Below are 57,671 nucleotides of genomic sequence, written 5' to 3'. Positions count from 1 at the left end.
ATAATCTGGAAAAAACCATTACGGTTTACCTGCCTTCTTATTATCAGTATGAATATTTGGAAACAGCTATTGCATTGCCGGAAAAAACTACTATTTCTCCTGCTGCTACAGAACTTTTACCGGTATTTAGCAAAACTCCTGTTACGTATACAACAAAAGCTGCGGATGGAACAACTGCCGTCTACACAGTTAACATTATTATACAACAGCCTCAATTAATTTTAAAAGAATTATCGACTGCAACTACTGTTTATACTGTTAACACCGGAGCTTCCATTACAGTAAAAGGCGAAAATTTCCTTCCATCTTATGAAATAACGAAAGTTTTTGTGGTAGATGCACAGGGAAATAAAAAATGGCAGATGCAGCAATATAATGAAGGATTAAATATTGCCAGTTTTTATGCGATGTATGTTTTTGGAGCTACAGCAGATTCTCCAATAACACTTTTGCCTGATACTGATTATTGGATCATGATGGAAAGTTATAATCTTTCGACTACGATGAAACTTCCTTTTAGGATAACCAATTAAAAATTTAGGAAATAAAAAATGCCTGTCTTTAATGCAAGCGGTAACGAAAACAAAGCCAATTAACCCTATTAAATTAAAAATTATGAAAAAAATAATCTTTTCAATTGTAGCATTGGCTGCTATTTCACTTACATCTTGCAGCTCTGATGATCAGACTGCCGAAATACAAGGAATATCAAAAGAACAAACAAGCAGTAAGACTGCTAAAAATGCAGCTCTTGCGCTTTGTACTGTTACTTCAACATCTGTTACAGTAAACAGATGGCAAGCCCCATCATCTACTTATACAAACTGGACACCTGTAGCCGCTGCAATTGGCGGTGTAAATGTACAGTGGGAAGGTATTTATGGAGGGTCAATTCGTCCTGTAGGTAATACTGATCAATGGTACGTAGGTACAATAGACTTAACCGAGACTTGTGCAAACTGGGATAGCTGGAAAGGAAGCATTGCTGTTAAAAACGATCCGTCAAATGTTGGTGCAGAACCAGTTGCTAATCCATTTAATGTATTAGGATACGATGGTATTATTTCCGGAGCAGATTATGGTTTAGGATATTACAGCTACGTTTTGGCTACACATGTTATGACTCCTGCAAAAGCTATTGTGATCTGGAAAACCACTGGTACTGATTCAGAATCAGTTACTGATCCAACAACAGCTACAGAAGCCTATTTAGTTAAAGTAACCGGTATTGCTCCGGGAGCTTCAAGCAGTGTAATAAGCTATAATTGGACACAAGTACTATAATTAATAACAATGTAAAAAAGAACATGGGATCACGATATTAATAAAAGTAATTGCAGTAAAAGCTGACCGGCGATCGACTGCAGAATACTCTTAATGACATCATTCCCCCATGACTACAAACGGCTTTATAAATTACCGTGAGCATTGAAGTACAGGCATTTTAAAAATAAAAGCCATTATTCAATAAGTGGCAAAACTAATAAAAATAAAATCATTTAAAAATTAAATAACCAATACAATCATGAATAAAAGAATCAATATCAGTATGTTCTTACATACGGTTATACTACTTTTTTTATCACTACTTTTTTTTTCGTGCGACACCGAATACATTGATAAAATAAATACTATTCCCGGCGATGTAATAAAAGTTTCAGGATATACTCAAATCGAATCATTCAGTTTAAAAGATACAGAAAATAATGCGATTAGTGCTGCCTTAACAGATAACACTATAATAGTGACATGGAGTAGTCATATAGCGATTCCGGAAACTATTAAACCAGAGATTATTTTGGGTACAGAAGCTACAATTTCTCCTGCATCGGGTGCAGAAGTTCCTTTTAAAGACGGAACCGTATATACTGTAACTTCAAAAGCCGGAACAACAAAACAATATACATTAAAAATAGACTTCAGACAACAAGAACCTAGTGCCTGGACTTTGGCTGGTGGGGAAACGTATAGAAAAGGTTTAATGCAAAAAAAGACGAATCCGGCCAGAGGCGGGACTTATGCCATAGATAATTTATGGCTAAGTTTTGAAAATACAAGAGTATATTTTGTATCTGCTACAGATCAGACTGAATATACTGCAGAAATAATTTTTATGGGAAGCCCAACGGTTACGCCTTATACTGAATATGGAATATATTATTTTCTGCCTGAAAATATGCCCGTAGGAATGTATGATTTACGCATAAAAAACGGAGCTTATACGCTGCAAAACACAAATGTAGATAACAGATATAAAATTTCGGTGATCGAGCCTGACACTTTTAATACGGCCAACTATGGTTTTCCTGTTACAAAACAAACAGGAGAAACTCTTGAAGTAAGAGGCGGAATGCTAAATACTGTTACAGCTGTAGAGTTATATCTTAATAGTAATGCAACAGTAACTTATCCTGTAGAAATTGTAAGCACAACTTCATACAGAGCCGTTTTAAAAATTCCTGCCGGAATTCCTGCCGGAACATACGACAGAATGAGATTTAAAAGAGGTGCTGCAACTTCAAACTTTGCCTATACTGTAACTGTAAAATAACCCCTAATATACCAAATGGCGCCAACTGAAAGCAGATGGCGCCATTTTTTTTGTCTTAACTTAGAAATTTATATATCGGTATAATTAAACGCTTATGGTTAAATTATACTTTTATTTTGTATCATTAAATTTTCAATTCTGGAATTAGAAATCTCGGGATTAGCTCCCGGTGCTTCTGCAACCAAAGCCCCAACTGCGCAGGCAAAATCAATAGCTGTTTGCGGATCTTTTCCGTTAAGCACTGATGTAATTAAAGCTGCCAAAAACGAATCGCCCGCTCCAACTGTATCGGCAACCTTTACAGGATAACCTCCATTTTCGTAGAGCTGGCCTTCCCACATTAACAAAGCGCCATGCTTTCCTCTTGTTACGCACATGGCTGTTACTTTGGTTTTTTCTGCAATAAAGTTCATATTGTCTTCCAAACCCGAATATGGCGAATGCATTGCGCCTGCTATTTCCAGCAATTCCTCATCATTAAATTTAATAAAATCAGCTGAATGCATTAATTTTTCTAACATGTCATAAGAATAATGGGGCTTTCTCAAATTAACATCAAAAACCTTATAAGCTTGTGTCTGAAGCAATTCTTCCAGAGATTTTCCTGATACTTCATCCCTGCAAACTAAACTTCCATAAATTAGTACATCAGCATCAAACGCTATTTTTTTCCCAGATTCATTCAAAACAATTTTATCCCATGCCGATGGATACGTGATTTCATAACTTGCAGATCCGCGTTCATTCAATGTTACGTTTACTAAGCCAGTCGGAAAATCTTCTGATTTAATAATAGTATCCGTTTCAAGTCCCAGGTTTTTTACCTTACTGATAATTGCCTCACCATCTTTATCACTTCCTACGCAACTAATCATGGCTACCTCGCAACCAAATGTTTTCATTCGCAAAGCCACATTTAATGGTGCCCCGCCAATTTTTTTTTCATTGGCAAAAACATCCCAAAGCACCTCTCCAAAGGCAACCGCCTTAAGGTTTTTTCCGTTGTTCATTCTAAAAATATTTATTATTAATGTTATTCCGTTTGCATAATTTTTTACATTATGCAAACGGAACTTCTTTCTCCTTAGCTATGCTCCATTTATCATTAAATTCTAAAATAGCAATTAATAACCCGGATTTTGTTTGTACACTCCCTGACTGAAATTAATTTGTTTCAATGGGATTGGACAATACTCTTCTTTACTCGCATCAAAAAAGGCATCCTGATAATAGGTACGTTTTGTTTTTTCGCCAGCATAAAAATCATTCATTACCTGATCTGTAACGCCCCAGCGAACTAAATCAAAGAAACGATTTCCTTCCATCGCTAATTCTAAACGACGTTCAAAACGCATTGCTTTACGGGCAAAATCCTGTGTCCAGTTGCAATTAACGCCGTCTTCATAAGTATTAACTTTAAAGTTACTTACATACGGAAGTCGTCCTGTACTTTGGGCAGCTCGTTCTCTAATTTGATTGATTAATGGTAAAGCTTCTGATTGTCTTCCTAATTCAATCAGGGCTTCGGCACGCATCAAAATCACATCGGCATAACGAATCTGGATTCTGTTTTTAGAATTTCCGTAAAACGGATCAATGTTCACCACACAACTGCAGCTTGGTGCCACGTTTTCTTTTAAAGATGCAAAATATCCGTATGTTCCCGGAGATCTAACCCACGCTTCAACATATAAAAATTCCGGATCATATTTATAAGGCAGACCTGGCATCGCAACGGTATGATACAATCTTGGATCTACCGTATTGGCATCGATATTTTTATAATCAAAATCCTGATTGTTATAAGTGTCAAATTCCGGCAAACCATTTGCGCCTGTTTTAAAAGCATTAACTAAGTTTTGACTTGGTTTATGAAAATCACAACATCCTAAACCCTGAGGAGTTGACAAAACATCTGAAAAATTTAATCTTCCGTATAAAGTTCCGTCATTGTCTGAGAATTGAATGGAAAAAATCGACTCAGTTCCGTTTTCAAAAGTCCCCGGCAAAAAGTTATTTGCAAAATCCGGCTCTAAACTTGCTTTGCCAATTACTTTATCGGTCGCATCAATTACTTCCTGCAAATGCTGTTGATTGATTCCTGTTACTTTAAAAGCTTCATCCTGCGTGTAAGCCTGATACAAACGGGTTTTTGCCAAATAAGCGTATGCTGCTTTTTGAGTTGCACGGCCAACCTGTGGCTGCGTTTCCGGTAAAGCTTCGGCGGCAGCCTGAAAATCTTCCGCTATTTTATTCCAAAGTTCTTCGTTTGAAAGTGCTTTGTTTGAGATTGTTTTATAATCTTCAATCGCAATATCTTCTGTGATGTAAGGAACATTTCTGAACATAATCTTCAGCATAAAATAAAAATGTCCTCTTAAAAAACGCATTTCGGCTATACGAGTTTTCTTTAATGGATAATCAGCTTCTGAAATTTGTTCTAATGCTTTCAAAGCTTTGTTGGCTCTGGAAACTCCCACATAACTGATGTACCAAAAATTATCTAATTCGCCAAAATCTGGTCTGATATTATTCGAAACTTCAAAAAAGTGAAAATCCTGAATATCGTTAGTTCCGCTTCCGCCTTTGTAGGCATCATCAGAACGCACATTTCCAAATGGCCACAAACTATAAGGCGAATCATAATGATCATTACCCAATTGTGCGTATGCCGCATTCATAAAACCTTCTACAGATTGTGGTGTTACAATATCTTCTTCAGACAACACGCCACGCGGATCTTCTTCCAGAAAATCAGAACAGGAAGCAAATATTCCCAACAATAAAAACCCTGTTATATATAGTATCTTTTTCATTTTTTTTGATTTAATCTTTATTATAAAGTAAAATTAAGACCAGCCGTGAAAGTCGTTGGCTGCGGATATCCAAATCTTGCATTTTCAGGATCTACACCAGTAAAACTTTTAGCATCAATGATCAATAAATTTTGTCCGCTGATGTAAAATCTAAAGCTGTCGAAATTCATTTTTTTCAATAAATCTTTAGGCAGACTGTATCCAAATTGTAAAACACGCAGTTTTAAATAGTTTCCGTTTTCTACATAATAAGTTGAAAATCTTGACTCTGCATTTCTATCAACCGTGGTTAAAGCCGGAATAGTAGAATTTGGATTATCTACAGACCAGGCATTTAATAAACGAGTCCCTTTGTTTGAACCTACGTCATCTACACTCCAAAAATCTGTTTGGTATTTTGTATAGTTAATCACATCAACATCACTTGCTCCTTCCCAGAAAGTGGTGAAATCCCAATTTTTATATCCTAAACCTAAATTAATTCCGTAAGTCAATCCCGGATTTGGATTACCAATCCACGTACGATCTTTATCCGTAATAGTTCCGTCGCCGTTTAAATCTTTGTAACGAATTCTCCCAAGGCCTTTTCCTTCCTGCAGCGCCGAGTTGCTTACTTCGTCCTGGCTTTTAAACAACCCATCAGTAACATAACCGTACATTGAGTTAATCGGTCGACCCAAAATATTATCGTCTAAACCGTCTCCTCCGTAGTTATTTCGTACTTCATCCGGTAATTGCGTAATCTTGTTTTTGTTTGCCGAAATATTTCCGGAAATGTCATATTTCAGTCCAAATGATGTTTCATCATGATATCCTAAAGAAACTTCCCATCCTTCATTTTCCATCGAAGCACCATTAACCCAACGATTTCCACCTTCGCCAATTACTCCTAAATAAGCGGGTAAAACCAAAATATCTTCTGTCTTTTTGATGTAATAATCAACAGAACCGCTTAATTTTTGTTTAAATAACCCGAAATCTAAACCAATGTTGGTTTGTGTAGTCGTTTCCCATTTTAAATCATCATTTCCGGATTGTGTTGCAATGAAACCTGACGGAAGCAATCCGTTTCCGTTCCCCGCAATGTCGTAAGCTGTTCCGTAAGACGTTTCCCAGGTTGGACTTCCACCTGCATAACTAGCCATATACAAACTGTAAACGGCTGTATTACTGATTTCCTGATTTCCGGTTTGTCCCCATCCTGCTCTTAATTTTAAATCAGAAAAAACGGGTGCATTATTTTTAATGAAATTTTCATTACTGATTCTCCATCCTGCTGAAACTGCCGGAAAGGTTCCGAATTGATTGTTTTTACCAAAACGCGACGAACCATCGCGACGAATTGTAGCCGAAAGCAAATAACGGTTATCAAATTCATAATCTGCTTTTCCAAAATAAGAAAGCAAAGAATATACTGTTGAAGTTCCACTTGTAAACGATTCTCCTGTTCCTGCATCCGGATACATATAATCTGGCGTTTCGATCAAAAAGTCATTTTTACGCAAAGTCGTGGTATCATAAGTATCTTTGTACATCTCGGTTCCTGCCATTAAATTCAGATTGCTTTTTCCGAAATTTAAACTGTAAATAGCCGTGTTTGTCCACGTCCATTTATCACTTACCGATTGATCAATGGTAACCGATGTCTGATCGTTTTGTAAATAACCGGATTGGTAACTTCTTTGTAAAGTACGTTTTTTATAAAACCCGTAATCGATACCAAAACTACTCTTGATATGAAGGTTTTTTATAATCTCTAAATCGGCATACATATTTCCGAAAAGACGTAAATAATCGTATTTATTGTCTTTGTTATATTCTAAAAGTCGAACCGGATTTTGTCTGTCGTTCATTCCGCCAACTGGTCCTCCCCAGCCTTTCCCGTCAACAGTATGAACCGGAATAATTGGCAGTGCACGAAGCGCAGGATCTAATACTCCTGGATCTGTAACTTCATTGGTACGAGTGAAACTAAAGTTTTCACCAATAACCAATTTACCATTAAAATATTTATAAGAACTGTTCATTCTGGCAGAGATTCTTTCGAAATCAGTTGTTTTTACAACGCCTTCATTTCCATAATATCCCAAAGAAAAAACATAGCTGCCTTTGTCAGATGCATTCGAAACTGACAAATCGTATGAATTTGCAATTCCGGTTTGAGAAATCGCGTCGTACCAATCTGTATTTGCTGATTTTAGCGTTTGAGCAGCATCTAAATATTCAGGAATCAAAACTTTATTTAACTGTGGTTTGTTATTATTTACAGACCAGTCAAATTGGTAACGCAAATTATTATTATTCGGATTTAATCCGTCGTTGATATTTGCCTGCCATAAAGCCTGACCAAATTGATTTGCATTCAAAACTTCCTGCTTTCTTGAATAATCAGAAAGAGAGGTATACGTGCTAAAATTGATTCTCATTTTACCTTCTTTTCCTTTTTTGGTCGTAATGATAATTACTCCGTTTGAGGCGCGAGAACCATAAATACTCGCCGAAGAAGCATCTTTTAAAACCTGAATAGATTCAATATCATTCGGGTTCAATTCGTGCATTCCAGATTTAGTTGGCATTCCGTCAATTACATACAAAGGATCTGTGTTGTTTAAAGTTCCAACGCCACGAATCACTACTTTTGTATTTGCTCCACTCGGAGATCCGTCAGATGAAACCTTAACCCCCGCTACCCTTCCCTGCAGCGCTTTAATTGGGTTTGGTTCCGGCTGTTTCATGACATCCTTCATGTTTACAACAGCAACCGCTCCTGTAATATCCGTTTTCTTTTGTTTGGAATATCCTGTTACAACAACTTCATTTAGCTGGTTGTTGTCTACTTTTAAAGTTATATTGATTGTATTTTGTCCTTTAACAGGAATCGATTGTGGTGCGAAACCGATAAAAGAAACAACAATTACAGCATCAGCATTTATATTTCCGAAAGAAAAATTACCATCAAAATCTGTTACTGTACTGGTGTTTGTACCCGAAATAAGTACGGTTGCTCCCGGAAGCGGCATTCCGTCATCAGACGAAATTACCGTTCCTTTAATTCCGTTTTCCTGTGCTGTCAAAATCAGCATTGGAAAGAAGAAAAATAGAAAATAAATAATTTTATTTTTCATGAGGTTAGTGGTTTTTAGTTAGTTTATATTTAATTGGTTAATTACGATGTTGCTCAATTCAATTCCTTCGTTTGAAGAAACCGACAGAGAAGTAAATGGCTGGTTTGTGAAAAAGATTTCGGTGATTACTTTTTCGCCATTGTTGTAAAATATTTCAATAGAAGTTTTATCTAAAATGATTTTAAAAACACCTTCTTTCTGATTTCCGTCTACAAGCGCTTTCGTAATTGTTGAAGCAAATTTTTCTGAGAAATCATTTTTTCCTGCTTTCGAACGATCCAGAAATAAATAATGATCTGAATTATTTAATCCGAAACTTAAAGATTCACCGGTTGCGTTTGAAAGTGTAAAAGTGTACGTGTCCTGTTTTAAGTTTTTTACATTAAAATTGACAATCGCCTGAGTTAAATCAATTTTTCCAGCTTCCGGAATTGAAAGTTTTCCTTTTCCTTTAAGGTTTTTCCCTTTGATGGTTTTAGAAACGTATTTGTTAATTTCTTTCACCGGATTGCTAACTAAGCTATAATCATTTCCTTTTTTTACTAACTGAATTTCACGTGCAATTGTAGTAGCACTTCTCCACACAGTCGTAGGCACATCTTGCGCATAATCCCAGTTAGACATCCATCCAATAAATAATCGTCGACCGTCTGCACTTGGAACATTATTCCATGTTACGCCGGCATAATTGTCTTTTCCGTAATCAATCCAAACGGCTTTTTCCTGTTCTACTTTTTTGGTAAAATTAGCATCCAGCGTAAACGTTTTTCCGTCAAAATCTCCAATAAAATACTGTGTTCCGGAACCTCCGTTAGCACCGCCCGGATTCAAACTCTGAATCAAAACCCATTTGGTTTCGTTGGTTCCCTGCACTTTAATTTCGAAGAAATCCGGACATTCCCAAACACCTCCGTGGGCTCCAATATTTTTTCCGAAATCAGATATATATTCCCAGTTTTTAAGGTTTTTCGATTTGTAAAACTGTGATCGATCCTGAGCTGCCAAAACCATTATCCATTGTTTGTGCGTTTCATCCCAAGTCGCTTTTGGATCGCGGAAATCACGAATTCCAGGGTTTTTTATAACCGGATTTCCTTCATCAAATTTCTGCCATGTAAAACCATTGTCATTAGAAAACGCAATATCCTGTTGCTCAACATCAATTTTATTTTCTTTTTCTTTTGTCATATCATGCAGCGTATAAATCGCTACAATTGGAGCTGTTTTACCAGTACCTAAACCTGAACTATTGTTTGTATCTACAACCGCACTTCCAGAAAAAATAAATTTGTCTTTATTCGGATAAATCGCAATTGGCTGTTCTTCCCATTTAATTAAATCTTTACTAATGGCGTGTCCCCAATGCATTGGTCCCCATTTATTTCCGTCAGGATAATGTTGATAGAATAAATGATAATAACCATTTGCATAGAACATTCCGTTAGGATCGTTCATCCAGCCTTTTTTTGGTGTAAAATGAAAATTAGGACGGTACATTTTTTCTTCAACAGAAGTTGAAACTGTAGTTACTGCTGTTGTTTGGGCTGTCGCCGAAGTCGGTTTACAAGCTCCTATTAAAAGTACAGCGACACTATAAAATGTCAGCGGTAGATGTTTCTTTGATTTCATGGTTTTTGATATTTTTTTTAGTTAGATTTTCACTTAAAACTTCTAATGATATTCCTTTCGTTTCCGGCATTAGAAAAATGACAAACAGTAATTGCAGGACCATCATAAGCGTAAAAATTAAGAATACGACTTCAGGGCCTATTTCTGAAAATAACATTGGGATTAAAGATGGAATAATCGCTGCCAAAACCCAATGTACTGAACTTCCAAATGCCTGACCCGACGCACGAATATGATTTGGAAAAATTTCTGAAATAAAAACCCAGATTACAGCTCCCTGACCAATGGCGTGAGAAGCAATAAATAAGAAAAGGAAAATAGGTACAGATAATCCTCCCCAATTGAAATAAAATGCAGCAGATACCAATCCTAAAGAAATAATATATCCGATTGAACCAATGTACATTAACAACTTTCTTCCTAATTTGTCAATTAATGCTACACCAATTAAAGTAAAGATAAGATTGGTAATCCCGATTCCGATACTGCTTAATAAAGCGGTGTTTTGTCCTAAACCTGCTTCTTCAAAAATTCTTGGCGCATAATATAAAAAGGCATTGATTCCCGAGAACTGATTAAAAAATGCAATTAAAAAAGCCAATATCAATGGAAAACGGTATTTTTTCATGAAGATGTTTTCATGTTTGGTAACACCATTTTCTCTGGAATCGTCCATGATATCTTTAAGATCTGCAGTTGGATCAATTTTGAAAAGCACTTTACGCGCTTCTTCATCACGGTTTTTAGACAATAACCATCTTGGGCTTTCCGGAATTGTAAGTATAAAAAGTATATAAATAAAAGATGGAATAGCCTGAACTCCAACCATCCAACGCCAGGCATTTTCTCCAATATCTTTTAAAAAGTAGTTTGAGATAAAGGCAATCAAAATTCCCAGTACAATATTAAACTGATACAAAGCAACCAAACGTCCACGTTTGTCAGCCGGGGCAATTTCAGAAACATAGGCCGGAGCAGCAATAGTAGAAGCACCAACTCCCAAGCCTCCAATAAATCTGAACGCAGCAAATACAAATGGATCATTTGCAAAAGCAGCACCTACAGCCGAAATGAAATATAAAATCCCGATCCAGAATAGTGTTTTTTTACGACCTATTTTATTAGTTGGGATTCCTCCAAAAATAGCACCTACAACAGTTCCCCAAAGTGCCATTGCCATAACAACAGATCCATGAAAAGCATCAGAAGAATGCCATAGAAGCTGTAATTGTTTATCAGCTCCAGAAATAACTACGGTATCAAAACCGAATAGAAAACCTGCCAGTGCAGCAGTAACAGACCAAATTAATATCTTGTTCATTGTAGATGTATTAAAAACTTATCGCTAAGATATCCGCAAAAAAAACAACTTATTTTTAATGATGTTACAATTTAATTCTATAAATACTGACAGATTGATATTTAAACAGAAAAAGCCTTATTTACAAGGCTTTACACAATTTAAAATTTATTTACGAAAACCATGTAGTTTCGATTTTGTTACATTAAGTTCAAAATTGATACGTGTTTTGTATCAATTTTGAACTACTATTAATTCGAAGATTTGTATTCCTTTGGTGAAATTCCAAATTTATTCTTAAAAGCTGTAGAAAAATAGTTTGGAGAAGAGAACCCAAGTGAGTATGCAATTTCAGAAATATTCATATCATTTGACTTTAAAAGCTCTGCTGCTTTCTCCAATTTTACATTATTAATATGATCGCTGATATTAATTCCGATAATCGCTTTTACTTTCCGATAAAGCTGTACTCGCGATACTCCAAGTTTATCGGCTAAATCTTCAACCGAGAATTTGGGATTTTCAACATTTCTTTTAATAATATCATTCATTTTAGTAATAAATGACTGTTCCTGATTGCCAAATTTAGACTCAGGCTCAATGCGATAAATATTATTGGTGTAGTAATAACGAAGTTTTTCTCTGTTGAAAAGCAAACCAGAAATGGATTGTTTTAGAATAGAAAGACTAAAAGGTTTTGTAAGATATTGATCTACTCCGCTTTGCAAACCTTTCAAAGTAGATTCCTTATCACTTTGCGCGGTTAAAATTATAATTGGAATATGAGACGAACGCAAATCCTTTTTCAACTCTTTACTAATTTCATAACCGTCTTTGTCTACGAGATTAATGTCGCAAATAATGATGTCAGGAACAATTTCCATTGCTTTTTCGATGGCATCACTTCCGTCGGAAGTATGAACTACATATTCATTCGATAATTTAGCTTTTAAAAATGCGACCAAATCGATATTGTCTTCTATAACCAAAAGCGTATGTTTTTCTGATTCAGAAACTACATTTACTATGTTTAACTCCGTTTCGATATCTAAATTATCTGATATTAAATTTGGCGTTACATCCAGATTCTCCCCTTTATTAATCATTTCAGAAGGCTGTAAATGACTGATTCCTTTTAATAAAGTAATTACAAATTCGCTTCCTTGTTTTGATTTTAATTCGATTGTTCCGTGATGCAAAAGCACAAATTCTTTTGAAAGATGAAGCCCAATTCCTGAACTGTTTTTATTATTGTTTGAAGCCCTGAAAAAAGGATTAAAAACATTCGATAATTCATTTTCAGGTATTCCAATTCCAGAATCTTTAAAACTAATTTTAACGGTATTGTCCTGATTTTCTACAATCGAAATACTAATTTTTCCGTTATCGGGTGTAAATTTAAAGGCATTAGAAAGCAAATTGAAATACACTTTATCCATCAATCCTCTATCGATAAACAATTCCAGATTTTTATTTTTACAGCTAAGCTGAAAATCAATATTTCTGCGGGCAGCTTCGCCTTTAAAGTTGGTCATTACTTCATTTGTAAAATCATAGATTTTAGTATTTGAAGCTCTTAATGTAAATTTTTGCTCTTCAATTTTTCTAAAATCCAGCAATTGATTTATTAATCGAAGTAATCTGTTTGAGTTTTTATGAATTAGTTTTACCTCATCAACAAGCGTGGTCCCTTTGATTTTTTCATTTTCGATTAACGATTCTACATAACTCATAATCAAAGTTATGGGCGTTTTAAATTCATGCGAAAGCCCGGTAAAGAAATTCAATTTTGCCTCATTGCTTTTTTGGGCAATTTGTGCCATTTCCTGAATTTCATTATTCTGATCAATTACCGTTTGATTAATTCTCTCGAGTTGTTTTTTCTTTCTTGAAATAGAAATAGTCGAATAAATACTGTAAATCGTTAAACTCAAAATAATTACCAAAAAGAAACTGAGCAATCGAACCAGATTGTTCTGCGAAGCATATTCTTTTTCCTGAACTTTTATAGCTCCTTGCTGCGAATCGATAACGGCCTGCTGCTGATCGACTTTATCCATTTGATTTTCGATAATTTCAGCATTGTTCTTGTCTATTACAATGGTATTGAGAATATTGTTTTTTGCAATTGGTTCTTTATTGTACATTTTTAACGCCAATTTTAATGCCTCATTTCCTCCTGTAGGATATAAAATGGTACCGTCTAAAACGCCGCTTTTCACCAATTCTATACCGCCATTAACGGTATTCAGTCCATCTACACCAATAAATTTAATTTTCTTTTCGAGCCCTACGGTTTTAGCCGTTTCCCAGGCGCTAAGAGCCATTCTATCGTTATGAGAAAAAATGTATTCAATATTGGGATTGCTTAACAGAATTGCTTTTAAAGGTTCTTTTACCGATTCTCCCTCCCAATCACCATGAATCGTATTTTCGATTTTTATGCGCTTGTTCTCCTTTATTATTTGTCCAAATCCCAAACTGCGCTCGTATGCTGGCGAAGAACCAATTGCTCCTGTAATTTCGATAATTTTGCCGGAACCTTTACTGTGTGAAACTATATAACGGCCCGCAATTCTCCCAATTTCAATATTATCAGCTCCAAGATAAGCCGTGTATTTTTCACCATCAATTTTTCTGTCTACAACAAGAACCGGGATTCCTGCTTTTATAGATTTTTCGACTACGGCAGTTAGGGGTTTTGATTGAATTGGAGATACAATAATAACATCTACTTTATTAGAGATGAATCTTTCGATATCATCAATCTGTTTCTCGATATTATTATTGGCATCACTAATTTTTAATTCTACTTCAGGCTGCAGTGAAGCTTCAATTTTTATAGAGCTGTTCATTTGCTTGCGCCAATCATCGGTAGTCATGGCCTGAGAAAATCCAACTTTGATTTTATCACCTTGTTTTTGCTTACAGGAAACTAAACTTAATGATGCTAAAAAAAGCATCAAAATATATTTTATAAATGAATACATGAATAATGAGTTTATACAGATGAAAAATGAGTTTTCAAAAAAACACCTTCTTAGACCAACAACCTGTCAAAATAATTAGGAAGGATTATTTTTCGCTGACAAGCGGGAAGGCGATATATAATAAGGTAAAATTAAACTTTTATTTCGTGTATGCAAACCAGTAAATAAAAAATTCAAATCGTATATTCTTCTTTAAAACTTAAATATTATCGTCTGATCTGCTAATAAATAAATGAGGCTACTGTTTAGCCAAGAAACTAAGGATATTGGGTGTTTGGAAAGGGGCATTTATTGCTTCAAATAACTTTAAACAAAAAAAGAAGATTGTATTTTAAAAATCAAACGCTTCCGATCTAAAAAAATCCAGTTTCTTTTAATGTTTTTTTTCTGCAACACCTTAATAAAAACATATTCGTTATTCTTTATTTTATATAATTTGGCGAAACACATTTCTGCCAATATTCTACAATGCTTTTTATCAGGTCTTTCATTTCTGTAAAATCAAAAGGCTTTATAAAAAAGCCCTGTACAGATTTTGAATAAGCTTCAACAACATGCTGCTGTTCGGCACCAGTACTAAAAAATAAATATGGAATCGATTTCATTCTCAAATCTTCATTTTCGTGAACTTTTGAACGTAACTCTATTCCATTTAATTTTGGCATATTAATGTCTGAGAAAATAATAAAGGGCTCAACCGCCGTTGCGGTTAAATAATCAAGTGCCAATTCTCCATCACCAAAAAAAATGATTTCGTTCTTATAATTAAGTTCCTTAAATACCAACCCCAGAATTTCCTGGTCATCCTGGTCATCTTCTATAATAATTATTGGTCCGCCTTTATTCATAAATTCATTTATATTTATTTGTGAGAAAGGTACTTAATTTAACTATACATTCATCCTGGAATAAAAAGAATAACTATTTAATTAAAATAGCCGTTAAGGTGCATCGTTTATTACATTTTATTTTACAGTACTTACTTTATCCTATAAATAATAGAAATAAGTAAGTGTTAAATCACTTAATTTCGCTATATTCGTTTATAATCCTAAAATTATTTTTAGGTATCCGTTCTAATAATTACTAAAATATAGGTGCTTTTCCAGCAAATTATTGCCATTATTTTTCCAAATATAACTTCGCATTATATGAATATCCAAGAAAAAAATGACAAAAAGGAAACAGTCCTTTTCTCAGATCAAATATCTTTTCATGAAAAAGAAAACGATCAAAACACTTCCTTTGAAAATAACAAAAATCTAACAGTAGAAAACCAAAACCTTAAGGAGCTGCTAAAAGCAAAAGAACAGCAGTTAAACAATCATGTTAATGCTATTGATACTTCAAATGCATCAATAGAGTTTGATCTTGATGGAAATATCCTTAGTGTAAATAAAAATTTTCTGGAAATTATGGATTACAATGAGGCCGATTTGTTAGGAAAACATCATCGTCTTTTAGTTGATCCTGCATATTCACAATCCAATGCCTATCAATTGTTTTGGAGCAATCTAAAAAAAGGGATTTATCAAAAAGATGAATTTATCAGGGTAGCCAAAAACGGAAAATTAATATGGCTTTTAGGAAGTTACAATCCCATCCTGGATATTATGGGCAAGCCTTATAAAATCTTAAAATTAGCTACAGACATTACTCTTTCGAAAAACCAATTTTTACAGCTGGCGGTACAGGCACAGGAAAAGGAAAAACGTGCCTCTGAATTGGCCATCGCTAATAAAGAACTTGCTTTTCAGAATGAAGAAAAAGAAAAACGTGCAGCGGAATTGATAATTGCCAATAAGGAACTAAAATTTCAAAACGAACAAAAAGAACAAAGGGCTAAGGAACTAATTATTGCCAATAAAGAACTTGCTATACAAAGTAAGGAAAAGGAAAAACGTGCTGCAGAACTGGTAATTGCCAATAAGGAACTGAAATTTCAAAACGAACAAAAAGAACAAAGGGCAAAGGAATTAATTATAGCCAATAAAGAACTTGCCATACAAAGCAAAGAAAAAGAAAAACGTGCCGCTGAATTGATCATTGCCAATAAAAAACTGGCTGCCGAAAATATTCTGAAGGAGAAAAGAAAAGTTGAAAAGCAAAAACGTGCTGCCGAATTGATTGTAAAAAACAGAGAACTTGCTTATCAGGAAAAACGAAGCAAAGAACTAACCCTTGCATACGATGAGCTTAAAAAAGCCCAGGAAGAGCTGGAATCCTTCTCTTATTCAGTTTCTCATGATCTTCGGGCTCCTATACGTGCCATTAATGGTTATACCCAAATTTTAATAGAAGACCATATTGATTTAATTGATGAAGATGGGAAAAACATGTTCAATGCCATAATTAAAAACTCCAATAAAATGGGAGTACTAATAGATGACTTACTGGCATTTAGCAAATTAGGACGTAAACAGGTATCTTCTGCCAATATAAATATGACAGCATTAGTAAACGGAGTCATTAGCGACATAGCGATAGAAAAAGACGAAAACAATCCAATATTTGAACTTGATGAGCTTGCTCCTGCAAATGGTGATCCCTCACTTATTAAACAGGTATGGGTCAACTTAATTTCAAATGCAATAAAATATTCAAAACATAAACCTGAAACCCGTATTAAAATAACTTCAACATCAAAAAATAATAAAATTATCTATAGCATAAAGGATTGGGGCGCTGGCTTTGATATGGAATATTATGACAAATTATTTGGTGTTTTTCAGCGCCTTCATTCTCAGGAAGAATTTTCCGGAACGGGCATTGGCCTGGCAATTGTGCAAAAAATAGTAAACCGCCACCACGGAACTGTATGGGCGGAATCAAAACTAGACGAGGGCGCTAAATTTTACTTTAGCCTGCCTGATATTAAACATTAAAAAATATAAAAATGAATTACGACGATATTGAAATTTTATTTGCCGAAGACAGCATGGAAGATGCTTTATTAACAATACGCGCATTAAATAAAAGTGGTTTTACAAACAAACTCTTGCATGTTAAGGATGGAGCTGAGGCGCTCGATTTTATATACTGCAGAGGAATTTATGCCGAAAGAAATCCAAAAGCATATCCAAAACTTTTTCTCTTAGATTTAAAAATGCCAAAAATGTCAGGGATTCAGGTATTGGAAAAAGTTAAAAGTGATCCTGGTCTTAAATCAATTCCGGTGGTTATACTGACCTCTTCACAGGAAGATCCTGATATAGCAAAATGCTACAGCCTTGGTGCCAACAGTTATATAGTAAAACCTGTTGACAGCAATAATTTTTTTAATGCCATAAAAGAAATGGGAATGTACTGGATGATTCTTAGCCAGCCTGCTACATAAATTTAAAGCAAACGATTTATTTAATCTAAAATTATGATTCCATATCACATAAAAGAAGATATTAAAATATTGATATTAGAAGACAATACTGCTGATGCGGATTTACTCGTACGCCATCTAACAAAATCAGGATTATCGTTTGTCTCAAAAATCGTTGAATCAAGAAAATCATTTGAAGATTCCCTCGAAAACTTTTTACCCGATATTATATTATCAGACTATTCTCTTCCGTCATTTGATGCTGTTTCTGCCTTTAAAATTATAAAAGACAAAAACCTTAATATTCCTTTTATAATAATTTCAGGTACCATTGGAGAAGAAAATGCTGTAATGCTTATAAAAGAAGGTGTAACAGATTATGTCTCTAAAAATAATTTCTCATCCTTACTGCAAAAGATAAGCCGTGCGCTCAAAGAAGCCGAGGAATTAATTGAAAAAGAAGATTTGCTGCAGAAACTAAAAATTCAAACTGCTGCACTACTATTGGCTAATCAGGAATTGGAATTTCAAAATGCTGAAAAAGAAAAAAGGGCTATTGAACTGCTCAATGCAAATAAAGAACTGCTTGCTTTCAATTTTATTTCAAGTCATGACCTTCAGGAACCACTTCGAAAAATTCAGATTTTCATTTCAATAATGATGGAAAAAGAAATGAATAACATTACAGAGCAAGGAAAAAATAATTTAAAACGCATACATGTCGCGGCAACCAGAATGAGACAGCTCATTGAAGATTTGATGGACTTTTCAAGAGTCAGTACTACAGATCATCATTATGAAATAAGCGATTTAGAGGATATCATTGAAGATGTAAAATCAGAACTTACAGATATAATTCAGCAAAAAAAAGCTGTTTTTAAAATAAACGGATTAATGCCGGTAAATATAATAGCTTTCCAATTTCGCCAGCTTATCTATAATTTAATGAGCAACTCGCTAAAATTCTCAATACCTGAGATTCCACCCCAAATTACTATACAATCCAGTATTCTAAAAAATGAAGATTTCAGGCTTCTTAATCTGCCCCATAGTCCGCAGATATGTGATTACTGGAACCTTAATTTTCAGGACAATGGAATTGGTTTTGATGCCCAATACAACGAGAATATTTTTGTTATATTTCAAAGACTTCATCATAGCGAGGAATATTTAGGAACAGGAATTGGTTTGGCTATCGTCAAAAAAATTGTAGAGAATCATAATGGGATTATATTTGCTGATGGAAATTTAAATAAAGGAGTTAGTTTTAATATCTATATCCCGGTCACTGAAAGTTTTGATCAAAGTTCTGTAGCATTAAAACACAAACAAAAAGAATTGCATTGTACTTTATGATTTATTTATAGAATAGAGCAAAACATAAATATTTTTCTTTAAAACATAAAAAGCAGTAAAAATTTTTACTGCTTTTTATGTTTTAAACTCTAAGTGAATATTATACTTTAATGATTACACATAATATATTTAGAGATTCGATTATTTTTTCAAGGCTTTATTTATCACATATTTAAATCTCAAATAAAGCAAAACGGAGGATGTTAACAAACCTAAAGATAATCCGTACCAAATTCCCTGAATCCCAATATTGAAATAAATTCCCAGAATGTAGCACGACGGCAAACCAATTATCCAATAAGCAACAAAAGTGATAAAAGTTGGAATATTGACATCGCCCATTCCTCTCAAAGTTCCTAGTCCTACAACCTGAGTACCATCAAACAGTTGAAATATTCCGGCAATTAGCAATAATTGTGCAGCTATTGCTACCACATTCACATCACTTGTTATTAAAAAAGGCAAATATTGATTGAAAAGCGTAAAAATAACGGCGAAGAAAAGCATGAATATAATCACCAAATGATATGATGCATGAGCAAATTTCTGAAGCCTCATATAATTCTGATTTCCGAAACTATTTCCAATTTTAATGGTTGCTGCAGAGGCAATTCCTCCCGCCATCATGTAAGTCATTGCCGCAAGGGTTATAGCGGTTTGATGAGCAGCCTGCTCTGTTGCCCCTAATTGACCTGCAATTAAAGCTGCTGCTGCAAACGCCCCTATTTCAAATACATATTGCATGGCAACTGGCAGACCAATTTTTACTACCGCAAGGATTTTGGAAAGATTGATATACTTTGCAGAAAAATGCAGCATATAATCTTTAAAATTATGTGATTTGAACACGTACCACGCCATTACCACCATCATTAAAACCCTATCGACTAAAGTGGCAACTCCTACCCCTTTAACCCCCATTGGCTCAATGCCAAACATTCCTTTTACCAGAATAACTGCGATAACTACGTTAATCAAATTTCCCCAAATTGTGATGTTCATGGCTTGTTTTGTAAAACCAAGTCCTTCTGCAAATTGCTTGAATGTTTGAAAAATCATTAAAGGAAAAATCGATAAACTTAAAATAAGCAAATAAGGTTTTGCTGTTTCTACAACATTCGGATCCTGATTGGCATGCTGCATAGCAAACATTGAGCCAAAATAGACTACGATAAAAAGCAGGATTGCAGCTATTATATTAAGCCATAAACTATTGGAAAGAAGTTTAGCACATTCCTTAAAATTTGATTTCCCATTTTCCTGTGCAATTAAAGGCGTTAATCCGTAGGCAATTCCCAATCCAATGACCAGAATCACCATAAAAACAGAATGAACCAACGAAACTGCTGCCAGCGATATAGTTCCTGCATAATGGCCTATAATAATGGTATCTACGGTTTGTACCAAAGTATGCCCCAATTGTGAAATAACAACAGGTCCTGCCAACGCAATGGTACTTTGATAATATATTTTATTTGATTTGTATTTTTTCAACATAATAATTCACTATTCGGGACAAGTCAATGCCTCTATTTTTTTTTTTTACTTCAATTAAGGTTCGTCTTATGAAAAGATGCCATTTTGATAATCTAACAAAAACTGACCGCTTGTTATTCCGGTCTGGGTTTTGAAAAATCGCATCATATGTCCGGGTTCCGAGAAATCGAGATCATAAGCAATCTCAGCAATTGTCTTTCCCGAATGTATGAGGTCGTTTTTAATTTCAAAAAGCAACCGCTGTTTTAAGAGTTCTGTCGCCGTAACATTAAACTGTTTTTTTACGCAGGTATTAATTGTAATTCTGCTTACGTTTAATAAATCGGCATAATGATCGATTCTCTGTTTCTGCCTTATATGCAACTCCAATAACTGTTTGAACTGATAAGCATAGCTGTTTTCAGCCCTTTCAATTGATAGATGGTTTGTTTCAGCATATATTCGATTGAATTTCAAAAGCAGATAATACGTAAGCGAGCGTATAATATGAATGCTGTCTGTTTTGCTGTCTACCAGTTCAGATTTGATTTCCATAAGCTGATCCAGTGCTTTTTGGAGTTGCTCATCATCAACAGTAATATACAACGGATAATTTAATTGATAAAAATAAAGCATCCGATAGGTAAAAAATTTGTCTGAGAAAAAATCATTAAGAAAATTTTCCTGAAACACTAAAACCGTAAAATCCAATCCTTCTTTCTCCAACGTCCATTGCCTTTTTTGAAAAGGTGAAATAAAAATAATGGTGTTGTCCGCAATAGTGATTTTCTGCTGGTTTAAAACTAAGGATCCTTTGGCTTTTTTAAAAAGCAGAATTTCAAAAAAATCCGTGTTGTAAATATCCCTTTCCAAATATTTTTCACTGAGCGTATCTCCGTGCAAAACATTCAGGAGAACTTCTACCCCACATTCGGTTTTATGAAATTTTACTGTTTTCATTTTATCTGTTGTTACTGCAAATCTACAACTCAATTAGATGATTTAAACCCCTCGAGAATGTTAATTTCATTATTCAAATTCTAAATAAAAAAAATGAGCTGTAATTTGCTACAGCTCATTTAATAATGTGATTTTATATTTTCTTTTTAGGAATGTAGATAATCAGCTGTTGTCAAAATCTTACTGTAAGAGAATTCTAATGCTGCTAAAAAAGCATTATGCACATCTGCAGCCTTAACATTTTGATCGTTAATTTGAAGATCTCTTGTAGCGCAGGCATCTCCAATTACGGTGCATTCAAAACCAAAATCAAATGCAGCTCTTGTTCCTGCGTCAATGCACATATGAGTCATCATACCGGCAATAACTAGATGAGTTATATTTTTTGATTGCAGATATTCGAGCAAATCTGTACCTCTAAAACTATTAGGAAATTGTTTCGTAATTACCTTTTCACCTGCTAAAGGCTTTACATTTTCATGGATTTCTACGCCTTCTGTTCCTGAAACAAAAAAAGGAATACCTTCCGGAGATATGTGCTGTACGTGAACAACTGTGTCATTTTCTTTTCTGAAATGCTCCAGTAATTTTTGTGCATTTTCACTTGCAGCAACAGGATTTACAAGTTCTAATGCGCCATTTTTGAAATACTCTTTCTGGATATCGATTAATAATAGTGCTTTGCTCATTTTATTTAATTTTTATATCTGACAAAATTAAAACGCAGAACATGTATAGAAGATACCAAAACATACGGATTGCATGCCATTTTGATAAGTACCTGTTTTTTTTAAACTATATCAAAAAAAGAAACCCTGTGTGTGTCAGCAGCAACAGGGTTTCGAACTATCAAAATTTAAATGGGTCTTCTTTGGTGGACAACCTTAGCTAATAGAGTCCTTTAATAAATTGATAATCTTTTTCTAATGGGCTTTCTTGATTGTTTACTTCTTTTGACTTTATAAGCTGAAGTGTAACCGATTTTATTCTTATCAGAAAAACAATTGCAAGAAGAACAAAAATTAAAATCATAATGGAAAAAACCTGAATCATATTATTTTATTTTAAGTTAGAAAATTCGATACTGTTTCTTTATTATTTAATTAAGAATATACTCTGCCAGCTGATCCAACTGCTTTTGATCTAACTGCGATTCGAAACCGGGCATTTGTGGATAATCAGGACGTTTTTTACCCGGATTTTTTATCCATTTCTGTAAATCTCCAATATTGCCTTTATAAATTTTTGCCATTTCTAAAACTGGCGGTCCCACTAATTTTTCGTCTATTTTATGGCAGGATGCACAATATTGTCCAAATACCTTCTGCCCTTTCTCTGCCTCTGTCATATCTTCAGAGGCTGCTCCGGCTTCTGCTGCCTTCATTTTTGCAATAGCTTCTTTTTTCAGAATTTGAAATTCTTCTGTTTTAATTTGTACCAGCTCACGATGTTTTTCAAGAGAATTTGCTCTATAAATCTGTCTTCCTGAACCCATGCACAAAACGGTAACTCCAAGCAGCATTGCTATTTTATAAAAGTCTTTTTCGATGTTTTCATTCTCCCCTGTTAGTCTTTTCCACATCATCCACATGGCGGGAACAGCAAAAGCAACTCCGGAGAAAATGATCAGAATAAGGTTCCATCCCATACCTTTAGACGGAAGCGTCAACAAAACCAAAGGACCAATCATAAACTGACAAATAGAAGCTGTCAGCGCCAGAGAATAACCTTTCTTTTGAATATCATATCGGGTAAACTTTTGATATATTTCTTCAAACGGATAATTTTTTCGGCTGTTATACCAAAATATAAACAATCCTGTAACGGCCAGTGAAGCCAGGATAAAATGCAAATACCTCGGAAAAACATTAGGAAGAAACAAGGCATCGACAAAACCTTTTACTACCGCCCATTTTTCAGGAAAGAGCATTAAATTTATATTAGTCAAAAATATAAACGGAATAAACAGAAAAATAACGGTTGCCAATGCCAAAATTGAAATATGAACCGCTTTATGATTCTCAAGTGTTTCCCAAGTATATTTGTGTAGATAAGTAAGCAGGAATGCCACCGTTACCAGCGGTATTACAGCTATCCACATTAAACCCGTAAGCGCATTTGCCGAGTAAAAATAAATCGTATACAAAACGTTAATACTCAAAAGCGGAGCAATTCCCAGCACCACGGCAATACTTTTGTTAACGGTTATTGTTTTGGCTATTTCGTGTGCAAGTATATCATATTCTTTGTTTTTAAGTCCTTTTATCTGTGCAATCAAAGCCAGAATTGAACCTCCAAGCATCAGGTTAACAAAAAGAATGTGAAGCAGAAATGACAGCACAAGCACCACTACAAAAAACCATTCAGGCATGGGCAACGGCAATGGAATATCTTTTGGAACCGGAACGTTATTTTGTAACGCAATATATAAATGTATCATTTTTAAACTTTATTATTTTTTATTTTCTAAAACTGCTTTTGTGTTTTGCAGCTCACTCACCTTTACCCCTTCAGACTGTGCTCCTTCAAGCACATCGCCCGTATCCTGAATGTTGCGGATATAAGCAGCAAGGGCTTCACTCTCTTCCTGCGTGCCCGGAAATGGCGGCATATACGTTCGCCCGTTGTGCATATTGGGTATGTAGGACGCCATAGAATTGATATCAAGAGGTTTTCCAATGCCGTACATGCGCTCAAAAACATCTACAACACTGTTGACGCCTTGTGTAGTATGGCAGCGACTGCAGGCAATAGCAAAAACATTTCTGCCAGCTTCAATTTTATTCTCCGGTGTTATTTCTGTAACGGTTGTATAAGTGGCATTTTTCAGTAGTCCAAATTGTTGGTACACAGGATAATCTTCTTCTAATAATAAATTAGAATACATATAACCTCCAATTACATAAGGTTTTCGGACAAATTCTCTGACCCTTTCAAAAAATCCTAAATAGGCGAAAGCCATCAACACCGGGAAAAAGACAATATAACTCTTCAGCCATTTGGATTTATATAAACCTATGATGGCCATAATCAATGAAGATGAAATTCCGAACAGGATAAAATACTTCATTAAATCGTAATACTTATTAAAATCCATGGTCCCAACGGCTGTACTCATATTGGCAATCATGGCTTCGGGAATAGAATTATAGTAAATAACTGCTCCAAGAAGTGAAATTGGTGCCCAGAAAATAATCCATTTTGAAACATACTTAACGGCTTTTAATCTCAATTCTGTCTCTTTTTTAAAGAAAAGCGTTACCAGCAGCATACCAAAACTACCCGCCACAAGCATGGCCGTTGGAGTCCTAAACAATAATTGTGGAAGATAAATTGGGTTGGTAAAACCGTTAAGCAGGCTCTTATGTGTGTTCCAGTTTCCCGGATCCATCATAAAACTTAAAATAGAAACAATAATCGCCATCGTTATCCAGGAGAACAAACTTAAAAACCATCCAAAACGAATGTGCAATAATTTCGCCCTGAGCGATGTGTTGCTGCTTTTCCATGTCAAAAAATAAATCATGATCAAAATGACTTCTGTAACAAATACCAGCCATTCTATAAACCATGCCCAGTAAAAAACGCGAATTAAACTTCCGATAGATGTTGGACTTACAAGTGCCACAGAAAACCAAATTCCCACTCCGGTCATTGCGCCCAATGTTGTGGTAATGATGAAAGCTACTTTCATCATATTATAAATTCTGTTATCCCAGTCTAAGTTGGTAATCTGATCCCTGCCACTATTTTTTACCCCTTTTTGCTCCAGCCAGGTTATAAGGGGCATAAAACCTACCGCTAAACCGTGATTAATCATGACGTGAATAATGGCAATTATGGCAATAAGCATTCTGTTGTTAAGCCAGTCTAAATGAAACATTGGAAAGTCCATAAATTGTTTTTTTCTGCAAATTTCGGGCAGTACTCCAGAAATTGCTAAAAACAAAAAAGCAGAACGTTTATAAAAACGTTACTCTCAGATTCGTTAACAGTACTTTTTATAGTGTCTTTTATTCCGTTGAATTTAGTTTTTCAATACTATGAATTTGCTAAATACACCTTTTGAAGATTTAAAATAACATAGTATTATGATTTTCAGATCAGAGGGTAAATTTTGGGATAAATAATTGATTAAAAACTAAAAAGCTGAGAGGCTGTTTGAAAGTAGGGAAAAAACCTCTATCCTTGTTTTATATAAAATTCAAAGCATAACACCGGAAATGCCGAACACCGTTTTACAAAGTAGGCAGATTTTAATTTAAAATAAAGAAATGGAGAATCAACTAAAATCAATAGTAATGCTATGTGCAGCTGTACTTTTGGTTTCTTGCAACAACGCCACAAAAACGAAAGAACCAAATTCAATTTCTAATCCGGCAGAAGATTTAAAACCTGTAATTTCTCATGTAATGACCAAGGAAGAGCAAACCAGACTTACGCCTGATGCTATTTTACAGGAATTTATTGAAGGGAATAAACGTTTTCAAAGCGGGACGACAACGGTGCGTGATCACAGTAAACAAGCAAGAAAATCGGCGCCGGGTCAGTACCCAAAAGCAGTTGTTTTAAGTTGTGTAGACAGTCGTGTACCTGTCGAAGATGTTTTTGACCAGGGGTTAGGTGATATTTTTGTCGGACGTGTAGCGGGGAATTTCGTAAACGAAGATTTATTGGGCAGTATGGAATTTGCCTGTAAAGTTTCGGGTGCAAAATTGGTTTTAGTAATGGGACACCAGCATTGTGGAGCCATAAAAGGCGCAATTGATGATGTAAAATTGGGTAATATTACAGCTATGCTTTCAAAAATAAAACCGGCTGTAGCAATAAGTCAGAATTTTAATGGTGAAAAAACGTCTAAAAATGATAAATTTGTAAAATACGTTTCAGAAAACAATGTAATTTATACTATCGATCAAATTCGTAAAAAGAGTCCTATTCTTAAAGAAATGGAAGATAAAGGTGAAATTAAAATTGTTGGCGTGTTTTATAATTTAACAGACGGAACACTTGAATTTTTAAAATAATGAACATTAAGAATTATTTATGGACCATCCTTTTAGTTGGTGGTTTACAATCGGCAATTGGCCAAAACAATCGCATACATACCGATAACAATATTGGATGGTACAATTTTTTCGGAACATTTAAAATATCCGAAAAATTTGGAATCCATACCGAATACCAATGGCGTAGAAATGAATTCATTACTGAATGGCAGCAAAGTTTATTGCGTGTTGGAATAAATTATAACTTAAATTCAAGAGTATTATTTAGAGTTGGATATGGCTGGATAGAAACTTATCCGTATGGCGAAATCCCGATAAATGGAATGGGCAGGGATTTTACCGAACACCGAATTTTTGAAATGGTACAGCTTGGCCATAAAGAAGGAATAGTTGATTTTTCGCATCGATTTATGCTGGAACAAAGATTTGTAGGCCGTTACAGTTCATTAGCAGAAACAACAGAAGACGAATTTCCGTTACTAAACAGAATCAGATATATGATAAGGGTTCAGGTTCCTTTAAAAGGGAATGAAATAAAAGACAAAACACCTTATTTGGCTTTCTATGATGAAATTTTTATTGGTTTTGGAAAAAATGTCAATGTCAATATTTTTGACCAAAACAGAATCGGAATTTTATTAGGCTACCGATTTAATAAAAATGTACGAATTGAAGGAGGTTATCTTAATCAAACCGTACAGTTGGGCCGACTAATAAACGGACAAAACGTTTTTCAAAACAATAACGGATTTATATTGAATACCAATTTAAATTTTGACCTGACCAAAACAAATAAAACCGTTGAGTAGAACGCATTTAGAATTACATAAAAAAAGCTGAAAAGTGTTACTTTTCAGCTTTTTTATTTTGTTTGTCTTTAGAATTACTTCTGATTCTTAGAAAGGTATTCATCTGGTTTTCTCATAAAATCTTCTTTGCAGACTGATGAACAAAAACCGTATAATTTTCCTTTGTAGGTAACGGTATCGCTAACACCGTATTTGCTTATATCCATCTTACAGCTAAAATCTATTTTGCTGGCATAAGTCAATTTATTGAGCGGATTTTTAGGATCTTTATAAAACTCCTCTGACTCCATAGCATGCGGGTGATCGTGAGGATGTTTTTTTTCTTCTTTTTTGTTACAACTTATAATAGTGACAATTAAGGCAATTAAAAGAAATTTTTTCATTGTATTTAAGTTTAGATTATTTTTTTTTACTGTGGAATGAGGATTACTAAACCCATTCCTGTTTATTAAATTTCAAATTGCAATTAGGTAATCTGCATGCTTAATTTGATGTTTTTTACTGGTTTGATAATCTGCGGAACTGCTCTGGTGTTTTGCTCGTTTGTCTTTTAAAAAAAGTAACAAAGTAGGACGCGTTTTCAAAACCCAGCTGATCTGCAATTTCATTTATAGAATAATTCGTAAAATGAATAAGCCGCTGTGCTTCTATAATAATACGTTTTCGTATCAGGTCGCCTGCGGTATTATTTGTAACCTCCTTACAGATCTTGTTGAGATAATTGGGCGTTACGTTGAGCAGGTCTGCATAGGCAGCGGGCATTTTTTTCAATTTAAAATCTTTGTCTATCAATTTTTCAAATTCTTTTATTTTCTGCTGTTTTGGAGATGTATTTACAACAAATCCAAAAGGATGATAAAGCCGCTCTAAATCGAAGAGCAAAATATTGAGATACGACCGAAGGACTTTTACAGATTCTCTTCTGTGGAGACTGAATTCCTTAAAAAATATTTCAAGCAGGTACATCCACTTATCTTTTTCCTCATCACTAAGTCTTACAAATAATTTGGAAGTATCGTGAAGAAACGAAAATTGGTCTAAAATATTATTGTTGTAACGCAGTGAAAAAAATTCTTCCGTAAAACAGATTATTTTTCCTTTTGCTTTCCTGTTCATGTCTATACTACTTATACAGCGTGGTTTAATAGCAACGACCTTGGCATTATCCAAACGTATTTTCTGATTATCAATACTAATTTCTCCCTCTGCATCATCAATAAAGATAAGCATAAAGAAATCCTGCCGATGAGGATATTCTAATACCGGAAATCGTTGCAGCAGGTTCATCAGATTATCCATCCAGAAATGACTCTCATTATTTGTAAATAAGTCCAGACCGCAGACTGGTATTTCTGATAGTTGCATTTTTTTGATTTTATGATTAATACTAAAACGACAGTATTAACCACATCTGGGAGGATGGTAAATCGAAAAAATAAAATTAGACTTCTGCCTGTCTGTCTGCATTACAGGATATTTTTTTTCGAATGAAAAATATATCGCCGTGAATGAAAAATCTGCCGGAGCCTCTAAAAAAAGCTGCACTTCCTTATATGTTACCGTTGGAAATTTCTGTTCCTCCTTATCATTTGCTTTTAATTTATTTTCGAGATAACATTTTCCGTTACAGATTGGAATTGTATCAAACCTATTGATACAGACATTTTTGGAAATATAATCCTGATTGAGGTAAAAATCACCAATAATCCAGATACTGCCTGCATTTTGAAATACAAACAGCATAAGAATAAATAAAGTGATACCTTTTTTTATCATGACTATTATTGGTTGGGTTCTTCTTCTAAAAGATTTTTCACATCAGCAATCAGCCTTTCGGTTTCTTTTGGATTTGTACCGTCATAAACTCCGCGAACATGCCTGTTTTTGTCAATAAGCAGGAATCCGCCGCTGTGCACAAAACCTCCCGGCTCATTTTTATCCGGATATGCCGTTGCAAAATAACTTTCGGTTGCAATTTTATAGATGCTGTCTTTGTTTCCCGTAACAAAATGCCAATTCTTTTTTATGCCTTGATCTACGGTATAAGACTTTAGGCGAAGTATAGTATCATGATCCGGATCTATGGTGTGAGAAAGAAACAACACCTCATCATTTGTTTTGTAAACATCATATACTTTTTTGAGCTGTGTATTCATTTTTGGACAGATCGTAGGGCACGAAAGAAAAATAAAATCCGCTATATAGATTTTGCCGTCAAACTTACTGTTGTTGATCTGAAGGCTGTCCTGATTCGTAAAAGAAAAATCTTTGATACGAGGATATTCGGTTTGATTTCCTTTAACAATCGGATTTCCTAAAATGGGAAGTTTTTCCTGTGCTTTCTCACATGATATTATGAGTAGAGAATGTAGCAGAATCAAAACTATTTTTTTCATATTTTCTATTTTTTGGGTATTGATACAGTCGCTCATTTTAAACGACTGTAGATTTTTTATATTAATTATTTCAAGAGATTTTATCTGTAAAGTTTTGTCGGCAATCACAATACCGAACAAGACTCCTAAGATATTATTATAATTGATTAAGAATCTGTTACAGAATGTGAATTCACCAAAACCATTTCCATCTTTCTGTATTCACAATAAAAATGAACACGGAAAAATTAATTTAGTTACTAACAACAATACAACTATCATATACAAAAGCACATGACAAATTATCTCAATGAAATGGGAAAAAGTTTAGATTATGAAATAGCGACGGGTGGTCGAAAAGTAAGCGAGGAAACTCCATTAGGTTTGCTATTTAGAAAAGCAAAAGCCTTTTGTTGTAATTCTAATAAAGGGATTACAGTAAAGTTTACGTCAGACGAAATGCAGATATAAATAAGCTCTGCTTTTTCTTTCAGGCTGTCCTGCATTTGTTTTTCGTTATCAGAATATTTCTTTAAGCTTTTCTGCAGTTCGCATCGCCCGTTACAGGAGTTAAAAATCTGTTTACGTTGGACACAGATTGTTTTGGCAATTTCCTGCTGATTTAATTTAAATGAAGCATAAACAAACATACTACCAAAGGATGGCAGAAAAAGAAGTCCACAAAGTAATATGATAATATACTTTTTCAAGAATGTCAATTTGTTTATAAGTGCAAAAATAAACTAATTTTAGTTTTATTCTGAAGAAACTTCTTGGTTCCTTAAAACATTAATCAAGATATAGTGATTACTTACAATCCTGCACAAAATTTTCAAAAACTAGCAATTTAGTATTAATGAGCGCCTATGGAGTCCTGCTCTACAAAATGCAAAATATATTTCTATCTTTTAAATTCATTAAATAAGGTAAAGACATGATGTTACATTGATTTGTAATCTATAAGTATGTTATAAGAGAATTTACATCTTGAGAAATAAACTTTTTTTCATAATTATCGAAAAAACACTATCAAATAACGATATATCATAAACATATTTAACTAACTTCACATAAAAGTACTAAAAATCAATACTTTAAAAATACGGCAGACTTTTTGGCAATAAAACTTAAGTTTATGAACCAAAAAAGTAATTGATCAATAGCTGTATATCTACACGTTCAATTGTATCACACCATTTTAAATTAAATACTGTTAATTATGCAAAACGACATTTATCAAATTAAAAGGCTGTTAACTTCTAAAAACAAGACTTTTTCTTATTACAGTCTTGCCGAAATGGAAAATCAGGGATTTAATATTAAAAAAATGCCATTTTCTATTCGGATTCTTTTAGAAAATGTACTACGAAATTATGATGATTTTGCCATCACAAAAGAAAACATCGAAACCCTGCTGAACTGGAAACCAGAAGCTTCTGATAAAGATATTCCCTTTAAACCTGCGCGTGTACTTATGCAGGATTTTACGGGAGTTCCGGCTGTTGTAGATATTGCCTCTCTAAGGGCTGAAGCACAGCGCAGAGGGAAAAATCCCGATATGATAAATCCATTGATTCCTGTAGACCTGGTTATCGATCATTCTGTACAGGTTGATTATTTTGGAACGGAATATTCCTATTTAAGTAATATGGAAGAAGAATACAAGCGTAATTCTGAACGTTATGAATTCTTAAAATGGGCCCAGCAGTCCTTTAGTAATTTTAGTGTTGTTCCTCCTGGCATGGGAATTTGCCATCAGGTTAATTTAGAGTATTTATCTAAGGGTGTGATTGAAAGAAACGGAGAAATTTTTCCGGATACATTGGTTGGAACCGACAGTCATACGCCAATGGTAAACGGAATAGGTGTAATCGCCTGGGGCGTTGGAGGTATCGAAGCCGAGGCAGCTATTTTAGGACAGCCTATTTATTTTATTATGCCGGAGGTTATCGGACTTAAGCTTACGGGGAAAATTCCGCTTGGTTCAACAGCCACAGATATGGTACTTACTATTGCAGAGCTACTTCGAAAATATGGTGTTGTCGGTAAATTTGTAGAAGTATTTGGTCCCGGACTTGACAGTTTAAGTGTTCCTGATCGTGCTACTATTGGTAATATGTCTCCTGAATTTGGCTGTACTGTTACCTACTTTCCTATTGATGAAAAAACATTGGAATATATGCGCCTAAGCAACCGTTCTGAAGATCAGATTGATTTGGTCGAAGAATATTGTAAAGCTAATTTATTGTGGAGAACAGGCGATGAATCTATAACCTACACTGACATTCTTGAACTTGATTTATCTACTATAGAACCCACTATTGCGGGACCAAAAAGACCTCAGGATAAAATTTTGCTTAAGAATTTACAGCCTTCTCTTGTAGATATGCTCGACAAAAGCTTTGGAAGAAAAAGTCTTCCCCAAAAACAAGTTGTTCGTTGGTCGGGCGAAGGAGGTTCGCAGCCAATACAGGGAGATGCCGTAATTTCCGAGAATGCAAAAATTGAAGAAAAAGTAGAAGATGGTATAAAAAGCGTTGCCGTAACTTTAGGCAATGAACAATTTATGCTCTCTGATGGCGCAGTTGCTATTGCTGCTATTACATCATGTACCAACACTTCCAATCCTTATGTAATGATTGGTGCGGGACTTGTTGCCAAAAAAGCCAGAGAAAGAGGGCTTAGTGTAAAGCCGTGGGTAAAAACTTCACTTGCACCGGGCTCAAAAGTAGTAACCGACTATCTCGCCAAAGCAGATTTATTGGGAGATCTTGAAGCTTTAAAATTTCACGTTGTGGGCTACGGATGTACTTCCTGCATTGGTAATTCCGGTCCTTTGCCTGCTCATATTGCCAAAGCTATTGAAGATCATGACCTTGTTTTGGCATCTGTTTTATCTGGTAACCGAAATTTTGAGGCGAGAATTCATCCTCAGATTAAAATGAATTTTTTAATGTCGCCCATGCTTGTGGTCGTTTTTGCACTTGCCGGTAAAGTAGATATTGACTTAATGAATGAACCTGTAAGTTTTGATCCAAATCAGCTGCCTGTTTACCTAAAAGATATCTGGCCAACAGATGATGAAATCAATCAGGTTTTAAGCGATGTTTTATCTCCTAAACAATTTGCTAAAAGTTATGAAACTATTTTTGACGGAAACGAAACATGGCAAAAATTAAAAATACCGGAGCAAAAAATATATGCCTGGGATGATCAGTCTACTTACATTAAGGAAGCTCCATTTTTTAAAAATCTTACTGAATTCCCAAAAGAATTACAAGATATTGAAAATGCCCGTACTTTACTGGTTCTTGGAGACAGTATTACTACAGACCACATTTCTCCTGCGGGTTCTTTTAATGAGAAATCTGCAGCCGGCAAATATTTATTAGGCAGAAATGTTGAAAAAGCCGATTTCAATTCATACGGTTCCCGTCGTGGTCATGATGAAGTTATGGTTAGAGGAACCTTTGCCAATGTCCGCATTAAAAATGCTTTGGCAGATAAAGAAGGCGGTTATACCAAATATCTTCCAACAGGTGAAGAAATGAGTGTTTATGATGCTTCAGTACAATATAAAGCCGCTAATACTCCGTTGATTATCCTTGCAGGAAAAGAATATGGCAGCGGATCATCAAGAGACTGGGCTGCAAAAGGAACTTTTTTATTGGGTGTAAAAGCTGTACTTGCTGAAAGCTACGAACGCATTCACCGAAGCAATTTGGTAGGTATGGGAGTATTGCCTTTACAATATAAAAATGGAGAAAATGCTTCAAGTCTTGGACTTACCGGAACTGAAATTTTCTCTATATCCGGAATCGCACTGGATATAAAACCTCTAAAAGAGCTACAAGTAGCTGCTGTGAAGGAAAATGGCGAAGTGATCCATTTTAATGTTATTGCCAGACTGGATTCAAAAATTGAAATTGAATATTACAGAAACGATGGAATATTACAATATGTTTTAAGACAATTTCTTCAAACAGCAGAATAAATTTATATTTTCGAATTGAAATTAGTATAAGTAATTAAATAACAAAGGCTGCAATAAATTGCAGCCTTTGTTATTTAAACCGATAATGTAGTTTGTCCTTAAATTCTAAAATATATAATCTGTACTTAAAAAATTAGAATCATGATCTCTTATAATAGAATTAAATAATTTTTTATTTGCATCTGTAGATTTAGTCGCCACAAGGGAACGTATTGAAAAAGATCGTAAAGCATCAGATATTGATAAAGTTCCTTCTGCGCTGTCTTTTCTTCCTGTAAAAGGAAATACATCCGGTCCGCGCTGTGAAAGACAATTAATATTAACGCGGCTTACCAGATTAACAAACGGATCAATAAGGCTTGAAACTTCTTTTGGGTCTTCGCTAAAAATACTAACCTGCATACCATGCGAAGCATTAATCTGATAGTCTATTGGTTCGTCTATAGAATCAAAAGGCACAACCGGAATTATGGGTCCAAATTGCTCTTCATGATACAATTTCATTTTATCATTTACAGGATATACAACAGCAGGAAAAACTAATGAATGATTAGAATAACCGCCATTCTCATTTATGATTTTTGCTCCATTTGCCAAAGCATCATCTAAACAAGTTTTAAGATAAGCCGGTTTGTCAAATTCAGGAAGTGGTGTTATTTTAACGTCTTTTTCCCATGGAAGTCCCGGTTTAAGAGCTGCTACTGCATCGCTTAATTTTTCAACAAATTCATCTGCGATTTCTTTTTGTACAAAAATTAGTTTTAATGCCGTACAACGTTGTCCGTTAAATGATAACGATCCTAAAAGGCATTCACTTACTGCCACGTCAATATCGGCGTGTTTGGTTACAATTGCTGCATTTTTGGCGTCAAGACTTAAAATAGATCTTAGTCTGTTTGCTTTTGGATGTAATTTCTTTAACCCATTTGCGACATTACTTGAGCCTATAAAAGCCAATACATTTACTTTGCCGCTTTCCATTAACGGAGAAATGATTTCAGCTCCTCTGCCGTAAAGTGTATTTACAGTTCCCGGAGGAAATGCTTCTTTAAAAGCATTAAGCAAAGGATAATGCGCTAAAACTCCATGTTTAGGTAATTTAAACAAAATAGTATTTCCCATTATAAGAGCGGGAATCAAAGTGGTGAAAATTTCATTAAGAGGATAATTAAATGGTCCCATACTTAGAACAACTCCCAATGAAGATCTACGAATTTGAGCCAGAACGCCTTCTGCTTCCTCAAATCTTGATGATTGTCTGTCCAGATCTTTTAGTGCATCAATAGTAGCATTTATGTATTCTACTGTTCTGTCAAATTCCTTTGTTGAATCCGGAAGGCTTTTTCCGATTTCCCACATCAATAATTTAATGACCAACTCCCGTTGTTGGATCATTAGGTATACAAATTTCTGCATACATTTAATCCTGTCTTCAACACTCATAGTTGGCCAGACACCTTGTCCGTTATCATAAGCCGCAACTGCTGCATCCAGAGAAACTAAAGCTTCTTTGGCAGAAGTATGCGGAATTGTTCCTACTAACTTGCGCTTAAGTCCTTCGGGACCAGGAATAAAAACCGGTGAAAAAACTTCGGTAACTTCACCATTCCAGGGAACTAACTTCCCGTCTAATAAATATTCACGCTGATGAATTTCAGAAATCTGATATTCCTGAGGAATTAAGTTTTCCTCCACAAACAGACTGTCAATAGCAGTCTGGGATACTTTTAAATTTTCCATATTCAATAAATTATTTTGTAATCAGGCTTTTCAATAAAAATGTACTACTAATTTAAGATATTTAATTCTTTAACAATCATAAGATCAGGATTATTAAACAAGCATTGTAACTTTATTTATTCGACAATTTTGATTCGAGTTCTTTTATCTTATTTTCTAGGTTTTTAATGTATTCTCTTTGTGGCAGTAAAGCTTCTTCTATCTCTTCTGTTGTATAACGAGGTGTTATATGCTGTGGACAATTCCAGTCGTATGCCTGAATTTCAAAAATCATCATTCTTTCTGGTTTAAATTTGTAATCTGCTGGTTTCAAAAGATTATATAATTCTTCATTTTCTTTTAAATCAACAATTTTTGCGTGTGCATAAATCTTTAGCCTTGCTCTTTGTGGATATGATAGCAGTATTAAAGCTACATTTTCATTTTTAGAAATATTACCTGTCGAAATATATTGTCTGTTTCCTACAAAATCTACAATGCCAATGGTTTTATTATCTATCACCTTAATAAATCCTGCCGGCCCGCCACGGTGTTGGATGTATGGATATTCATTTTCACCAAAACTAGCCATATAAAAACTATCCCTATCACCAATAAAATTAATTTCGTTATCTGTAAGTCCATCAACAACCGACATTTTTTCCATACGGTCATAAGTACTTCTGCTTCCAACTTCTTCCTGTATTTTTTTTATGGCATCCGTAAACGCTAATTGTGAGTAGTTCATGTTTTGATGATTTTAGTTTTCTAACTATTGTGAAAAGTCTAATTTAAGGGTCATCAATGCTAATATTTTGAATGTAAAAATGTCCTTAATATTAATATATAAATTTAATAGATTTCTTTATATAACTTTTCTTTTACGATCAGTAATATCTATGACCCAAAGAATATCTTCCTGCATCCATAAAAAAAATGAACCCTAGCGCGGAAGAAAAATACCCAAAATAGCTTCCTTTCTATTTCTGGCAATGGGCAAACTGATTTCATTCAGATATAGAGTACTGCCATCTATGTGGGTAATATATTTTGTGTTGACGATATAGGATTTATGAATTTGTAAAAAATCCTCCTGAGGCAATTGGTCCAAAATACTCTTTAAAGTATGGTGCACAATTATTCGTTTGTGGTTTTCAAGATGTATTTCGACATAATTCTGCATACTCTTGACATATAAAATTTGAGTGGGTATTACTTTAAAAAAAACTCCATTTTCTTTGAAAAATAAAGGCTTAACTGTGTTTTCCTGATGAAACATTAAATCATACATCTTTTTTGCCTTAAAAACAGAGGCTTTAAAATCTTCAAAAAAGATAGGTTTGAGTAAATAATCTACCGCATTTACCTTGTATCCTTTCAAAGCATATTCGGAGTAAGCAGTTGTAAAAATGATCATCGAGGGCTTATCTGTTATCATTTTTGCAAATTCCAATCCGTTTAAAAAAGGCATTTGTATATCCAGAAATATCAGGTCTATGGCTTCACTTTTTAATTTTTCCATTGCCTGATGTGCATTTGAAAACGAACCTCTGTTTTCCAAAAAATCAAATTCTTTGATGAATTCACTCAATCCTTCGCGGGCAATTCGCTCGTCATCTATTACTATACATGTCATTACGTATTCAGATTTATTTGGAGTTCTGCTCTGTATTTATTTTCTTCCCTCTTAATATCCAGACTATAATTACCCGGATAAGAAAGATCCAGTCTCTTCTTGACATATTTTAGTCCGACACCTTTTGTTTTTTTGTTGTCTGATGCCGAATTGGCCGTGTTTTCTATTTTCAGAAACAGGTTATTTTCATTTTCCAAGTAGATATGTAAATGTATGTAATTGGTTTTATCAGCAAAATCGGAAACATGCTTAAAGGCATTTTCAATGAAAGTCGATAAGAGAAACGGAATGATCATTAAATGATTTTCTGCAATATTACATTGAAAAGAAATCTCCAAATCTTCTCCGGACCTGTCTTTTTCTAATTCGAAATAATGCTTCAAAAAAGAAATTTCGTCATCTAGCTTTATCCATTTGTTTTGTGATTCGTAAACATAATACTGCAGTATTTTACTGTATCTGGAAAGCAGTTCGAGAGCTTCCTCTTTATCCTTTCGAATTAAAAATTGCAGATTGTTTAAGATATTAAAGGTAAAATGCGGGCTTAATTGCGTCCGCAGGTTATCAATTTCGTTTTCTAAAACACTATTTTTCAACTCCTGATGAAGTTTTTCAGATTCCACGTTCTGCTTGAATAACTCTATTGAATAGCTCCCACCGGAGATCAGAATACTTACCATCAGCATTCCGAAAAACAAAGACAGCATGTCGTTGGGCATTACGAGCCTCTCAGAGGGAATTGCCCCGACAATTAAACAACCTTCAAATGTCAAAATTACAGCTGTTATCACACTGGCAAACAAAGCATATAGGATAAATTTTATGGAACTTTCACTATTCAAATATCTTTTTGCCAGCCTGTTTATCACATACCGCACATGTATTCTCAATGTTAATGTGATGGCTAGTGAAAACAAAACACCGCCTAAAAATGACAAGTCATCGGACAATTGCAATAAAGTCATCAGGAACATAAATGCCCAAAATACGTAATCTGCTTTTTTTACAGTAAACATGGTTTGTTTTATTTTTTACAAAAATACCTTTTTCTAATCGGCAATAGAAAACCGTTGGTCAACAAAAAACGACCACTTGTCAAAAGCAAAAAAGAGCATTGAATAAAAATATAGTTTTGTCCCGAAATTTTTAGAAACAAATCCATATCATGAAAACAACATTAATTTTAGCGGCATTACTTTTTTTACTTATGAATGTAAAATCAAGAGCACAAGTATCATTTAAAACCGAATATTTTGGTACATCAAACTATAAAAATAACGATGGTGAAAAAGTCGGCAATAGTAAAGGCTCGGCTATGGTTTATAGCGGAATCGCCAATATTCCTCTTGCTGTAAAAATAAATAAAGACAGCCTTGCATCAACATGGGTTCTTAATTTATCCGGCGATCATGCTTCGCTTGACAACAAAAATTTTACTCAGGGTTTGGTTTTATCCCATATTACCAACCTTCAGTTGTCAGTTGTTAACATTCGCCAATTGAGTCAAAAATGGTCTGTTATTGCTTTTGCCGGTGCGGGAATTTACACCAGCGAAACCCAAATTTCTAAAGTGAATGCCAATAGTATTCTGGGCAATGGCGGTGCTATTTTTGTAAAAAAAATCAACCCTAAACTGGATCTTGGTGCAGGACTTGCCCTTACAAATACTCTTGGATACCCAATGCTTTTTCCTGCTCTATATGTAAATTACAATTCAGAAGGAAAATATACTTTTAAGTTTTCAATGCTAAATGGAATTCAGGCATCAGCCGGATACAATTTTAATAAGACATTTGATTTACATCTAATTACAGAAATGAATGGTCAGATGGCTTTGCTTAAAAAAGACGGCAAAAATGTGATTTTTACACACCAGTATGCTGTCGCAGGATTAAGGCCTGAAATCAAAATAAATAAGAATATTAGCCTGCCTATTACACTTGGAGTGAATGCCGTACGATTTGCCTATTTTCAGGATCGAAACCTCAAAAGCTTTTTTAAAGATAAAGAAAGTTCCTATTTTGATTTTTCACCGTATGCAGCAGCTCAGATTAATTATAAATTTTAAAAATATAAAGGATATCAATAAACAGAAAAAGCTCCTGCCTCACAGCAAGAGCTTTACTTGGATACAGATTATTAATTCATTAGTTATTAAAGTGTGGTGAGCACACCGCCATCTACTCGGGTAATTGCCCCGTTGGTTGCAGAAGCTAAAGGACTGCAGAGATATACTGCCATGTTTGCGATTTCTGACGGAGCAATAAAACGCTGTAATAGTGAGGTTTGGTTGGTGTTTTGTATAATAAGTTCTTTCATTTGCTCCTCTGACAATTGCTGTGCCTGGGCAATCTGCGACACTGCCTCTGCAACACCATCGGAATAAGTTGGTCCTCCTAAAATTGAATTAACAGTAACCTGAGTATTTTTGGTTAGTTTAGAAAGGCCGTTGCTAATGGAAAGCAAAGCAGTTTTAGTCATTCCGTAATGGATCATGTTTTCCGGAATATTAACTCCGGATTCACTACTGATAAACAGGACTCTGCCCCAGCCTCTTTCCATCATTTTTGGAAATAATGCCCTTGAGAGCCTAATACTGCTCATAACATTAATTTCGAAAATAGATAACCACTGCTCATCTGTAATTTCCGTAAAAGCTTTTAGTTCAAAAACTCCAACATTGTTAATTAGAATATCTACCTGTGGCAAAGCATCTATTAAAGCATTGACCTGTTCTATATTTGAAAAATCAGCCGCTATACCCGACACTTCTGCCTGAGGTATTTCCTGCCTGAGTTTTTGAAGAGCATCCTCTATTTTAGCCTGATTTCGACCGTTTATGATAACAGTGGCTCCTTCACTAAGAAGCTGTCGGGCAATAGCATAACCGATACCTTGAGTTGAACCGCTGATAAAAGCAGTCTTTGACTGTAATTGTAAATCCATTTTTATATTTATTATTGTATTGATTACTACAAAAATAATTCAAAGAAAAAAGAGCTGTTTATGTCTTTATTTTTTGAATAAACTAATTTTATTTATTTTGTATTGATTACTACAAAAATGTGTAAAAAAAACAGCTTAGCTCAATACACTAAGCTGCATTTCTATTTGTGCTTTAAGAATTGCATTATCGGGATACATACGCCTCGTTACATTAAATCCGCACCAGAAGGTAATCAAATAACGTCCCAGAATCTCAGCGCTGGTTTTGTTTTTCATGGTTCCGTCCCTTTGGGCTTTTTCAATAACATTAATATACATCTGTTCCACTTCTTTTAAAACTCTAACCGCTTCTTCCTCGAGTGACTGATCAACAAAAGTCATTTCCGTAACAGTATTTGCAATCAGGCAGCCCTGCAAATGAGTCTGTTTGTCGGCATGTGCCAGTGAGCGGTAAAAATCTTTAATCACTTGAAGTGGCGCTGTGCTTGCATCAACTATGGCCTTAAACTCGGCAAAAGCTTCTCTGCGCTGTTGAATAGCCCTGGAAAACAACTCCTTTTTGCCTCCTTTGAAAGTGTTATAAAAACTACCGCTTCCAATCTTCATGGCATTTAGCAAATCTTCCAGTGAAGTGGCCGTGTACCCTTTCTCCCAGAAAATGTGCTGTGCCTTTTCCAGCAGCTCCTGTTCTTTAAAAATTGTAGGTCTTCCTCTCATTTTATTATTTTGTATTGATCGATACAAAAATAGAATGTTTCTTATAAAAACAAAATTTTTCAATGTTATTTTTTTATAAACTTCCGAAGTACTGTCTAATCGGTAAGAAAAGAATGTTACAAAAAAAAAGCTGTCTTTAAAAGACAGCCTTTAGTTGCAAAATATTTAACTTATTAGCATATATATATTATTGAGCATCCCAAGACGCACTACCATAATAAATAGAGCTTGTTACCGGGGCTTTCCAATACTCCTGACTACCACCACGGAAGGTATGGAAACTTACTGCATTAACATTTCGCTTAGAATCGTTAGTTACCCAACGAATTGTTTGATTCAATATTTCTGTACCATTTACATAATATTTGACATATCCGTTAGTATTTGATCCAGTATTTAACTTAACAGATATCTGACAGTTATACGTCACTCCTTCTTGTATGTAGTACTTTTTTCCAAAATCATTCCCATATTGTCCGGGCTGATCTTTATAGTAAACATAAGGCTGGAGATAAGCTCCGCTTCCTTTCGAAGTGTTTGATCCATTCGGACAATACCACATAAATCTGGCACTACCGCCATTGCCATCCCATCCTGGGTCGCCTCCGGTATTCTGGTCACCAATTAGTATTCCATATCCGCATTTACCGCCTCTGCTCCAATAAAATCCGGAATTAAATTTCATAGTAAACCAAACGGTGTAAACGCCTTCTGACCAGACGCCATACGATGTACACAAACCACCTGGACATGTCAGTGTATTTGTTTTCAATGTGATTGTTCTGGCTCCGGCACTGCCTAACGCAGCAACAAGTGAGGCGGCATCTTTATTGGTGCTTTCCGGCGTGTCTTTGTTTTTACTTTGTATCACATCTTTGTTAACACTTTGTGGTACATCTAAATTTTCTTCCTTTTCACAGGAATTAAATACTAATGCTGTAATAAATAGCATACTTGTCAATTTTAAGATTTTTTTCATTTTTTTTAATGGTTAAAGGGTTAGTAAAATAATTAATAGATAGTAATTATATCGTTCATGCAATTGTGCTGAACTTGCTATTGCAGTTATATTTTTTCTGATTATTCTAAATCACATACAGGTTCGTGATGCTAAGTAATAACATCACAAAGTTGATAAATAATAGCTCTCATAAGGGGTAATAAAGTACGTTTTTACGTACACAAAAATCCAGCTTAAGAATTTTGTGTATATTTTTATAGATAAAAAAAACACTACTTTATTTGAGCGCTTATTTATATCCACGACTTTAATTTTATAAGATCAGCATCAAAAGATATAACTTAAAAAGCAGCTGTATTTTGATATTTGTAAAGTAAATAATGCAATTAAAAAGCTTATGAGATATGGAAAACCGACCAATAAGTATTGGAATATTATTGTCCTATTCATCGAAAAGTGAAAAGGAATTACAATTAGCTTTTACAAATTTATATCAGACTAAAAGAAACAAATACAGAAATCTAATACAACAATTATGAATACAAAATTTAAAAAAGGACAAGAAGTTAAACAGGAATTTGGAGGTCCTGTAATGAAGGTAATAGGCTTTGAGCCAGAACTAATTGAAAATATAATTACACAATGGGAAGATGAGGAAGGAACTATCATCACAGCAAAATTTATGGATTCTGTTTTGATACCTGTTGATAATTAATCCTTCGAATTTCGATTAGAATAAAATTATGACAAAAGCATTGGTTTAGAATACATCATTTAAAAATATGATACTAATTCTGTTCAAACATTTCATGCTTATCAGGGAAAAATATAAATGGTATTTTTGATTCAATAGAGGACATTACTAAAACTGAAGCTTTTATTTTTTCATTGGGAAGTTCCTGTCTGTTTTTTACAGGAACATATACCAAAGAAAATTGTATTGGATAACCTCAACAATAAGTAAAAGAGTGACTTGCATCTTTTAAATATAATTTGGTAATCTTATTTTTTGTTCCTTTTTCGGGAAGCCTTAAAGATGAAAACTAATTATTTATTTTTCAAACAGATCTATATATTCTGCAATTAATTCAATAACAATACTCCTCCGTTATTGGGGATTTTTATCTCGACTTCCTTGTTATTTTTAAGTTTAATCGTTTCTACTTTTCCATTTAGATTTTCGTCATCAGAATAATATTTTAATGCTGTTCCAGAAGCAATCATTGGCAGTTTTAGTTTAAGCTTTATTGTTTCTTTTTGAGCATTTACGCCTGCTATGTACCATTTGTTTCCTTTTCGGCGTGCAAAAACAACGTATTTACCCGGATATCCTTCCAGAAAACGAACTTCATCCCAGGTTGTTGGAACTTCTTTCATAAAATTGATTGCCCAATCCGGAGCATCAGTTAAATTATTGGGTGCCAATGCAAAATGCTGAACACCACTCTGAAAAAGAACTGCTGTAGCTAAAGCAAACACATCAGAAGTCATTCGTTTTGAACCTTTATTGGGAATATTATCACTATTATAAAATTTATTCAGAGCGCTTCCGCCAAAATCCATACTGCCAACTGTATTTCTAATAAAAGTATGTGTTGCGGCATTCCTGGCTTCATTGTCACAGCTTGCTTGTCCAAAATGCAGATTTTCACTCGCTAAAACAGCCTCACTTGCCGCATAATTTGGATACATTCTCTCCCAGCCTCTTGGTAATGTACATCCGTGAAAAATAACCATTAAGCCAAAATCATTCGCATCTGTCAGGATATCTTCATACAGTTTCATGGTGACTTGCTTGTCTCCGCCAAAAAAGTCAACTTTAATTCCTTTAACACCAATACTTTTCATCCATGCCATTTCCTGACGGCGAATAGTTGCATTGTCCATTTTTCCTCTTGGTCCCTGAGGCGCATCATTCCAATACCCATTTGAGTTGTACCATAAATACAAACCCACGTTTTTTGTACGTGCGTATTCCGCTAATTCGGCAATTTTATCTTTTCCAATTTGTGTATCCCAAAGTGCATCAACCAAAATGGTTTCATAGCCTAAAGCAGCACTAAAATCGATGTATTGTTTTTGAACCGGAAAAGTGGTGTTGTTATCCATTTTCATAATCCAGCTCCACGTACCTTTTGTATATTGATATTCTTTTGAGGCTTTATATTTTGGCTTCACCAAATCAAACGGAATCGTGGTTTCTACTAATGGATTCAGCGTTTCGCCAATGGTAATCGTTCTCCAAGGCGTTTCGCCCGGAAGCGGTATTCCCGGAGCAGTTGTCCCGTTACCGTTATTTTCTCCTTCCATAGGAAAACCAATCGTGTACAATCCTTTTTCGCGGCCAATTAATCTGCTGCCGCAATAATTTCCGTCAACGCCTGTCTCAGATATTAAAACCCAGCCGTTATTATTTACTTTAAAAAGACACGGAAATGTATAACCTTCGCCCATACCATTTTTTCCCATTACATCATCCAAACTATAAGTTGTTTCATAACTCGGCGCACTTCTGGCATATCCTGTCATGGGTTTACTTTGCGGACAAAGAAATGTTGTCGTTCCCTGAGGCAGCAAAAAACCAGAAGCTTCTTCCTCGACTACACAAGAGATAATATCTTTTTGTGGATGTATTTTATATTTGAAAGCAACATTGTTGTTGCTAACCCTGAAAATTATATCAATCGCAGGTTTGTTTTCTTTTGTGAAAGAGAATATGGCTTCGTTTGCTTCATAATGTACCTTACTTTGTTTAATATTAGGCAATTGATACGTTTCATCAATTTTATTTTGATTAAGTTCCGATTTTAAACTTAATCCTGTTGAAAAATCACCAACATTTGTTTTTAAGCCAAGTGGAGAATTTTCTAAGAATATTTTATCATTATAAGTGATACTATACAAAGGAGTTCCATTTGAGATCAACACCGAAACTTTAAGTTTTCCGTCGGGACTTTTTACAACTGATTGTGCACTTAATTTTAAAAAACTAAACAGACATAAACATAAAAAATACTTAAAATTCATAACGCACTTTTAATTAATTACTTTATTTTTATTGATAACAGAATAAGTAGTTTATTGAATTGACACTTTATTCATTTTTAGATCTTTAGCATCTGAACTCGTTCCGTAAAACACTTCATATTCGCCGGAAGTCACCTTCATTCCAATGCTTTTTGCATCATAAAATTCAAATGAAGAAGGCGGTAAATCGATCGCTACATTTTGGCTTTCGCCGGCTTTTAAGGTAATTCGTTTAAAAGCTTTCAGTGTTTTCAAAGGACCATCAGTATCATTCACTTTTCGAACATAAACCTGAACAATTTCTGTTCCTTCACGTTTGCTCGTGTTTTTTATCGAAAAATTTAATTGCGTGTTTTCATTTGCTTTTATTTTGGTCTTGTCAAGATTCGCTTTTCCAATTTCGAATTTAGAATAGCTTAAGCCAAAACCAAACGGAAACAAAACATTTGTTGTGTATCTGTAAGTACGTCCTTTCATCGAATAATCTTCAAAATCGCCTAAGATTTCTGAATTTTTATAAAAGGAAACAGGCAGTTTTCCCGCAGGATTATAATCTCCAAAAAGAACATCGGCCACAGCCTGACCTCCGGATTCTCCCGGATACCAAGCTTGTAAAATAGCGTCACAACTTGCTGTTTCGGGCGTTAAGGCGATTGCAGAACCAGAGCAGTTTACAAAAACTACTTTTTTGCCCGCCGCTTTCAGTTCCTGTAAACATTTTCTCTGAACAGCAGGAAGTTCAATATTAGTTCTGTCACCACCTTTAAAACCGGGATAAGACACCGGCATTTCTTCACCTTCCAATAAAGTCGAAAGTCCGCCTACAAAAATTACGGTATCGATGCCTTTTAACTTTTGAATTAAAGCTGCGAAATTGATATCGTGCTCTTTTCCAAAATCAAATTCAAGATTCGCCTGCCAATTGTTGGATTGTGCATACAAAATTTCGATTTTGTATTTTTTTCCTGCTTCTACTGCAAATTTAATTTTGCCGGGAAGCGTTCTCCAATTCGTATATTTTGCCAAAGATTTATCATTCACCAATAATTCAAAAGCTCCGGTAGCGCCTGTTTTAAAAACAAGACTGTCATTTTCTTTCGCTGTAAATTCGGTTTCATATTTTGCCGAAAATCCTTCTAATTTAACGCCCGAAGCAAATTCATGCTGTCCGGCTGTTGTCATTTTTATCGGATTTACAATTTGCTGCGAGATAACGCTGTTGCCTTCTCTGTTTGGATTGTTCCAATAGGTGGCTTTCATTCCTTTTTTGCCTTCAAACGAAAGTTGGTCAAAATAACTTTGGTTTACTTTGTCTTCAACTAAATCGCAGCCTTTATCATAAACCATTTTATTTTGGGGAATTTTTGATTCTATACCACTTTTAATCGTGATGGTTTTAACGGGAGTTCCGTTGTAATTTCCCCATAACATCGGTTCGTTATCCGCATTCGGACCAATAACGGCCACTTTATTAATTGCTTTATTTAAAGGCAGAATATTGTTTTTATTCTGCAAAAGCGTCATTGATTTTTGCGCCATTTCGAGTGCTAATTGCTGATGTTCTTTGCTGTTCAATACAGAAGCCGGAATTTGTGCCCACGGTACGATGGCGTCATCATCCATTTCGCCCAAATCAAAACGTCCCGTTAAAACACGAAGCAGACTTTTATCAATATCATCTTCTTTTATTAAATCTTTCTCAACCGCTTCGGGTAAATTTTTAAACGGATATTTCTCCCAAACACATTCTACATCGGTTCCTGCCAAAACAGCTTTTGATGCCGCATGTGTTGCATCTGACGAAACTTTATGCGTGGTGTAAAAATCAGTAACCGCTCCGCAATCTGAAACTACAAGGTATTTAAAACCCCATTCATCGCGCAAAATACGCTGCAATAAGCGTGTATTACTGCAACACGGTTCATCATCCAGACGCTGATAGGCACACATAACCTGACGCACATCGGCATCTTGTACCAATGCTTTAAAGGCTGGCAAATAGGTTTCGTATAATTCACGTGGATCTATATTATTCAAATTCAGTTCGTGTCGGCTCCATTCCGGTCCTGAATGCACTGCAAAATGTTTGGCGCAGGCCAAAAGTTTGCGGTATTTCGCATCTGCCGGGCCTTGTAATCCTTTCACAACTGAAATTCCCATTCTTGAGGTTAAATATGGATCTTCACCATACGTTTCCTGCCCACGTCCCCAACGCGGATCCCTGAAAATATTGACGTTTGGTGTCCAGACTGAAAGACTTAAAAATCGTTTATTTTCATTGCCGCCCTGAATCCATTGGTTGTATTTTGCACGGGCTTCATCAGAAACTGCATTAAAAACATTATAGACTAACTGATCGTCAAATGAAGCCGCCATACCAATAGGCTCCGGAAAAACAGTAACATTATCGTTATTTGCGTAACCGTGCAGCGCTTCACTCCACCAATTGAATTTTTTAATGCCGAGTCTTGGTATCGGATCACTTTGATCACACATTAACGCCGCTTTTTCTTCAAGTGTTAATTTTGAAATTAAATCTTTTGCACGTTCTGTTGAGCTCAAAGACGCATCCTTAAAACGATATTGCTGAGCGTTTGCGCTAAAAATTGAAACTAAACTTATGATAAACAGATAACTAATTTTCATGATTTTCTGAATTATGTGATGAATCTTTTGCGATGCTAAATCGACTAATTATTCTTTGAAATTTTATCTTCAATATGGAAATAATCAAAATCAACAAAGCCTCCCACATTTTTTGTTGCGTAATTGAACAACCCAAATCGATACCCCATAAAATGAGGAAGCGTATAAGATAGTTTTATTTTTTTTCCAATACTGATCCATTTTTTACCATCTAAACTGTAAAAAAACTGACCTTGATCTGCCTTATCTTTAAAGTTGCATTCTGCCTTGAAATAAATTTTATCCTGCGTTAACGGAACACTTTCTATTTCTGTTGGAATATCTTTAATGGCTTCAATCATTACGATTTTCTTAGCATTTTTTTCGGCTTTTACGCCAATCAATCCGTACTCTTTTTGTAATAAAGAAAGTCCTGCAAAGTCGCCTTCTTTCATTTTAGAAACCTCAACGAGAATTTTGCCTGTACTTTCAGGGCCAAAAGTTCGTTGCGTTAAAGTGTTTTTTGCCTGAACAAAACTGCTGTCGATTCTTCCGGTTTTCAGTCTTAAAAAACCTTTTCTTTCTTTTACCGACCAAAGCGAATGATCCGGATTATGATTCCATTGCCAGACCAAAGGCAAATTGGGATCATTTTTTTTTCGGTTAAAATCATCGGAGTTTACAATTCCTGGAATCAAACCTTTGCTTGTTGGTAAATCGAGATTTTCTGGCACTTTATTATTTTCGCCTAAAATTGGCCAGTCCTTTTCCCATTGAACAGGAACCAAATAAGGAATTCTCCCCACACCACCAAAATCCCTGAACAGATAAGAGAACCATTTTCCATCTGGTGTATCGATAAGTCCGCCTTGAGCAACACCCAAATCCTGCAATCCCACTTTTCCTTCCCACGGACCTGAAATTTTATCAGCTCTGTGTATAATTACCGTTCTCATTCCGTCTTTTGGCCAGACGATATTAAACAGATAATATTTTCCTTTGATTTTAAAAAGCTGTGAACCTTCAGATTGCAGCATAATATTGTTTCCCGCAGGTGCACTGGCATTTTCTATCAGGACTTTTTTTGTTTCTTCTTTTACAGCTGATAAATCTGAATTTAACTCGACAATCTGCAGTTTTCCTGCTCCCCAAACCATATAAACCTTTCCATCATCATCAAAAAAAATAGAATGATCGTGATAGGAATTATTTAAAACGGTTCGTTTCCACGGTCCTTTTTCTATATCTTTTGTCGAAAAAATATAGGTTTTACCCGTCGTTCCGGAAAAAGTGCTGACATAATAAATACCATTATGATAATTGAGACTGCTCGCCCACGAACCTCTTCCGTAATCATTTTTTCCATTATCAAGATTTAGTTTATCGTTATCATCTTCTAATGTTTGATAGGCGTAATTGATTATTTCCCAATTGACTAAATCAGTAGATTTCATAATGGGAACACCGGGATTCATGTGCATTGTCGTACTGCTCATGTAATAAATATTGTTTACACGAATGATGGACATATCAGGAACATCGGCAAAAATGATCGGATTCTGCGCTTTATTTTGTCCATAATTACACAGACTAAAAAGCAGAACAAGACTAAAAAAAGCATTTCTAATTTTCATCCTGGTTTATTTTTTTAATCCTTTAAAATTCTGAATTGATGAAACTTGGGACTATTGTTTCCATCATTAGATTTTATTTTGATGTTTACAATTTCAATCTTTTCAATATTTAATCGAATTGTCTTATTTGCTGAAGAAATAATGCGCGCGGGTTTTTCGTTGATAAGAATCGTGATTTTATCTGTTTTAGAATCGTCTGTACAACTTATATCCAGATATTTTCCGGACTTATTTTTATTTAACAACTGATAGGAAATATACGATCGCGTATTTCTCCAGGCCTTTGTATCATCATAACCCGAATCACTTTTTTCGCCTTTATATCCATGATCCACTTCTGACTGCTGTTCGCCGCAATTAATTTTATCGATAGTTTTAGCTTCCAAAGCCAAAGCTTCAACTTCTTGTTGTTTCAAAAGAGCATGCTTTTCTTTATACTGTTCTTTGGTATAATTTTGAAAATACATTTGATAACGTGCGTCATGAATTCCAAAAAAAGGCTGTAATTCTAACGAATCTAAACGAAAATGCAGGTTTCCTAAATCCTTCAGTTTTGCGATATAAACTGATTTTTCACCTATCATTTCATACGCCTGATCCAACGGATAATATTTTCCCGATGCGACATGTCCCATTCGGCTGTCATCTGCAAATAATCCGTCTAAATCTTTGTTTGATGTTTTGGCAGCCAATACAATTGGTCCGTTTACAAAAGCACTCCAGTTTGAGCCGCCCGGCAAATTTTCTAAATGTGTCGAAGTTTTGAATGTAACTGAAATTTGATCTCCAGATTTCCATTTTCTGTTTAGAACTACATAATTAGAAGGCTTTGCTTCTATTTTCTGAATTTTTCCATTAATTGAAATTTCAAAATTTTCAGCCCATTCCGGACAGCGGATATTCATCGAAAATGTCTCGCTTTTTTTTAATTTTAAAACAAGATCTGTACTATTTTGATAGGGGAATTTTGTGCTTTGTTCGATGTAAATATTCTTTTCTTTCCAATCTAAAGTTGACGGAATAAACAGATTTACAAAAACATCATTTTCTGTATGGCTGTAAATCAATTCTCCATATTTAGAATGATTTTCAAGGCCTGAACCTACACAACACCACATGCTTGTTTCGGGTTGAGAATAAACGCGATAATGATTGGGTCTAATGGGTGTAAAATAAACAAAACCGCCTTTTTCAGGATGCTGGCTCGAAAGAATATGATTGTAAAGCGTACGCTCGTAAAAATCAAGATAACTTACCTTGTTTTTGTCCAAAAATAAGGCTTTGCTCAAACGCTCCATGTTATAAGAATTGCACGTTTCAGGCCCCTGATTTGATTTTAACATACCGCTAAAATCTTCGGTTGGATTAAAATGTTCGGCAAAACTGTTTCCGCCAAAAGCTACGCTGCGTTTTTGGGTAACATTTTCCCAGAAAAATTGCGCGGCATCTGTCCATTCTTTATTTCCGGAAAGTACACCGATTTTCTCAAAACCAATCACTTTTGGTATTTGCGTATTGGCATGCAATCCTGTTAATTTATCTTGTTTTTTTTCTAATGGATTTAGTATTGCTAAGTGCGAAACTTTTTCGGCAGTTTCCAGATATTTTTTGTCCTTTGTAATGATATACAAATCGGCAAAAGATTCGTTTATTCCGCCGTGTTCGGTCTTTAATATATTTTGAATCTGCTCATCAGAAAGCGGACGAATTAATTCGATAAACCAATCGCCCAATTTTATTAAAACCTCTTTTGCTTTTTTATTTCCGGTGTAACGATAAGCATCGGTTAAACCGGCAAAAAGCTTGTGAATATTGTACAACGGAACCCAGGTATTGTTTAACCCGAAGTTGCTTCCGTCAATGTCTCCGTTATGAATTCGATCCCAAAAAACTTTGCCCTGCGGAATTCCTCCCACATAGCCATTACCGTTTTTTTGCTGACATTTTTCCAATTCCGAAATCATATAATCCAATCGGTTTTTAACTTCAGTATTTCCTGTCGAAGCATACATCATCGCCAAAGTAGAAAGATAATGTCCGGCAATGTGTCCGTCAAGTCCTATGCTTTCCCAATTGCCATAACGTTCTGCTTTTACGGGTATTCCGGAAGCTATGAGATAAGGTGCTAAAAGCCGGTCTGGATTGAGTTCTAAAATATACTTGAGATCTACATCCTGAGCATTTTTAAAAGGCCCATCTTTTAGCCTTACCTCTTTTAAATCAAACAATTGCATTTGAGCTTCTGCCACATGGGACAGTAACAGTGTACAAAAACAAAATATAAAGCTGTATTTCATTCTAATTTTTTTTTAATCTTTTAGATATTTTTCCTTTTTCTTAATAACAGATTGACTCTATTTATTTTTTAAAACAAGAAGTAAGACTAAAGAATACTATTCTTAAAACTAGAAAATAAACTAGTTCTATCGGTTGTTTACTAAAAGTGTAAAAATAACACTTTTTAAAACGTGAAAAATAATTCTTCAATAAAAAAGCTATATTTTTATCATTTATGTTTTTAAATCAAATATTTTTAAGAAAACAACTCGAAATCAAAAGAAATCATTTAGATATTATATTTTAATTCAAATACCAGGCAAATAAATTTTGCTTCCTGCACAGATAATGAAAATCCGAAAACCTACGATAATTTAATATCGCAGGGTAAATATTCTTGAAGTCCAGCTTTAAAGTCACCATTGTTTTAGGAGACTTTGCAACTCTTTTTTTATCCTGTTATCCTTAATTCTAATCTTATTTTTTTACAAATTTTCTGTTTATTTTAGATTTATCGCTTGTTCCATTAATAAAATAAACTCCTGCAGGCAGTGATTCTATTTTTATTCTGGTATTACCATTTTTCAAAGTGCCTGAATTCACTAAAGTGCCCTGAACATTAAAAATTTTATAATCAAAATCAGAAGTCATCTTATCAACAAAAATTTCCTCCAACGCAGGATTTGGATATAATGTGAAACTAGCTTCATTCAATTCATTTTGAACGATGCCTAATGTGGTAAACTCCAACGGAAGCACGGTTGCATTATATCCGCTTTTTTCACTTAAGTAAAAATTAAATGATGAAATTAAAGGTTCGCTTCCTGCAGTTACAGGATAAAATGCAGTAACATTATTTACTGTCTTCAATGTATAACTTCCTGCCGGAGCTTTCACACCAATGTAAACCGGATTTATTTGATCAACAGTTAAGGCTTTTGGTGTTGAAACATTTCCGGTTCCACTGAAAACAAATGTACCTGAACCACTCAGTAAAACAGGGGTATTTGCCGGAATTACACCTTCAATTTTATTACAGATTATTTTAGCAGATGAAGGCTCTAGCGTGTAAGCTATTACACCTTGAGGTATACTGGCTTCATACGGAAGAACCAGAACATCATTACCTGAAATCGTTTTGGTAAAAGACGCAGCTAAAGCTGAAAAACCGAAAGGAACATTAAAATCTCCTCCCTGATCCATAAGTTTTAGATTGTTACACGTTGTTCCTGATATTACATTGTTAGCAGTGTTATTACCAGCTACATAAAAAATACTGTTTTTATTTACTGATTTGGCATGCCAATCCTGAGTGGAACTGATACCGGTGGCGTTTCTAAAATCTAATGATACATAATTCGGACTTTGCAGAGCATCCATCAAAAGGCTGTCATCATCTGAATATATTCCTGCAAATTCGGCTGCTTTTTCATCAGCAATATTAAAATATACATCACCCAAATTTAAAGTAAGTACTGAACTGTAATTTGAATTTCGCAAACCAATAATTCCGGTACATCCATCTGTAAGAACGGATTTAGAAATATCAAATGTCAAATCAAATTCGACCCCGGTAGGGAAATTAAATTTTCCATAATTTTTAGATTTTACTTCGCCGTTGTCATTGATATAATACAAAGTCGTATTATCAGTATTGGCTTGATTTGCAGTAGTAAAACTTTTAACATGCAGTATAAATTTATTGTAACGGTTGTCTAATTTCAAATATCCGTTAGAACCGTCCATATTGGTACTTATCAGAGGATTTGCGTTTGCAAATGTCACTGTTTTGCCACTAATCTGATAGGTTGTTCCGAATGCTGAATTTGTAACAGGCTGATTTTCAATTTTAGCGTAATGAACTTCTTTACTGGTCATTTGTGAAGGTACTCTTTCCTTACTCTTTTCAAATGTCAGAGTAATAAAACTCGAAGGATTAATACTTATTACCGGACGAAATGTTTCAGCAAAACTTATCGCAGTATTTTGTATATCAATACTTTGGCTGGTAATTGTTTTAGTGCCTTTTACAGAATAAAATGGTAAATCTACAGTAAGATTATAGGTGTTTTGTGATGGATTAATTATAGTAAGAACAATTTTATCACCTGCATCATTTATGTACGAGGAACCTTTAAGCTGTACAGTTGCGTCACTCCACGTTGATTCTACACGTGTTGTACCTGTAGTGAATTTTGCATATTGCGAAAGTATATGCCCTCTTTTGGTCATTTCTCCGGATACTGTGCCGTTTGTTCCATCACCCATTAGTGCGTAATATCGCTTAGTGGAATAATGAATCCACGCATTGACATTTCCTAGCAAGGCATCATTCACACTGTTTGCGAAACTAAAAGCATCAATTCCCCAATTAAAATCACGAACCGTACCTCCGGAATTCCAGTTAATGAGATATTCTGTCATCCAGATCTCCTTGTTATAATTCTGAAATTGTTTGTATTTGGACTGAATACCACCATACTGATGAACTCCGTAAACTTCAAAGTTATTCATGACATCAGTATCCAGAAAAGCATTTGAAAAAGCATCTGAATAACCAACACTTTCAGGCGCAATAACCTTACAATTAATAAGATGTCCGTAATTTTTAACAAATGCAGCTATTTGTACAGGTGTCCATATACAGCCTTGATAGGTTGCCATTTCATCAGGCTCATTTTGAATTGAAATATAATCGAGTTCTACTCCATTATCACGAAGATAGGTTACATAACGATTAAGATACAAAGCATAATCTTCGTAATGTTCTTCTTTCAGGTAGCCAATTTGCTTAACTCCATTTTCATCTGTGTAAACCGCAACTTCACTGTTGTTTGTTTTCCATTCTGCCGGCATTGTCCAGGGACTTGCAAAAATCTTTAATCCCAAATCATTTTTGGCTAATTTGGCAGTTGCAAGCGTTGTTGCCCAGTTACTTTCTCCCGGAATGTAAAGACGCATAATGTTATAACCGGCTTCACTGTTTGTTCCCCACATTTTTTTGATTTCGTCAACAGACATGTAATTATAACCAAACTGGGGACTGCATACAAAACCTCCAAAACCAGTAACTTTTTGGTACGTCTTATTTTTATCAATTTGTACTTTCGCATTTTGTGCACTTAACTGAGCAGATGACAAAAATAAAACTGCAAAAAATATTGAACTTAATTTGTATAATTTTTTCATATTCTACTAAAATTTAATCAGTTAAAAATTTAGAATTTAATATTACTTTCAGGAGGCCCGAGATAAGACGGCTTTAACCCTCCGGTATTAATGACAATTTTCTGCAGCACAATTCCCGGGTCTAAAACACGGAAGCGTAAAATATGTTTTCCGGGTTTCGAAATGGTATGTTTAGTGCTTGAATGAATCAAGTGTTCGGCTTGCCATTTTCCTAATTCTCCACGGTAATGACCGTTAAAATTTATTGTTTGTGGTTTTGCTTCATCAAAAGAAACTTCATAACGAAGCCCTTTGTTGCTGTTAAAGTTGAGTGTTGGAGACAAAAGCAATTCTACATTAAATTCTCCTGTTGAAGCAAAATCAATTTCATACTCTACAAAAATATTGTCGTTCTGAGTTGGATATTTATTTTGTGGAAATGTCGTAATCCCACTTTTTGTTTTTCCAAAATCAGGAATTACTTCCCAATGAATCGTGTTCGAATTATTTACTTTAGAAAAATGTTCTGCTTCGATAGAAACATAACCATCTTTTTCTTCAAATACATTTGAAACTATCTGCTCTTTTTCTGAAACATAACTGACTTCAGGCAAAATGTTTTTAGAAGTATCATGCCAGGCCTTATATCCAATTCGCATCTGATCCATAATATGTGTCCATTTTCCGCCTGAAATTTCATTGTTGTATTTATTTTGAAGAACAGAATCCCGTTCAAAATTCCTTTTTACCTGATCTGCAAAAGCATTGGCTAAACTATTTTTTTCCGAAGCCAGTTTTCTGTTATTCGCCTGTGCAAAATACATTTCATAAAGATTACTGCAGGCATCTATTGGATATAAAACCAATTGAAAATAAGCATCCTGATATTCTTTTGGAATCTCATTGTAAATTCGATACGCATCAAGTGCCAGATTTTTATACTCATTGACAACCGTTTCAAATTCATTGTAATTTTCCAGACTGTAGGTTTTGCTGTCGAGCATTTCGGGCGTTACTCTTCGGTTGAATTTTGGATAGGTATTTAATAATCTTGCGATTTCTTTGGCATGTTTTGTTCCGAATTGATCAGCAGCCCATTTCTCTGTAAATTCAAAAAGATTCTGAGAATTGAACTTTTTAGGATTCCACGCCATATCTAAAAAGAAACTGATCGGAAATTCCATTGGCTTTAAATCTCCCACATTTACAATCCAGACTTTATCTACGCCATGTTCGTAACTCAAGTTCATCTGTTCCCAAACTCTTTGTATCGGACTTATATTGATCCACTTCGAATTTCTTGGGCCTCCCACATAATCAAAATGATAATACATGCCGTAACCGCCTTTGTGCAAAGGTTTTGTTACATCTGGAAGTTTGCGCACATTTCCCCAATTGTCATCGCAAAACAGCAAAATTACATCATCGGGAACACGCATTCCCTGATCATAATAATCCTGAACTTCTTTATACAAAGCCCAAACCTGAGGTGTTTTTTCAGGCTTTTTTTTGGTTACCTCAGCAATAATTTTACGTTGTTCTTTTACAATATTTTCCAGTAAAGTTATATTTGTTCCTTCACTCATGGCTTCATCGCCGTCTCCACGCATCCCAACAGTTACAAGCTTTTCCCAATTTTTGCTGCGCTCTATTCCGCCTTTCCAGAATTCATCGAGAACGGTTTTATTTTTATTATAATCCCACACATTCGGGAGGTTATTTTTTTTAATATATCGATGCCAGTCGGTTTGTGCCAAAGCCATTGGTTCGTGGTGCGATGTACCAATGACAATTCCCATTTCGTTGGCAAGAGGTCCGCTGGCGGGATCATCGTCATAAAACGCATTTCCCCACATGGCCGGCCAGATATAATTGGCTTTTAACCGAAGCAGTAATTCAAAAACTTTCTCATAAAACTTGCTGTTAAATCCGCCAAATGTGGCTTTCGACCAGCCGCTTAATGCAGGCGCTTCGTCGTTGATAAAAATTCCTCTGTATTTTACGGCAGGTTCGCCATCCGTATAGGTTCCTTTTACAAAATACAGATTGTCTTTTTTCTCGACTGGCACATCAGCCCAGTAATACCAAGGCGAAACGCCAATTTGTTTCGATAATTCATAAATGCCGTAAATCGTTCCGCGTTTGTCGCTTCCCGCAATTACGATGGCTTCTTCTACTCCATTAAATGGATTTTTAATATTTTGAATACTAAATTTTTCATTTTTGCCTTTAAGCTGTTTTCCGTCGATTTTATTTGCTTTAACTAAATCATCAATAACAGAATTTGTTCCAATTGTTCCGATAATAATCAGCGGCGATGCAATATTTGGTTTTTGATTTAAAATTGATGGTTTTTCTCCCGTAACTTTTTCAAAATCAGTTTGTAAATTAGTGATTGCACGCAAAATACCGGCATCTGTTCCGTTACTAACCAGAAAGGACAAGGGTGAAGATTTCTCTTTCAGGACAATAATATTGTCCCCTTTTTGAGTTGTAATAAACGACTGCGCTTTTAAAAAAGTACAACTAAAAACGATAAGAAATGTGAGGATATATTTTGAAAATGTATTCATGAACTTTATTTATTATGCAATTCAATTACTATTTTAAAATCTTTATTTCTGCTGAAACAATAATGGCGTAAACATAAATAAATCATGTCTCCAGACCGGCCATGTATGTCCGCCCGGATATTCGCTGTATTTATATTTAATTCCGAGCTGGTCGAACTTTTTCATCATTATTTTGCAATTTTCATAAGCGATATCTTCTTTGCCGCCCATAGAAATCCAAAATTCTTTGATATTTGCATTAATTGTAGAGGCGTTATTTTTCATAAACTCGTATTGCGGATCAGCTAAAGTGGTATTATTCGCCCACCACCCTGAACTAAAAACGCCTATATAAGAAAACAAATCAGAATTTTTAACGCCCGCATAAAGTGTTTGCAAACCTCCCATTGATAATCCTGCCAAAGCCCTGTTTTTAGCATCTTTCGCTACTTTAAAATTGCTTTCTACAAAAGGTATAGCTCCGGTTTTCAATTCATTTTCAAAAGCTTTTAGTGCATTTTCATTAAAACCTGCCACGCCGCCTGTATTCCCCATATTGCCGTCAAGCATTGCGATTATCATTGGTTTTGCTTTATTTTCGGCAATTAAATTGTCTAAAATTAAGTTTGCTTTTCCCTGAGTTGCCCAGCCTGTTTGATCCTCGCCTCCACCATGCAGGAGATATAAAACCGGATATTTTTCT

Annotated in this window: 42 protein-coding genes (2 of these 42 cut by a window edge); 12 read left to right on the top strand and 30 right to left on the bottom strand. The window is 34.9% G+C overall.

Annotated elements, in window-relative coordinates; genetic code table 11:
• The 3 genes from BUE22_RS20870 to BUE22_RS20860 form a co-directional block, all read left to right on the top strand.
• Positions 1–533 carry the 3' portion of a hypothetical protein gene (locus BUE22_RS20870; protein ID WP_073397933.1) on the top strand. Its footprint begins 214 nt before the window's first position, so 533 of the gene's 747 nt are visible here — the last part of the coding sequence; its start codon lies beyond the left edge, outside the window; its stop codon occupies positions 531–533.
• 82 nt (positions 534–615) lie between these two features.
• Positions 616–1,284 (top strand): hypothetical protein, encoded by a 669-nt coding sequence (locus BUE22_RS20865; protein ID WP_124020483.1) that lies wholly within the window; start codon positions 616–618, stop codon positions 1,282–1,284.
• 241 nt (positions 1,285–1,525) lie between these two features.
• Positions 1,526–2,551 carry a hypothetical protein gene (locus BUE22_RS20860; RefSeq protein WP_073397931.1) on the top strand — a complete coding sequence of 342 codons (1,026 nt, stop codon included), beginning with the start codon at positions 1,526–1,528 and terminating at the stop codon, positions 2,549–2,551.
• Positions 2,552–2,649: 98 nt separating this feature from the next.
• Here the strand turns inward: BUE22_RS20860 and BUE22_RS20855 are convergent, their stop codons facing one another.
• From BUE22_RS20855 to BUE22_RS20825, 7 genes are all read right to left on the bottom strand, one after another.
• Complete coding sequence (locus tag BUE22_RS20855) at positions 2,650–3,561, bottom strand: carbohydrate kinase family protein (RefSeq protein ID WP_073397930.1); 912 nt, start codon at positions 3,559–3,561, stop codon at positions 2,650–2,652.
• 114 nt (positions 3,562–3,675) lie between these two features.
• Positions 3,676–5,367: a RagB/SusD family nutrient uptake outer membrane protein gene (locus BUE22_RS20850; protein WP_073397929.1), complete on the bottom strand. Its 1,692-nt coding sequence runs from the start codon at positions 5,365–5,367 to the stop codon at positions 3,676–3,678.
• 20 nt (positions 5,368–5,387) lie between these two features.
• The gene (locus tag BUE22_RS20845; RefSeq protein ID WP_073397928.1) at positions 5,388–8,492 is read right to left on the bottom strand and encodes a SusC/RagA family TonB-linked outer membrane protein; all 3,105 of its coding nucleotides are present in this window, start codon (positions 8,490–8,492) and stop codon (positions 5,388–5,390) included.
• 18 nt (positions 8,493–8,510) lie between these two features.
• Positions 8,511–10,121 (bottom strand): glycoside hydrolase family 32 protein, encoded by a 1,611-nt coding sequence (locus tag BUE22_RS20840; protein ID WP_073397927.1) that lies wholly within the window; start codon positions 10,119–10,121, stop codon positions 8,511–8,513.
• Positions 10,084–11,442: a sugar porter family MFS transporter gene (locus BUE22_RS20835; RefSeq protein ID WP_073397926.1), complete on the bottom strand. Its 1,359-nt coding sequence runs from the start codon at positions 11,440–11,442 to the stop codon at positions 10,084–10,086. Before BUE22_RS20835 ends, BUE22_RS20840 begins: the two co-directional genes overlap by 38 nt.
• Before the next feature lie 230 nt (positions 11,443–11,672).
• A complete protein-coding gene (locus BUE22_RS20830) occupies positions 11,673–14,411 on the bottom strand; it encodes a substrate-binding domain-containing protein (RefSeq protein ID WP_073397925.1) in 2,739 nt (912 codons plus the stop codon).
• Positions 14,412–14,833: 422 nt separating this feature from the next.
• Entirely contained in the window at positions 14,834–15,259 is a 426-nt protein-coding gene (locus BUE22_RS20825) for a response regulator (protein WP_073397924.1), read from the bottom strand.
• A 303-nt stretch (positions 15,260–15,562) separates the two neighbouring features.
• Here BUE22_RS20825 and BUE22_RS20815 point away from each other — a divergent pair, with 303 nt between their 5' ends.
• Genes BUE22_RS20815 through BUE22_RS20805 form a run of 3 tightly spaced genes read left to right on the top strand, consistent with a single transcriptional unit; the run spans position 15,563 to position 19,083 of the window.
• Positions 15,563–17,296, top strand: coding sequence for a PAS domain-containing sensor histidine kinase (locus BUE22_RS20815; RefSeq protein WP_084540303.1), 1,734 nt, complete (start codon positions 15,563–15,565; stop codon positions 17,294–17,296).
• A gap of 11 nt (positions 17,297–17,307) precedes the next feature.
• The gene (locus BUE22_RS20810; RefSeq protein ID WP_073397923.1) at positions 17,308–17,748 is read left to right on the top strand and encodes a response regulator; all 441 of its coding nucleotides are present in this window, start codon (positions 17,308–17,310) and stop codon (positions 17,746–17,748) included.
• A 33-nt stretch (positions 17,749–17,781) separates the two neighbouring features.
• Positions 17,782–19,083: a hybrid sensor histidine kinase/response regulator gene (locus tag BUE22_RS20805; protein WP_073397922.1), complete on the top strand. Its 1,302-nt coding sequence runs from the start codon at positions 17,782–17,784 to the stop codon at positions 19,081–19,083.
• Positions 19,084–19,224: 141 nt separating this feature from the next.
• Here BUE22_RS20805 and BUE22_RS20800 read toward each other — a convergent pair whose 3' ends face one another.
• From BUE22_RS20800 to BUE22_RS20780, 5 genes are all read right to left on the bottom strand, one after another.
• Positions 19,225–20,580, bottom strand: a complete 1,356-nt coding sequence (locus tag BUE22_RS20800; protein ID WP_073397921.1) for an MATE family efflux transporter — start codon at positions 20,578–20,580, stop codon at positions 19,225–19,227.
• Positions 20,581–20,646: 66 nt separating this feature from the next.
• On the bottom strand, positions 20,647–21,519 hold the full coding sequence (locus BUE22_RS20795) for an AraC family transcriptional regulator (protein ID WP_073397920.1): 873 nt from the start codon (positions 21,517–21,519) through the stop codon (positions 20,647–20,649).
• Between the two features lie 146 nt (positions 21,520–21,665).
• Positions 21,666–22,208 (bottom strand): cysteine hydrolase family protein, encoded by a 543-nt coding sequence (locus BUE22_RS20790; protein WP_073397919.1) that lies wholly within the window; start codon positions 22,206–22,208, stop codon positions 21,666–21,668.
• Positions 22,209–22,618: 410 nt separating this feature from the next.
• A complete protein-coding gene (locus BUE22_RS20785) occupies positions 22,619–23,959 on the bottom strand; it encodes a c-type cytochrome (protein ID WP_073397918.1) in 1,341 nt (446 codons plus the stop codon).
• A 12-nt stretch (positions 23,960–23,971) separates the two neighbouring features.
• Positions 23,972–25,414 carry a c-type cytochrome gene (locus BUE22_RS20780; protein ID WP_073398076.1) on the bottom strand — a complete coding sequence of 481 codons (1,443 nt, stop codon included), beginning with the start codon at positions 25,412–25,414 and terminating at the stop codon, positions 23,972–23,974.
• 379 nt (positions 25,415–25,793) lie between these two features.
• On the opposite strand from BUE22_RS20780, the gene BUE22_RS20775 reads away from it, so the two are divergent.
• Together BUE22_RS20775 and BUE22_RS20770 are read left to right on the top strand one after the other, a co-directional pair.
• Positions 25,794–26,546, top strand: coding sequence for a carbonic anhydrase family protein (locus BUE22_RS20775; protein WP_073397917.1), 753 nt, complete (start codon positions 25,794–25,796; stop codon positions 26,544–26,546).
• Complete coding sequence (locus BUE22_RS20770; RefSeq protein ID WP_073397916.1) at positions 26,546–27,337, top strand: DUF2490 domain-containing protein; 792 nt, start codon at positions 26,546–26,548, stop codon at positions 27,335–27,337. Before BUE22_RS20775 ends, BUE22_RS20770 begins: the two co-directional genes overlap by 1 nt.
• Before the next feature lie 74 nt (positions 27,338–27,411).
• Here BUE22_RS20770 and BUE22_RS20765 read toward each other — a convergent pair whose 3' ends face one another.
• The 4 genes from BUE22_RS20765 to BUE22_RS20750 all read right to left on the bottom strand — a co-directional run bounded on the left by BUE22_RS20765 (position 27,412) and on the right by BUE22_RS20750 (position 29,733).
• Entirely contained in the window at positions 27,412–27,720 is a 309-nt protein-coding gene (locus tag BUE22_RS20765) for a YHS domain-containing protein (RefSeq protein WP_073397915.1), read from the bottom strand.
• Between the two features lie 115 nt (positions 27,721–27,835).
• Positions 27,836–28,702, bottom strand: a complete 867-nt coding sequence (locus BUE22_RS20760; RefSeq protein WP_073397914.1) for a helix-turn-helix domain-containing protein — start codon at positions 28,700–28,702, stop codon at positions 27,836–27,838.
• Between the two features lie 36 nt (positions 28,703–28,738).
• On the bottom strand, positions 28,739–29,113 hold the full coding sequence (locus BUE22_RS20755; RefSeq protein ID WP_073397913.1) for a hypothetical protein: 375 nt from the start codon (positions 29,111–29,113) through the stop codon (positions 28,739–28,741).
• Between the two features lie 5 nt (positions 29,114–29,118).
• Positions 29,119–29,733: an SCO family protein gene (locus BUE22_RS20750; protein ID WP_073398075.1), complete on the bottom strand. Its 615-nt coding sequence runs from the start codon at positions 29,731–29,733 to the stop codon at positions 29,119–29,121.
• 273 nt (positions 29,734–30,006) lie between these two features.
• On the opposite strand from BUE22_RS20750, the gene BUE22_RS23775 reads away from it, so the two are divergent.
• Positions 30,007–30,183 (top strand): hypothetical protein, encoded by a 177-nt coding sequence (locus tag BUE22_RS23775; RefSeq protein ID WP_159438491.1) that lies wholly within the window; start codon positions 30,007–30,009, stop codon positions 30,181–30,183.
• Positions 30,184–30,931: 748 nt separating this feature from the next.
• Positions 30,932–33,706: an aconitate hydratase AcnA gene (gene acnA, locus BUE22_RS20740; protein ID WP_073397911.1), complete on the top strand. Its 2,775-nt coding sequence runs from the start codon at positions 30,932–30,934 to the stop codon at positions 33,704–33,706.
• A 105-nt stretch (positions 33,707–33,811) separates the two neighbouring features.
• On the opposite strand, the gene BUE22_RS20735 is transcribed toward acnA, so the two are convergent.
• The 4 genes from BUE22_RS20735 to BUE22_RS20720 all read right to left on the bottom strand — a co-directional run bounded on the left by BUE22_RS20735 (position 33,812) and on the right by BUE22_RS20720 (position 38,077).
• Positions 33,812–35,446: an NADP-dependent glyceraldehyde-3-phosphate dehydrogenase gene (locus tag BUE22_RS20735; protein WP_073397910.1), complete on the bottom strand. Its 1,635-nt coding sequence runs from the start codon at positions 35,444–35,446 to the stop codon at positions 33,812–33,814.
• Positions 35,447–35,558: 112 nt separating this feature from the next.
• The gene (locus BUE22_RS20730) at positions 35,559–36,173 is read right to left on the bottom strand and encodes a pyridoxamine 5'-phosphate oxidase family protein (RefSeq protein ID WP_042562819.1); all 615 of its coding nucleotides are present in this window, start codon (positions 36,171–36,173) and stop codon (positions 35,559–35,561) included.
• Between the two features lie 195 nt (positions 36,174–36,368).
• A complete protein-coding gene (locus BUE22_RS20725) occupies positions 36,369–37,061 on the bottom strand; it encodes a LytR/AlgR family response regulator transcription factor (RefSeq protein ID WP_073397909.1) in 693 nt (230 codons plus the stop codon).
• The gene (locus BUE22_RS20720; protein ID WP_073397908.1) at positions 37,061–38,077 is read right to left on the bottom strand and encodes a sensor histidine kinase; all 1,017 of its coding nucleotides are present in this window, start codon (positions 38,075–38,077) and stop codon (positions 37,061–37,063) included. Before BUE22_RS20720 ends, BUE22_RS20725 begins: the two co-directional genes overlap by 1 nt.
• A 149-nt stretch (positions 38,078–38,226) precedes the next feature.
• On the opposite strand from BUE22_RS20720, the gene BUE22_RS20715 reads away from it, so the two are divergent.
• Positions 38,227–39,129 carry a DUF6268 family outer membrane beta-barrel protein gene (locus BUE22_RS20715; protein ID WP_073397907.1) on the top strand — a complete coding sequence of 301 codons (903 nt, stop codon included), beginning with the start codon at positions 38,227–38,229 and terminating at the stop codon, positions 39,127–39,129.
• An 86-nt stretch (positions 39,130–39,215) separates the two neighbouring features.
• Here BUE22_RS20715 and BUE22_RS20710 read toward each other — a convergent pair whose 3' ends face one another.
• From BUE22_RS20710 to BUE22_RS20700, 3 genes are all read right to left on the bottom strand, one after another.
• Entirely contained in the window at positions 39,216–40,007 is a 792-nt protein-coding gene (locus BUE22_RS20710; protein ID WP_073397906.1) for an SDR family NAD(P)-dependent oxidoreductase, read from the bottom strand.
• Positions 40,008–40,142: 135 nt separating this feature from the next.
• Positions 40,143–40,787, bottom strand: coding sequence for a TetR/AcrR family transcriptional regulator (locus BUE22_RS20705; protein WP_243396765.1), 645 nt, complete (start codon positions 40,785–40,787; stop codon positions 40,143–40,145).
• Between the two features lie 124 nt (positions 40,788–40,911).
• The gene (locus BUE22_RS20700) at positions 40,912–41,703 is read right to left on the bottom strand and encodes a polysaccharide lyase (protein WP_073397904.1); all 792 of its coding nucleotides are present in this window, start codon (positions 41,701–41,703) and stop codon (positions 40,912–40,914) included.
• Between the two features lie 517 nt (positions 41,704–42,220).
• Here BUE22_RS20700 and BUE22_RS20695 point away from each other — a divergent pair.
• Entirely contained in the window at positions 42,221–42,400 is a 180-nt protein-coding gene (locus BUE22_RS20695) for a hypothetical protein (protein ID WP_073397903.1), read from the top strand.
• Positions 42,401–42,768: 368 nt separating this feature from the next.
• On the opposite strand, the gene BUE22_RS20690 is transcribed toward BUE22_RS20695, so the two are convergent.
• The 7 genes from BUE22_RS20690 to BUE22_RS20660 form a co-directional block, all read right to left on the bottom strand.
• Entirely contained in the window at positions 42,769–44,712 is a 1,944-nt protein-coding gene (locus tag BUE22_RS20690; RefSeq protein ID WP_073397902.1) for a glycoside hydrolase family 97 protein, read from the bottom strand.
• A gap of 51 nt (positions 44,713–44,763) precedes the next feature.
• Positions 44,764–47,358, bottom strand: coding sequence for a xylan 1,4-beta-xylosidase (xyl3A, locus tag BUE22_RS20685; protein WP_073397901.1), 2,595 nt, complete (start codon positions 47,356–47,358; stop codon positions 44,764–44,766).
• A gap of 44 nt (positions 47,359–47,402) precedes the next feature.
• The gene (locus BUE22_RS20680) at positions 47,403–48,971 is read right to left on the bottom strand and encodes a glycoside hydrolase family 43 protein (protein WP_073397900.1); all 1,569 of its coding nucleotides are present in this window, start codon (positions 48,969–48,971) and stop codon (positions 47,403–47,405) included.
• Between the two features lie 14 nt (positions 48,972–48,985).
• Positions 48,986–51,268 (bottom strand): glycoside hydrolase family 127 protein, encoded by a 2,283-nt coding sequence (locus tag BUE22_RS20675; protein ID WP_073397899.1) that lies wholly within the window; start codon positions 51,266–51,268, stop codon positions 48,986–48,988.
• A 457-nt stretch (positions 51,269–51,725) separates the two neighbouring features.
• Positions 51,726–54,437 carry a T9SS type A sorting domain-containing protein gene (locus BUE22_RS20670; protein WP_073397898.1) on the bottom strand — a complete coding sequence of 904 codons (2,712 nt, stop codon included), beginning with the start codon at positions 54,435–54,437 and terminating at the stop codon, positions 51,726–51,728.
• A 29-nt stretch (positions 54,438–54,466) separates the two neighbouring features.
• Positions 54,467–56,989 carry a glycosyl hydrolase 115 family protein gene (locus BUE22_RS20665; protein ID WP_073397897.1) on the bottom strand — a complete coding sequence of 841 codons (2,523 nt, stop codon included), beginning with the start codon at positions 56,987–56,989 and terminating at the stop codon, positions 54,467–54,469.
• 42 nt (positions 56,990–57,031) lie between these two features.
• Positions 57,032–57,671 carry the final stretch of an alpha/beta hydrolase-fold protein gene (locus BUE22_RS20660; RefSeq protein ID WP_073397896.1) on the bottom strand. 2,084 nt of this gene lie beyond the right edge of the window, so 640 of the gene's 2,724 nt are visible here — the last part of the coding sequence; the start codon falls outside the window, past its right edge; the stop codon is at positions 57,032–57,034.

Source organism: Flavobacterium pectinovorum (genome assembly GCF_900142715.1).
Taxonomy (GTDB): Bacteria; Bacteroidota; Bacteroidia; order Flavobacteriales; family Flavobacteriaceae; genus Flavobacterium; species Flavobacterium pectinovorum.
The sequence above is the reverse complement of the archived record's forward strand: the minus strand, read 5'-3'. Positions and strand labels throughout refer to the sequence as shown.

Coding starts and splice junctions, on each gene's coding strand:
- BUE22_RS20865 (WP_124020483.1), top strand. CDS start 616: ATGAAAAAAATAATCTTTTCAATTGTAGCATTGGCTGCTATTTCACTT.
- BUE22_RS20860 (WP_073397931.1), top strand. CDS start 1,526: ATGAATAAAAGAATCAATATCAGTATGTTCTTACATACGGTTATACTA.
- BUE22_RS20855 (WP_073397930.1), bottom strand. CDS start 3,561: ATGAACAACGGAAAAAACCTTAAGGCGGTTGCCTTTGGAGAGGTGCTT.
- BUE22_RS20850 (WP_073397929.1), bottom strand. CDS start 5,367: ATGAAAAAGATACTATATATAACAGGGTTTTTATTGTTGGGAATATTT.
- BUE22_RS20845 (WP_073397928.1), bottom strand. CDS start 8,492: ATGAAAAATAAAATTATTTATTTTCTATTTTTCTTCTTTCCAATGCTG.
- BUE22_RS20840 (WP_073397927.1), bottom strand. CDS start 10,121: ATGAAATCAAAGAAACATCTACCGCTGACATTTTATAGTGTCGCTGTA.
- BUE22_RS20835 (WP_073397926.1), bottom strand. CDS start 11,442: ATGAACAAGATATTAATTTGGTCTGTTACTGCTGCACTGGCAGGTTTT.
- BUE22_RS20830 (WP_073397925.1), bottom strand. CDS start 14,411: ATGTATTCATTTATAAAATATATTTTGATGCTTTTTTTAGCATCATTA.
- BUE22_RS20825 (WP_073397924.1), bottom strand. CDS start 15,259: ATGAATAAAGGCGGACCAATAATTATTATAGAAGATGACCAGGATGAC.
- BUE22_RS20815 (WP_084540303.1), top strand. CDS start 15,563: ATGAATATCCAAGAAAAAAATGACAAAAAGGAAACAGTCCTTTTCTCA.
- BUE22_RS20810 (WP_073397923.1), top strand. CDS start 17,308: ATGAATTACGACGATATTGAAATTTTATTTGCCGAAGACAGCATGGAA.
- BUE22_RS20805 (WP_073397922.1), top strand. CDS start 17,782: ATGATTCCATATCACATAAAAGAAGATATTAAAATATTGATATTAGAA.
- BUE22_RS20800 (WP_073397921.1), bottom strand. CDS start 20,580: ATGTTGAAAAAATACAAATCAAATAAAATATATTATCAAAGTACCATT.
- BUE22_RS20795 (WP_073397920.1), bottom strand. CDS start 21,519: ATGAAAACAGTAAAATTTCATAAAACCGAATGTGGGGTAGAAGTTCTC.
- BUE22_RS20790 (WP_073397919.1), bottom strand. CDS start 22,208: ATGAGCAAAGCACTATTATTAATCGATATCCAGAAAGAGTATTTCAAA.
- BUE22_RS20785 (WP_073397918.1), bottom strand. CDS start 23,959: ATGATACATTTATATATTGCGTTACAAAATAACGTTCCGGTTCCAAAA.
- BUE22_RS20780 (WP_073398076.1), bottom strand. CDS start 25,414: ATGGACTTTCCAATGTTTCATTTAGACTGGCTTAACAACAGAATGCTT.
- BUE22_RS20775 (WP_073397917.1), top strand. CDS start 25,794: ATGGAGAATCAACTAAAATCAATAGTAATGCTATGTGCAGCTGTACTT.
- BUE22_RS20770 (WP_073397916.1), top strand. CDS start 26,546: ATGAACATTAAGAATTATTTATGGACCATCCTTTTAGTTGGTGGTTTA.
- BUE22_RS20765 (WP_073397915.1), bottom strand. CDS start 27,720: ATGAAAAAATTTCTTTTAATTGCCTTAATTGTCACTATTATAAGTTGT.
- BUE22_RS20760 (WP_073397914.1), bottom strand. CDS start 28,702: ATGCAACTATCAGAAATACCAGTCTGCGGTCTGGACTTATTTACAAAT.
- BUE22_RS20755 (WP_073397913.1), bottom strand. CDS start 29,113: ATGATAAAAAAAGGTATCACTTTATTTATTCTTATGCTGTTTGTATTT.
- BUE22_RS20750 (WP_073398075.1), bottom strand. CDS start 29,733: ATGAAAAAAATAGTTTTGATTCTGCTACATTCTCTACTCATAATATCA.
- BUE22_RS23775 (WP_159438491.1), top strand. CDS start 30,007: ATGACAAATTATCTCAATGAAATGGGAAAAAGTTTAGATTATGAAATA.
- acnA (WP_073397911.1), top strand. CDS start 30,932: ATGCAAAACGACATTTATCAAATTAAAAGGCTGTTAACTTCTAAAAAC.
- BUE22_RS20735 (WP_073397910.1), bottom strand. CDS start 35,446: ATGGAAAATTTAAAAGTATCCCAGACTGCTATTGACAGTCTGTTTGTG.
- BUE22_RS20730 (WP_042562819.1), bottom strand. CDS start 36,173: ATGAACTACTCACAATTAGCGTTTACGGATGCCATAAAAAAAATACAG.
- BUE22_RS20725 (WP_073397909.1), bottom strand. CDS start 37,061: ATGACATGTATAGTAATAGATGACGAGCGAATTGCCCGCGAAGGATTG.
- BUE22_RS20720 (WP_073397908.1), bottom strand. CDS start 38,077: ATGTTTACTGTAAAAAAAGCAGATTACGTATTTTGGGCATTTATGTTC.
- BUE22_RS20715 (WP_073397907.1), top strand. CDS start 38,227: ATGAAAACAACATTAATTTTAGCGGCATTACTTTTTTTACTTATGAAT.
- BUE22_RS20710 (WP_073397906.1), bottom strand. CDS start 40,007: ATGGATTTACAATTACAGTCAAAGACTGCTTTTATCAGCGGTTCAACT.
- BUE22_RS20700 (WP_073397904.1), bottom strand. CDS start 41,703: ATGAAAAAAATCTTAAAATTGACAAGTATGCTATTTATTACAGCATTA.
- BUE22_RS20695 (WP_073397903.1), top strand. CDS start 42,221: ATGAATACAAAATTTAAAAAAGGACAAGAAGTTAAACAGGAATTTGGA.
- BUE22_RS20690 (WP_073397902.1), bottom strand. CDS start 44,712: ATGAATTTTAAGTATTTTTTATGTTTATGTCTGTTTAGTTTTTTAAAA.
- xyl3A (WP_073397901.1), bottom strand. CDS start 47,358: ATGAAAATTAGTTATCTGTTTATCATAAGTTTAGTTTCAATTTTTAGC.
- BUE22_RS20680 (WP_073397900.1), bottom strand. CDS start 48,971: ATGAAAATTAGAAATGCTTTTTTTAGTCTTGTTCTGCTTTTTAGTCTG.
- BUE22_RS20675 (WP_073397899.1), bottom strand. CDS start 51,268: ATGAAATACAGCTTTATATTTTGTTTTTGTACACTGTTACTGTCCCAT.
- BUE22_RS20670 (WP_073397898.1), bottom strand. CDS start 54,437: ATGAAAAAATTATACAAATTAAGTTCAATATTTTTTGCAGTTTTATTT.
- BUE22_RS20665 (WP_073397897.1), bottom strand. CDS start 56,989: ATGAATACATTTTCAAAATATATCCTCACATTTCTTATCGTTTTTAGT.